Here is a 57671-nt window from a genome sequence, read left to right on the forward strand (position 1 = left end):
CTACCGTGAACTCGAATGATGCTCATTTTTTCAGCTAATTCAGCATCACTTGTCACAATCATTCCACCATCACCATATGCACCTAAATTTTTCGTTGGGAAAAAGCTAAAACATGTAGTATCGCCAAGCTCACCGACTTTTCTTCCTTTATATTCAGCACCAATAGCTTGAGCGGCATCATCTACAACATGTAGTTGGTGTTTTTTTGCAATCTCCAAGATAGGATCCATATCAGCAGCTTGTCCATATAAATGAACTGGAATGATTGCTTTTGTGTTATTAGTAATTGCTTGTTCAATTTGTTTAGGATCAATATTAAAGGTAACTGGATCAATATCAACAAATACCGGTTTTGCTCCAGCTCTCGCAATTGCTCCCGCTGTTGCAAAGAAAGAGAAAGTTGTTGTAATTACTTCATCACCAGGTCCTACTCCACATGCTTGTAATGAAATATGTAACGCGTCACTACCATTGGCAACCCCTACACCATAGGATGCGTTCGAAAAAGATGCTACGTCCTGTTCTAGCTTTTTAACATTTTTCCCTAAAATAAAGCTCGAAGAACTCATTACCTCATCTAACGCTTTAATTACTTCAGCTTTTAGCGATTGATATTGTTCAGATAGGTCTAACATTGGTACTTTCATCTTTAGACTCTCCTCATTTAAAATGTTTTGAAAGGCAATATTTATATTAACATAGAAACTTCATTTTATTTTTTACTATTTAAAGACATTTAGGAAAGTAATTCATTTTGGATATCAAGTGCACGATTAAGCCATAAATGTTTTTCCTTGAGGGCCTTAATTGAATTTTGCTTTAGTATTTTTCTATTTTCTTCATCGAGCATTTTTTGTAAGCCCTCATATATAGAATTACTATTATCTTTTACAATTAACCCTATATTATCCTGTATAACTATCTTTTGTAAGGCTGTACAGTCGGTAGCCAAAACCGGTAAGCCGTATGACAAATACTCAAATAATTTCACTGGGACTGCAAAATCATTATATGTACCTCTTTTTAAGGTTACAATTCCAAAACTAGCCTCTTTGTATATCGGAACTAATGACTCTCCATGGGCATGATGGATATCTAACCAATCTTCATTTAAATATGGCTCTATGTATTCTTTAAAAGTAATAAATTCTTTTTCTCGACAAACAAACGATAGTTCAATAAGAACACTATCTTTATTTAGTATTTTAAATGCCTCAAGGACCTCATAAACCCCATATCTCGGATCAATTCCACCAACATAAATTGCCCTTACCTTTTTTGAATCCTGATTATTAGTAACTTTTGTTCGGTCGATTCCACCTGGAGGTGAAGAATCAACCATCTCGGTAGGAATCCTGACATACTGATTCATTTCTACGCTTGGTAAAAATATTTTTTTTGCATATTTTTTATATAAAAACAACTCCACTTCAAACAAACGAATCATGACTGTTTTTATAATTGGTTTTACCTTATAAAGCTCTTTAAACTTCCAATAAATATCACGGTAAAATATGCCAAGTGGTATGTTGTTCTTTTTAAGGAATTTAAAAAAAGTATGATCAACCATTGGGTGTCTAGGTATATGATCAGGGTCGGTTAACCAAATGGGAATCGTTTGGTTCTCCATATAGCAATATAAAATATCATTAGGATTGACTTCTTTGTATATTTTTTTGAGTATTTCTTTTCTTTCACTCGCATTGCCAATTACCTCTAGACATTCAAAACCCTGCTCATTGGCCAATTCATGAAACGCATTAAGCATTTGAGTTGGCCTAACGCCAGAACCACTATCACCAGTTTTCAATTGAAAAGGGTAGTAAACAATTATTTTCTTCTTCAATTAGGAATCAGTCCCTTTACAATAAAGTCATAGAATGTATCATTGTCAACATAATACGATAACAACATGAAAGTTATTTGTCAAGAAAAGACAAATTTTGCGTGTTATTCAAAAAATTATAAAAAAACGAAATTATTTACGAACAAAAAGCGTAGCAACATACTACGCTTTCTTTTATTTAAGGATTTTCATTACAGTTTTCATTATTATCGATATATCCTCATACACTGACCGGTTACGAAGATATTCTAAATTGTATTGTAGTTTATCAACCATTATTTCTTCAATATAGGTTTTTTCAGGGTTCTCAGCCCTACCTAGAAGCTCACTTTCATCACTATATTTTATTGATGCGTAATCAGTGATTCCAGGTTTAATTTCAAATATTGCCTTTTGTTCAGAGTTGTAGAATTTTGTGTATTTTGGAACTTCTGGTCGTGGCCCTACCAAACTCATGTCACCAATTAACACATTTATAAGTTGGGGAAATTCATCAAGTTTATATTTACGTAAAATATATCCGACTTTTGTGATCCGACTATCTTTCCCGACCGTTATTTGTTTCCCTTGTTTTTCAGCATCCACAACCATTGTTCTAAACTTTAAAATTTTAAATTCCTTCTCATGTTGACCAACTCTTACTTGCTTAAAAAATACAGGTCCTTTTGAATCGACTTTAATAAGAATTGCAATAATTAGTAGTAAAGGTGATAGGATAACAAGACCAATTAGAGATACAACAATATCAAACAGCCTCTTTATAGCATCATTAACCGTATGGTTTTGATTGTTTAAGCCTTTAACTTTCCCTTCCATATAAATCACCTATTTTCTATAACTTATTGCAATATCACGAACAGCCTGAATCACTTGTTCTACTTCAGCCTCCGACATTCTTGGATAAAGTGGTAAAGAAATTGCACCTTTATATGCATTTAATGCATTTGGGCAGTCCTCAATCTTATATCCAAGCCCTTTGTAATACGGATGCATTGGAACTGGGATAAAATGAACACTAGTTCCTATACCTTTTTCCTTTAATTTCTCAATAAATTCGGAACGATCAATAGTAAACTGACTTTCATCCAAACGAATCACATATAAGTGCCATGCATGTCGATTTATGTCATCATGATGTGGTAGTGTGATACCCTCGATTTTCGCTAACTCTTTATTGTACATCTGAGCATACTCTTCCCTGAGTTGCTGTAATTTGTCTAACTTAGAAAGTTGAACTAATCCAAATGATGCTTGAATATCGGTCATATTGTATTTATAACCAGGATATTCAACCTCATAATACCAAGTCCCTTTATCTCCGTAACGATTCCAAGCATTCTTACTCATACCATGTAAACTCATTATACGAACTTTATCTGCCCACTCTTCATTATGGGTCGTAACAAGTCCACCTTCACCCGTTACAAGGTTTTTTGTAGCATAAAAACTAAAGCACGTAAAATCACCAATGCTCCCAATCATTTTCCCCTTATATTGGGTGTAGATTGCGTGAGCAGCATCCTCAATTACAATTAGGTTATGCTTACGAGCAATTTCCATAATGGGATCCATGTCACATGGATAACCAGCAAAATGAACAGGAATTATCGCCTTTGTACGAGGTGTAATCTTTTCTTCGATTAAATTAGGATCGATATTCATGGTTATTGGATCAATATCAACAAATACAGGTGTTGCCCCAGTGTGAATTATTGTGTTAGCACTCGCAACAAAGGTATAAGGTGTTGTAATAACCTCATCGCCAGGTCCAATTCCAGCAGCTAACTGTGCAAGGTGTAGTCCAGCAGTACAAGAGTTTAACCCGATACCATGGTTTGCATTTACATATTCTTTGACTTTACCTTCAAATTCAACCGTTTTGGGTCCTTTGCTAAGCCAGTTCGATTTAATAGTGTCAATGACTTCCTTGATTTCTTCATCCTCAATCATTGGAAGTGCATATGGAATTGTTCCCATTCTATTCACCCTTCTTACCTGATGTTTTATTGGTTCATTAATTTTATGAATCTTTCTGCTAAAACTCTATAATCATGGTTTTCCATAACAAATTTCTTTCCATTTGCACCTAATCTTTTTCTTTCTTCATCAGTTAATTCAAAGATTTGTTGTATAGCCTCTGATATCAATACCGGATCTTCTGGAGCGACGGAAACACCACAATTAGCTTCTTTTACTAAATCATTACCTGCTTCAATACTATGGATAATAGGCTTTGAAGCCATCATATAATCAAGAAGTTTATTAGGACTTACCCCAAAGCGATATAATGTACTCCTTCTCCAACCTATGTATAATGCATCCATCCGAGTAAGGAAATCAGGGATCGCATCCTTATTAATAACCGGAAGAAAATGTATGTTTGTTAATCCCATTTCTTTTGTCCGTTGAATTAGGGAATCTCGTTCAGTCCCTTTCCCCACAAGTACAAAGGAAATAGGCTTATCTTGCATAATTTTTGCAACATCAAGTAAATATTCTAGTGCGTTTGCAATCCCTTGTGTCCCTGCATAACCCACCAAGAATTTACCTTCATTTTTTAGTTTTGTAATTAATTCAATATGCTCTTTCGGAATTTCCTCATTTGCATTTTCCCAATCCTCAGTTACTATACCATTCGGTAAAAATTGAAACTTTGCGGGGTCCATTCCATGACTAATCATATGTTCTTTTGCTTTTGGTAATAAAGATACTACCATATCCGCTTTTTTATATGCATCATTTTCACCTTTTTGCATGGTCATAATAAAAGGGTGAAACTTAGACATATTTCCTAATTCCATTGGTGTCAAAGGCCATAAATCATGAACCTCAAATATGAGTTTCGCTCTTGCCATTTTGGCAATTTTTGATGCAGGATAGATATCTAACGGATAAGTAGAAGACGCAATCACTATATCGGGTGAAATTTCTTTAACAATTTTACTTGCGTTCATATATAAATCTTTAACAAAAGAAAATATATTTAAAACTCTTTTAGCCCCATTTCCATCATACAGGGGGGTTTCTACCCAAATATAGTCAATCCCGTCAATTGTTTCATTTGTCCACTTTTCTGTGATTTCAGGTTGTTTAGTGCGGACATGCGAATACGAACTGGCTATAATAGTCACTTTATGACCCATTTTCACCCATTCTCTACTAAGATAGTATGGTCTATACTCCATCCCATGCTTATTTGATCCCGCGTAATGATTAACTAGCAATATATTCATAAAGAAACGACTCCATTATTTACTGATTTTTTAATAATTGGTCATCAGATACTTCTTTTAACTTTCTGGCCGGAACTCCTGCCACTATGTCTCCAGTATCCACATCTTTTGTTACAACAGAACCAGCAGCTACTGCACCATCTTCGTTGATGACCTTTCCAGGAAGGATTGTGGCATTTGCACCAATTCTTCCACCAGTTTTAATTGTAATCCCTTTGAAGTGTTTATATCGTTCCTTAGATCTAGCCATATAATTATCATTTGTCGTAATAACGCCCGGAGCAACAAAAACATAATCCCCTAAGTTAGAATAAGCTGTGATATAAGAATTTGTTTCAAGTTTGCAAAAAGCTCCTATATTACAGTCATTTTCAACTGCAACACCACGTCCAACGATTGTTTTGTCACCTATTGTAACTCGTTCTCTAACAGTAGCCAAATCCGCAATAAACACATCATCTGAAATATCTGCATTTGCGTAAATAATAGCAGAAGTTCCAACCGTTACTCCATTACCAATCTTAGTCGGAGGTAACGTTGTAACTTCAGGCAGGATTGAATTTTTAGCTCGAGTTGGTTGTTTTCCAATCACTGCATTGTCTTGAATTATACAATAGCTACCTATTTCAACACCATCATAAATAACTACATTGTGTCCAATTGTTACATTTTCGCCAAACTTTACATTTTTCCCAACAACTACATTATTACCCTTCGTAATCATTACATTTCCTCAACTTTCTCAAAATAGTTGTAATCAAGATAATCTAAAAGGTAGTGTTTGATTTCCTAATCGTCTAACCTGAAAAGACGAAATGAGTCTTAAACAGTAACCATTTCGTCTAAATCTTTACCTTGTTGTTGCTCTTTTTTTTTACTACTATTGTCTAACTTCTTGTTAGTAAGTTTAAGCAAAGTCTCACGCAACTTTTCTTTGTCGTGGATTACACTTTCAACCTGTTGAACCAGTTCATTAGCATCTTCTTCAGTTGCTTTTCCAATGTATATTTTAGGAAACACTTGGACAGGATGAATTTCATCCTTATTCAAAATTTCCTCGTACATCTTTTCACCTGGACGTAGACCAGTGAATTCAATTTTTATTTCATCTTCTGAGAACCCTGATAATTTAATAAGGTTTTTAGCCAAATCAACAATTTTAACTGGCTCTCCCATATCCAAAACAAAAATTTCTCCACCTCGCGCTAATGCCCCCGCTTGTATAACAAGTCTTGCTGCTTCAGGTATTGTCATGAAATATCTAGTCATATCAGGGTGAGTAATAGTTAAAGGTCCACCTTTTTCAATTTGCTGCTTAAATAATGGAACAACACTTCCCCTACTTCCTAATACATTTCCAAATCTAACCGCCACAAAACGTGTATCGCTTGTTCGATCTAAATTTTGAATAGTAAGCTCGGCTAGACGTTTCGTAGCACCCATTACACTTGTAGGATTAACAGCTTTGTCTGTTGAAACTAGCACAAATGTATCGACACCCGCAATTGATGCTGCTTCTGCGACATTTCGAGTACCATATATATTATTTTTAACAGCCTCTTCTGGGTTTCTTTCCATTAAAGGTACATGTTTATGTGCAGCAGCATGAAAGACAAACTTTGGTTTATGATTAACCATTACATCAATCATTTTTCGCGCATCTTGTATTTCTGCTATTTCCGTTTTAAATTCGATTTGACCTTTATATTGACTCAACAACTCCATTTCAATAGTATAAATACTATTTTCACCATGACCTAATAGAACCAACTTAGCAGGGTGAAACAAACAGAGCTGTCTACATAACTCAGAGCCAATTGACCCACCTGCACCAGTAATTAAAACAGTTTGATTTCGAATCTTTTCAGCAATTGATTCAGTATCTAGTTCAACCGGGTCCCTACCAAGTAAATCTTCAATGGAAATATCCCTGATTTGGTTGACGGAAACTTTACCAACAGCTAAATCACCAATCATCGGTAAAATCTGTACATTTTCTACGAGTTTTTTTGCTTTTGAAACAATTTCATTCAAGCGTGTTTTTGGTAATGAAGGGATTGCAATTACAACATGTTCGATACGATACTTCCCAATCACCTTTATAATATCATCAACCTTACCAGCAACAGGAATTCCAGCAATATTGAAATTCTGTAATGATGAATCATCATCTAGAAAAGCAATTGGTTTTAATCCTGTTCCAGGATGTTCTTTAATCTGACGAACGAGCATTCTTCCTGTAGAGCCTGCCCCTAATATTAAAGTGCGTTTATGTTTAATTGACCGAATTTCCTTGGTCTTGATAGCAAAAAGTACAGTTGATGTAAATCTCCACCAAAAACGAATCCCACCTAATAAGAATAGATGGAGAAGGAATGTAAGAACTAGACTCCTCGTATATATGTTATCAAACATAACCTTCTGGGATATTGCTGTTAGTACAATTGAGGAAGTAACAACTAATACTAGACCAACTAACTCTTCCGCACTTGCATACCTCCACACTTTTCGATAAAGTCCAAACACATATGAGAATACATGATGGCTAACAAGTAATATAACGGAACTTATCAATACCCGATTATCTTCATAATAAGCTGCAAACGGGTTCAAGAAAAAATGTGACATATATATTGAAACAAGAACAATTATTGAGTCAATAATTATCAAATTCAATATCCTAGTTCGATATGACATGAAAAGACCCTCCCAATTCATTTTTTATTTTTACTGTCATCATGGAGGCCACTATATATTTATTAGTGTTTGAAATTCGACACTAATTATAACACAAAATTATTGGGCATCACTATAAATATTAATTGACAAACAAAAGGTTAATCATATGGTAACAATTGAAACTATTACCCACAATTAATTAGTCTGTTTTATGAGAGGTTTTGTTACAATTAATAGCAATTATATTTTTTAGTAAAAAAAAAGGAAAGATTCCAGAATGGATTCTTCTCCCCTACTTTACCACTATAATTTATTAGCTTGTTGATATAAAAAAGCTCAATTTTGTAAAACATCACTCTTTAACACTAAACGATATGCTCTTTAGTGTAGAAATCCCGTCAACTGCGGTTATCCACATTGAAAATACATAATCGCCATATTCGAGCTGACTAAATTTCACCTGATATGATAAGGTTTGATTTGGTGAAAGCTCGATTGTTTTCCTGCCTTCCCGAAAGGTTTCCTCTTCAGAATATCTTATTCTCTCCCCTGTGCTTTTGTTGTGCAATTCATATTCGTATGTTTGATCAGAAGTGAAATCCAACCTTATCGAATTGCCTCCAATATTGCCCACCTCATATTCGAAAGTGATATCCTGATTTGATTTTGATTTGATTATCAATGAGGACTTCAAGAGAGTGTTCTCCGTATAGTTGTTTTCACCAAGTATGTGATGCATTGCTCTATTGTTCACTTGTATGTCATTATCTATTTTTTCCTCAATCAACGCATTATCTTCTTGTTTCATTGTACCCAGATCACCATTTGCAAGCTGAATACTATAAATGATTCCTACTAACAAGAATACTGATATACAAGAAACAACAAACTTTTCCATTCACAACACACCACCTTACTTAAATTTCTCTGTCTTACTAAAGTTCTAAATAAATACTAAAATCCCTGTATCTCAGGGATTTTTTTACCTAAATATATTAAGACAACTTCTGACAAAATCTTTATTTATATCATCGCCAACATTAAAATAATCTATTCAATTTAACAGTATGTCTTATAGCTTCTGTAATATGTTTATAAAAAAAGTGAAGAGATTATATAATCTCTTCACTTGCCCAACTTCAAACATTATTTATTATTAAACCTACCCTCAAAATCAAGAGTACTACACTTCTCTAACGGTAACGTTACTCCCTTATTTTCAGCAGCTGATTTGTAGATTGCAAGCACTAATTCTAGAGCATCTCTTCCATCTTTTGCTGTAACATAAGGATCTCGGTCATTTACAATGGAGTCAATTACGTCAGCGTAAAGTGGATTATGCCCAAATCCATATACGCTCGGTGGGTTCTCCTGATATTTTGCTTTAACTTCTTCTGGATCGTCATTATTATCAGCGAAATGCCATTCTTCTATGATATTTACAGACTTTCCGCCAGCTTTAACTGTTCCTTTGTCACCAAATATGTAGAGTGTTTCTTCGAGATTCGTTGGAAAAATATTCGTTGTACCTTCAATTATTCCGTAGCTTCCATTTGAGAACTTGATTAGAGCCATACCAAGATCCTCGGCTTCTATAAAACCATGTTTTAAATTATCAGTCATCCCAACTACTTCGTCAATCTCTCCACCCATCATCCATCGTAAAAGATCAATATTGTGGATACATTGATTCATTAATGCACCACCATCTTGTTCCCAGGTTCCTCGCCATGGAGCCTGTGTATAATAGTCCTCTCCTCTATTCCAGCGAATGTGAGCTGTACCGTGTAAAAGGCGGCCAAAGCGTTCTTCCTCAACTGCTTCACGGATTTTTTGTATAGATTTATTAAATCTATTTTGATGACAAGCACTTACTTTCACATTTTTTTCTTTTGATTTTTCAATTATTTTATCTGCATCTTCAAGTGATAGTGCTATTGGCTTTTCAATAATAAGGTTAACTCCTGCTTCAATACAATCTAACGCTATAGTAGCATGCTTACCACTCTCTGTACAAATCGCTACTAATTCTGGTTTTTCATTTTGTAACATTTCTTTATAATCGGTGTATAGTGCTGTGGATTTAGGAAGATTAAATTTCTCTAGCTTGTCCTCCATATTTTCAGGTAGTACATCACATAAAGCAACGATTTCGAGATTATTTTCTTGTGCAGCTGCGATATGGTTCGGTGAGATACGCCCGCAACCAATAAGTGCATATTTTAAAGTCATGTTGCTCCTCCTTATTTATAAAAAAAGAACTGAAATTTTGGAACTCGATTGAAACGCATCAATCAAATCCCTACTTCATTTTATTACAAAAAGCCTTTACTGCCAAATCCAATTAATACTCGGTATTATACAGATTCTTAAGGTTAATTTTCACCAACCATATCAATAAAATACTCTGACAAATAATCCGCCCAAAGTTTTTGGCCTTGTTCATTAGGCGTACCATCATCCAAATAGCCATTAATTTCTTCCGATTGATAATCTGGCCAAGCTTCCCAGTGGTTGAGGTAAATAATTTCGTTCCTCTCTGCGTATTCTTTTAAAGCATTGACTTCTTTTGGATAATGAACTGCTTTGAATAACGGATTGGCAGGTTGTAATAACACAACAGTTTCTGGAAGTTCCTTTTTAATTGCTTCAATTATAGTAGAGAGATTAACAAGCCTATCGTCAATTGTAACTTTACCGTTATCTTCCAAAATGAAAGGTTCTAATAGTAATACATCCGGAGATAGACTTATAATTTCCTTGTATAGTCCTTCTTGTATCACCTGAGTTGATAATTTATCAGCAATTTCCTTTATTTCAATATTTATCACCGATTCTCCATATGTATCATGAAGTTGCCCCTTCAAGAGAGTTGGCCATCCACCTGGCTCTTCTGGTGTTGCACTTGATCCAGCAATTACTAGATTCACAGACTTGCCGCCTTGTATTGCTGACATAAGTTTAGCTTGAATCTCTTCGGGCAAGTTTTTTGAATATGCTTCCACCTCTATTTTCTTATTTTCTAGGTTTTCTTCAGCGGTCGTTTTCACCTTATCATTATTATACGGCTTCTCGACCTGAGCTGTCTTAGCTGTTGCTTGTATTTTATTATTCCAATGCATTTTTCCGGTCACAACAATCGCAACTGATAGAAGTATGACAATTACAACAAGTATCTTTTTCATATAAAATCCCCCAAACAGAACAATACAGATTGAATACATTATACAACAAAATATGATCTTTTTTAGCTATTTGGGAGAAATTGTGTAATATTTCCTCGGAAATTGCAACAGAAATAGAAAAGGCTGACTAAACATGTCAGCTTTTTGTAGTATTACTTTAGAGTCGTTTCAAGGATTGCTTTCACTTTAACTGTTACATCATGACTACCATTTTTCACATTTTCAATTAGCATCGCTACTAATAAACGTGGATTCTCTGTATTAAAAGCAACAAACAAACCATTCTCAATTCCTTCTTCATCCTTGCTTTTTTTCAACTCAGCTGTTCCTGTCTTTCCAGCTATTCTAATCCCATCTATTTTTGCTTCACGTGCCGTGCCTTCTGGACTCTCTACGACTTGAATCAGATCGTCTACTAGTAATTGGGCATTTTCTGGAGAAATGACATTTTCTTTCCACACTTCAGTCTCTGTTTCATCTAAGATTAATTGTGGCTTTATTAGGTTCCCTGAATTCAATAACGGTGTATAGGAAATAGCCAGATGAACAGGACTCATTTCAAGCTGTCCTTGCCCATAGCCTGTATCTGCAACTAAAACATCTGAGTTCAGGCCCTCATTCGATATCTTTGAATCATATAAAGGATATTCTAATGGAAAGGACTCTCCAAATCCATATTTCGTTAATTCCGACTCAAATCGTTCTCCGCCAATTCCAAGTGCTGCCTGTGCAAAATATATATTATCCGAGTACACTAACGCATCTCTTAAATTGACTGGTTTTCCGGGATCAGTTACCCTTGTTATCGAATAGCCGCCCCAAGAGCTGTCTTTTTTCCACTGTTTCCCTGTAATATTAATTGTCGTGTCAGGTGTTATCACTTCATTTTCTAGTGCAATACCAGCAGTAATTGGTTTAAAGGTAGAACCAGGTGCATAGGATGAGCCAAAACGGTTTAATAATGGCTTTTGTGGGTCTTCATTTAATTGATTCCATTCTTCAGTTGAAATTCCTAGAACCAACTCATTTGGATCGAAAGATGGACTACTCACTAGCGCAAGTGTTTCTCCTGTTAACGGATGTATTGCAGCAGCTGCCCCTGCATTACCTTGGAGCTGGTCATAGCTTGTTAGTTGTACATCAATGTCGATTGCTAATGTTACCGCGTCTCCGTCCTTCACACTCTTTTCTGCAAGAGAGACCTCTGAACCATCCGTCTTTTTGATAAAAACTTTAACACCTCTCTCTCCTCTTAAGCGATCTTCAAGAACCATTTCTAAACCTTTTTTACCTACAACGTCATTTGCTTTATAACCCTTATCTTTAAGTTTTTCTAAATCTTCAGCTGTAACAGTTCCTATGTAACCAATTAGATGGGCTGTAGCTTCTTTGAAAGGATATACCCTTGATTCTACCTTTTTCGAAAGAACTCCATTTAATTGGGTTACTTCTGTAGCCAATTCTTGATCTTGTAATGAGAGCCTTTTAATGGGAACAAAATAGTCAGGTTGGACCCATGAAGCATTTAATTTCGTTTCAATGGACTCAACCGTGAGATTTAACTTTTCGGCAACCGTAGCAATGGTTTTTTCTTTATTATCTGCAATATCTTTAGGAACTAAGCCTATTTCGTATACAAGACCGTTTTCTGCTAAAGCTACTCCGTTTCTATCTAGAATTTCTCCACGGGTAGGTGATGAAAAAGATAACCCAATTTCGTCCCCTTCTTCCATATCAGGAAAAAACATAGAAGGCTGCCATCTGACAGTCCATTTTTTTTCATCATCCTTTTCTTCTAAAACAAGTGTCGCTTCCTCTGTAAATTCAAAAGGACCCGCAATCGTTTCCATTGAAAGGGTGTATGGAAATACAACTTCTCCCTTTTCGTTAGGTTCAACTTCCTCTTCAGGAGCTTTAAAACTTACTTTCAAATCGTTTACAGCAATATCTTGATAAATTTTCTTGAATCGGTCTTCGAACTCGTTTTGAGGATGCTTTTCTTTAACATCAGTTGAAAAGTGCTCGTATACTTTTTCGAAATTATGTTTCTCCCAATCTTTAATAAATGATTTAAACCGTTCTTCTGGTAGAGGATCTTTGTTACACCCCGCTAACAAAATTACACTCAACGTTATTACGGATAGTAACCATATGTACCTTCTCAATTTAACCACTCCTTCTATTTCCAAATTTATCTATTATCCCTATAATATACATATTATAGTATATTTAGAGACATTTCGATTTTTTATTGTCTATTTTTACAAATAGGACTATAATCTTAAAGTATTTACAGTTTCATACAAAAGGGAGATAAGTATGACAAAAAATATCAAGAAAAAAATGAGTAAAACAAAAAAATGGCTTGTAAGTTTATTAAGTATTGTTGGTATTTTTATCCTAGGGATAGGAGGATATGCCTTTTATCTATATAATTCTGTCGAAAATGCTGTTACTTCAATGCACAAACCAATTGATAGACCCAAATCAGAAAAACGAGCTGAGGATGTTGTATTTAAAGAGCAGGATCCCATTTCTATTTTATTAATGGGTGTTGACCAACGAAATGGTGACCGTGGCCGCTCAGATTCTTTAATTGTTCTAACTGTAAACCCAAATGAGAAGTCAACACAAATGGTAAGTATCCCCCGCGACACGAGAACAGAGATTATCGGAAGAGGCTTTGATGATAAAATCAACCATGCATATGCATTCGGCGGACCCGAAATGACGATTAATACTGTTGAAAACTTTCTGGATATCCCGATTGACTACTATGTACAAGTAAACATGGAAAGCTTTAAGGATATTGTAGATACTGTCGGCGGTGTGAACGTCAGTAATTCATTTAACTTTACCTATGGTGGACATACTTTTAAGGAAGGTAGCATTTCATTAAATGGTGAACAAGCTTTAGCCTTTTCACGTATGAGATATGAAGACCCTCGTGGGGACTTTGGACGTCAGGAGCGTCAACGACAAATCATTCAAGCAGTAATTCAAAAAGGAGCTTCACTATCGTCTATACCAAAAGCAGGAGATATTTTAGATATATTTGGAGAGAACATCCAAACAAACCTAACATTCGATGAAATGCTAGATATCCAGAAAAACTATAAAGCAGCAACAACTAAACTAGAGCAGAGCCAAATCTCCGGAAGTGGTACTAGAATTGATGGAATCTACTATTTTATTGTCCCAGAAGAAGAGCGGATTGCGCTGTCTAACAAACTCAAACAGCACCTTCAAACTACCGAAAGCATTACAAAGAAGTAAGAGGGTGGTCACACCTTTGTTACCCCACCTATTTGAAAACCAATAAGCAATGCTTATTGGTTTTTTACACATGTAATCAAACTACAAATTAACAATAAACGGTAATTTTATAGGCTTATTTACCTATTAACTTTCAAACTAGTTCAGACGATAATAGTAATGTTGTGCTATTTTCGTTCGATAATAGCAATTTCACTGAAAAGTGGAGTGCGCAAAACTAAAGGGGCTAACGTCCTATTGACCATGCCAGCCAGTTACCGAATACGAGGGGGAAAAAGATTAATGAGTACATGGGTTACACCAGAAGAGATGGAAAGAAAAAGAAAGAGAAACAAAATCATCTTATATGTTTCATTTCCAATTCTCGCAATCTTAATTAGTGCATTATTTACATTACTAGCAAATAGCATATAATAGTAGAAAGGATCCATTGAGAGATTGTCTTAATGGATCCTTTTCGGTCTGAGGTAGATTCCACTTCCTTTTCTTAAATTACAGATGTAAGAAACCCTTTTCCTAAATCTCCTAAATGAATCCCAAAAGAAACTCACCAACCGACAAATTTCGCGCAACTCCTTCGTATATATTTATAATAGGTATAATACTACCCTTTTCACTTCAAAAAAATTTGGAGGTTTAATAATGACATCCGATCATGAACTACTAACTAAAACATATTATCAAACGTTTATTTCTGAAAATGACAAGCGACATCCGGTTGAGATTCTTGGTGAAGCGTACATGGTTGAGCAGGAGAAAGAAATATATGACCTTTCTTATATTCGCTTTGCACAAGGTGAACTTTACTTTCATTATAAGGATTATGAGGCCGCAATCTATAAATGGGAAAGCATTAACAACGAACTTGAGCCGTGGGCGAAGAAGAATATTGCTGATGCCTACCACGAACTTGGATTACTCTCTAATGCAGAGGATGTGTATGGATCGATCATTTCGAAAAATACAATCCTAACGAGTGAGGTTTCGTTGAGTCTTTTCTCCCTGTACCTTGAGGACAACAAGCTTGATGCAGCATATCGGGTATTGCAGGAAGCAATTGAAACAAATCCCGATTATCCTGAGTTAACTATGATTGCAAAACGTTTTTACGAGGAGCAGCAAGATTGGAAAAATGCTATGGAGCTCGCAATCAATGAAGCTACGAGAACCGAGGATTTAGTCTGGTTTGATGCCTTAATTGATTATTGTGGAGCTGGCCATAGTGGGTCATTTACACCTGAAACATTCGTTTCTCTTCTACGTAAGCTCTATGAACTTGATGAGCCTAGATTTAAACAGCTGTTAATGGCCATTTGGAATAGCTACCAGAATACAGATCAGTATTTAAGTTGGTTGGATTCAGTCATTCAAACCATGAAAGGGTTAGAAATTAACCCGTATGAATCTTGGTATAAGATTTCTGAGTTATTTGAGGAAGCGTATCTTGAATTAACGACGGGAGATTATTTACTTCGAGATATTGGCCAATTGATGCCAAAACTTCTCATTAATTGGTTGAACACAACAACTGCAACAAACGGATTGGCTGCAGCTGCTGCTATTATTGCGTGGGATGATATTTTTCCTTCAGCCATAAAAACAGTGATTGTCAAAGAGGCCGAAATTGTCTTAGAAAATGCTCATCGTAGGGACTTATCCTTGGATGAATGCTACCACTTTATGAAAACAATCATTGACTGGGCACGAAAGAATAATATTGAAACGAGCAACCGATTAGTTTGGGGCTTTGATCAGCTTTTTGATAGAGAGACCACAAACTTACTCGTCCTTGGAAAAGGCAAAGAATCTTTCATAAATTCAATTGTAGAAGAAGACGTTCTATCTCCATCCCTATTTCATTTTGCAAGTATTCAATACGGAGCTAAGAAAGAACTGACCGAGGTATCTGATACTGGGGACCGTCCTATTGCTTCAATTAAGGACAGCTCTGACCCAGATTCCATCATCGAAGTGTCACTACCTTCTTTACGTTTACAAACATTTCGACTAAGATTCAACACGACTGGACTGAATGAGTATTTTATGGAAAAGCGAAAAACGTTTGGCTTTTTGCCAGTGGTTGACGGGGTTTTGTTTGTGAGTGAGGCCGAAAAACTATCGGAGCTGGATTTTGATTATCTTGCACAAATCAAGCAGAGCGCAAAGGATACGCCGGTCCACTTTGTCCTACGGAATTCATTTGATTCTGAACAAGTGAAGGAATACTTCCCAGACGCGGTTATCCATTCTAGTACTAACGTCAATGTCTTAAGAGATATTAAAGTAAGCTTTAGTACAAACAATCGTGTCGGCAAAATTCTGTTCTTATTAAGAAAGGTGATCTCTAGCCTGTTGAAGAAGAGAGCAGATGCAGAAAGTAAACTGATTGAATTGATTGAGCATAATGAGGAGTACAATACAAGGTTAGCTGGATTTTTAAATAGCCTTCATGATAAAGAAACAGACAAGAGCAAGGAGATTATTACTTCATTTTCAAATGTAATCGATGGGGTTAAACGTGACCTATCTGAGAGGATTCCGAAAATCCTCGCAAGTTGCTCGAAGTATGTCAAGGATGATAGCAATCTAAACCAGCTTCATATCGAATTGAATGAAAAAATGAACGAAGAGCTTCGTGAATTATTTGAGGTAGAGATTGTGCCGGATCTCTCCACTAAATTACAGGAGTGGATTGAGGATTCAAACTCAACATTAACCGCCACACAAGACTATTTAGATGATATGACGCAGTCATTGACGGAGGTATACTCTGAAAAGGAACTCAAGTTACACTGTGATTTCAAGGTAGTTGAGGACTGGCGTCGTGATATTAGTCGGATGACCTATCAGCTCCAAATCGAGAAAGAAAACATTATGCTTCGCCACAACCCAGCACAAGTGTTATTGAAGGGCGCAGGCAAAGTATTGGGCTTACTTCCGCAAAAGCAGCAAACAATCATGCTAAATCAGTATAAAAGATATGTGGAAAATACGAACTATACGGATGTGGTTGACTCGATTCAACAGAAATTCTGGCAGCAATTCGACTTCTTCAAGAGATCACTGCCACAGGATGTCGGTTTATTCTACAAAGACCCATTAGTAGAACTTGCACGAGCCATTGACGAAACAAACAATGACGTAGAACAAGACAAAGAAACATTGGCAAAAATGAAATCAAACCCAGAAGTGTATTACGATCCATTGAAGCTTTTTGAAACAAGGCTTGTACAATACGAACAAATAATGGGACGTAACAAATCACGGAAAGATTCAACCATGCCAGTTCAATAAACAAATTTTGCCCAACGAGGGATTCCGCCTTCGTTGGGCCTTTGTTTTCTTAATACCATTTAAACCTTTCAGATATTCATGTCCTTTACTCAAGTAATTTCCAGAATACACCTGAACCCAAGTCATATGGGAAAATAAACGACCCGATTACATACGCAATCATAAACCCAATAACTGCTGCAATTAGATTATTTCCAATTCTTTCCACATGTTTCTTTTTCATTGCCATTACCTACCTCCATTGATTAATGAGGTTACCTCTAGTTAGATTGGAACGATGTTTCTAAATTTATTCCGTATGAAGGCAAAAAAAGAGAGAAGCCGTAGCCTCCCCACCTTTCCAAATGCTGGTACTACATAACCACTATGCAGTTCACAACACTCCTTAATTCCCATTCTTCTTATCAATCGTTTCCCTTATCTTCTTGTTTCCTTCGTCAATATACTCGCGTCGTTCACGGTTACCATTGTCAATGGCTTCTCGTCGCAATTGGTTTCCTATATCAATGGCATAGCGTCTCTTCGCATTTCCATAATCGATAATTTCAGAAGAAAGCTTTCTCACAGGATGGTCGTAGTCATCAAAGCGTTCCTTTAGATAGGCCTGCGCAGCTTTCATACGTTCCTTTTCACGGAAGCTTTTTTCTTTCATGCTTTCTTTTGTTTCAAAGGCAATTTTCTTTTTCTCTTCCTTTATTTCAAAAGCTTGATTTTTCCCTGCCTCTTTCCACTCAAACCACTTCTTTTGAAGTTCTTGATATTGTGCTCTCATGTACTTCTTCAGGTCTTGTTCAGAGTTAACGTATGTGAATTCACCATTACCAGCACTCGCTACTTCTTTCAGCAACTTTTGACCCTCATTGTCCACATCAAAACCAATGATATTGACAACTGTTTGGATATCCGATGTCACGAGATTTTTCGCTTCTTTAACTGGGTCACCATCACATGTTTCAATTCCGTCACTGACAACATACACAACTACATCATCTGTTCCTTCAGGAATATCTCCCTGTACCATTTGTAAAGCAAGCGCGATTGGCGTCCATCCAACCGGCTTCACCTGTGATAAAGCACTTTCGAACCCACTGGCTTCAAAGCTGTTATTGTATAAAACCTCCGTACTTTCACATGACAAGCCTTTATCCGAGTTGCTATTCGACCCCTTATGTCCATACACGCGCAATGAAATCGTTGCATTCTCTGGGACTTGTTCCGCGAATTCTAACACGGCTTCTTTCGCAGCTTCCATCCTTGTTTTTCCACCGACCTTAGCCGCCATACTCCCGCTAGCGTCGACTAAAATCGCATAATGAGCAGTCTTTAACGTTGGAGCATTTACCGTTTCATCTGGACGATCAATATCCACTTCAATCGTGGAATCAAAAGTAAGAAACGTCTCTAATTCCTCGTGATAGTCCTCAGTTAATAAATACTTCACTTCTTCCATGTACTGCTCCTGGGTTAGGTCACCCGGCAATTGATCGAGTGCTTCCTGAACCTTTGCTTCATCATAGTTATCACCACTAAAAATTCCAGGATGACGTAGCATCTCTTGTTCAAGCTCAGTTAACTCAAAGTCCACTCCATCAAGTTCATAATAGGACACTTCTCTAGGAGTATAGGATTCCTTTGTCTCTTCATTCTGAGTCTCTTCCTGCTTTGTCTCCTCGGACTTTGGTTCCTCCGGTTCAGCTTGTGCAGGCTTACTATCATCATTTGAACATGCCGTTAATAGCAAAGTTAACAAACCAACGCTTATTAAAAACTTCTTCAAGGTATTTCTCCCCTCCACCTCATTCAAAAGTCACACCATATACATCTTACTTTATCTCAATACAAATTTTTCCTATTTTATAAAAAATAAGAAAATAGTTCTGTGAATAAATAACCACTAAGGAAGAAATATATAGTTCTTTTGTTTTAGGTAGAGGGGATTAAATAAATTCAAAAAAGGCTAGCCCTACTAAAAAAGGAACGAAATTTGATGCCCCTTTTTCCCAACAACCTTCTATAACACAAGTAAAAGGGGGTTCAGTTATGTTACGGATAACGATAGATACATCATCCAATATTCAGGGATATTCGCAGTTTTACGATTTTGAGGAGTTTAGGCTCAATATAGAGGTTTGGTTCATCGATCATCAAAAGGAGTTTACTCAGGGAGAACTATACGGTTTGAATCAATTAATTCAATTGTCTTCAGATATCCCTGGGATTTGTCACGTAGCCATAAAATCTGTTGTCTGTTGTCAAGACGAGGGCTTAAGTGAACATATCATATCCCGCTCCACATTTAAAAGGATGATCTGGAAGTGTATTGAGATTGGAATGCTTAGAGTCTATGAAACTGTAAATAAACAAGGTGCACAGTGTGGCAACCTCTACGTTTTTAACCGGTATCCTGATTTCTAGTATGTCGGTGGGAAAGTAGACAAGGTACCTCTTTCCACAGCAGTAAAAACGGTATGCAACTAGCGCACATCTATTAAGAGAAAAAGGAGTGGTAATTTATGAGTTGGATTCAAGATGCAGGGCATGGTGGGAGTGATCCGGGTGCTGTAGCGGAGGGTAATATTGAAAAGGTCTATACGTTAGAGGCTGCGCTCTATGTTGATAAACGCTTGTCTGAACTTGGGATTGATAGTGTGTTAACACGGACAAGTGATGCTACATTGAATCCTACCCAAAGGACCTCAAAGGTGAAGGGATATAGAAAATGTATCTCACATCATTTTAATGCTGGTGGAGGAAGTGGAGTTGAAGCAATTCATTCTATCTATTCTGACGGCTCGTTTGAAAAGCTGCTTATTGAAGAGTTTCAGAAAGCAGGATATCCAGTTCGACCTCGCCCAGTATATACCCGTAAGAATTCAGCTGGTAAGGATTATTACTATATGCATAGACTAACAGGAAATTGCCGTACAACTATAATTGAATATGAATTCGTGGACGGCCCACAGTTTGAAAAAATTAAAGATAAATCATATCGAGACGGAATGTACGAATGTGTAGTGCGAGCTATATGTTGTGAAGAAGGAATGAGTTATAAAGCGCCTAATTCTGAGCAAAAGCAAGCAACAAAAAGTACTATCCCACCAAAAGAAAACCTTGTAATTGACGGCTTTCTCGGTTCGAAAACAATCAGCGCTCTACAGAGATACTTCGGTACACCTGTAGATGGCGCAATTAGTAAACCATCGCTAGTCATAATAGCCTTACAAAAGTGGCTGGGAGTTACACAAGATGGGTTCTTGGGTCCAATCACAATTACTGCTTTGCAAAAAAGACTAGGTACACCTGTTGATGGGTATATTAGCAAACCATCGCTACTTATAAAAGAACTACAAAAAAGACTGAATAGAGGGGATTTAGGATAAAAGATTAGTTTACACATCCCATTAGCATATTTTCTATTCTAATATACTAAAATACCACTATAACAGCTTGACCTTTCAGTCCACTTTCTTTACCTATTATAATTCAAACAAACGATTGATTAAATTATCATTTCATCTACATGACCGATCTAGTCCATTAAACAAACGATTGATTGAAACTAAGGAATTCACAATTCGAGCGATCAGTACAGATTTCATGAAATCAAATTTTTGGTATTCTACTAAAATATACTACTATTCTTTTATTACCTTAATTTAATAGCTTTGTCACACTACTTAATTGTCCTGTAATAGCAGGATAATATTAAACCATTATGATTAAAGATATAAATTAATCATCTTAGGAGTTAAACACCATGAAAAAACTAAAATCGATTATTTGTTTATTTCGTAGGTACCATAAATTCGATTATTACAGTGGGACATGTATTAATTGTGGTAAGAAAAGATAACGTTCGTGTTTAGGTGGGAATGGTTGTTATTACATCCCCACCTATCTTTCATATATCTCCAACGGCAAATCATCCGGATCTTTTAAAAAGGTGAACTTCTTCCCCGTTACCTCATCTACACGTATATCTTCTAACTCTATACCCTTCTCTGTTAGCTCACTCACTGCTTCTTTTATATCATCTACCTCAAAGGCTAAATGTCGAAGCCCTGTTGCCTCAGGATAACTTAGTCTTTTCGGTGACTCTGGAAATGAGAACAACTCAATCTGATAGGTATCCCCAACGGCTAAGTCGAGTTTGTACGAATTGCGGTCTGCACGAAACGTCTCATTGACTATTGTAAACCCCAGCTTATTCACATAAAAATCTTTAGATCTCTGATAGTCACTACAAATAATAGCAACATGATGGATACGATTAATCTTCATTGCGACCTCCTACATCAACAGTTTTCTAAGAATGACAAAATGACTGGTAGCTTAGTACCAGTCATCGAACAACCCTTACTATATTATACATTATATACCTGCTGACAAAACCAAACGCTTCTCCGCTTCCTCAACCAGATAGACTGGAACATACTTATCCAATTTCCTTTAATTAGGGAAACAGAAGAACCGTCCCCCTGTTTCTGTCCCACTTATTTCCCAGCCCTATTCTTATTATAAATATCAAACCCTACTGCAAGCAGGAGCACAAGTCCTTTAATCGCTTGTTGCCAGTCGATTCCTACACCGATTAGGGACATCCCGTTGTTCATGATTCCCATTACGAGTCCACCGACGATTGCCCCTATGACTGTACCAACTCCTCCAGCCATAGATGCACCTCCGATAAATACAGATGCGATGGCATCAAGTTCTAGCATGTTACCGGCTGCAGGTGTTGCAGAATTCAAACGCGAAGCAAACATTAATCCAGCTAATGCCGCGAGCACTCCATTGTTCACGAATACCCAGAACACCACTCGCTTTGTTTTAATTCCCGATAGATCCGCCGCCTTCTGGTTTCCTCCAGTTGCGTAAATATGGCGACCCATCACTGTGTTTTTCATAACAAAGGTGTAAATCACAATTAGAATTAAGACGATAATTAACACCATTGGAATTCCTTTATTTAATGCCAATTGGTAGGCAAACCAGTTAATAACTACTAGTAGTAAAGCAAGCTTCGTAACAGAAAGCCATAACGGACTAACCTCAACGCTATAGGTAAGCTGCTTTTTCCGGTTTCTGAATTCCATGTATACTAAAACTAGGGATAGAATCACAGATAAAATCATTGTTAGAATATGAAAGTCTCCTGATCCAATTGCCGGCAAGAAACCTCCACTTAGCATGCCAAATGACTCTGGAAATGGTGCAAGTGATTTTCCATCTAAAAGATATAGTGTTAACCCTCTGAAAATTAACATACTTGCTAACGTAACAATAAAGGAAGGGATTCCTACATATGCTACCCAAAAGCCTTGCCAAATTCCGATTAACGCACCAACTATAAGTGATAGAATAATAGCTAACCATACTGGCATCCCATGATTAATCATCAGTACTCCGGCAATGGCTCCGACGATTGCCACAACGGAACCAACGGATAAATCAATATTACCGGTGATAATGACTAAAACCATTCCAATCGCCAAGACCAATATAAAACCATTCTGTAAAATTAAGTTCGTCAGGTTTAGCGAACTAAATGAGATTCCGTCCGTGAGGATCCAAAACAATCCAGCAATGAACACTAGTGCGATGATCATCCCATATTCACGGACATTATTACGAAATAAATTAATTACTGTTTCCATGGTTTATCCCCTCCTGTTCCCGTCATATAACGCATCACACTCTCTTGATTCGCCATATCACGCTCTAGCTCGCCTGTTATTCGTCCCTCATTCATCACATAAATACGGTCTGATAGCCCCAGTACTTCTGGTAGCTCAGATGAGATGACGAGTACTCCCATTCCTTCAGCCGCTAATTCATGAATAAGTGTATAAATCTCATATTTCGCTCCTACGTCAATTCCACGTGTAGGTTCATCTAAAATCAAGATGTCCGGCTCTGTAAAAATCCACTTACTAAGCACAATTTTTTGTTGATTCCCCCCACTTAAGTTCCCAGCAAGCTGGGCGAGTGTTGGTGTTTTGATATTTAATCGTTCCCGTAAATGCTGTGCTTCCTGGTGCTCTTTGTTCTCATCAATAACCGCGCTCGTGGAAATTCGCTTAAGGTTTGCAAGGGTGATATTCCGTTTGATATCGTCGATTAGATTTAATCCATATGTTTTCCGGTCCTCTGATACATAAGCAATTCCATGCGCAATCGCCTCACTCACGGTATTAACTTGGATTTCCTCGCCATCCTTATAAAGCAATCCGGTAATCTTTTTGCCGTAGGTTTTACCAAAAATACTCATCGCAAGCTCGGTTCGGCCTGCTCCCATTAAGCCTGCTAGCCCAACTATTTCCCCACGACAAATATGAAGATTCACATTATCAATGACTTTTCGGTCGCGCTGCAGTGGATGATAGACATTCCAGTTCTCCACTTCAAAAATCGTCTCCCCAATATTCGGCACACGCTCTGGAAAACGACTTGTCAACTCACGTCCAACCATCCCTTTAATAATCCGATCCTCGGACGCTTTTTCATCCTTCACTTTGAACGTTTCGATGGTTTGCCCATCTCGTAAAATCGTAATATTATCAGAAATTCTCGTAACTTCATTGAGCTTATGAGAAATAAGAATGGAGGTAATTCCTTGCTCTTTTAAATCAAGGAGGAGTTTCAATAGGTTCTCACTATCTTTTTCATTCAGCGCTGCTGTTGGTTCATCAAGAATTAGTAGCTTTACATTTTTAGAAAGTGCTTTTGCAATTTCAACGAGCTGCTGTTTACCCACGCCAATATTCATAACAGCCGTGTTGGGTGACTCTTGTAAACCGACTTGTCCTAAAAGCTTTTTCGCTTCCAAAAACGTATCCTGCCACTTAATAATTTGATTCGATTGCCGTTCATTTCCTAAAAAGATATTCTCCGCAATCGACAAAAACGGGCTTAACGCTAATTCCTGATGAATAATAACGATACCTAGTTGCTCACTTTGTTTAATGTCTTTAAAATCACATTCTGCTCCATCAAAATAAATACTGCCCTCATAGGTTCCACTCGGATAAACACCACTTAATACCTTCATTAAAGTTGATTTACCAGCACCATTTTCACCAACGAGTGCGTGAATTTCTCCCTTTTCAACCTGCAGATTAACGTTGTCTAGTGCTTTTACACCAGGGAATGTCTTTGTGATATTTCTCATTTCTAAAATATAGTCTGGCATACCCTCACCACCTCGTTATCATAACGATTTAGTGGTGACTTATTGATCACCACTAAATCAAGAATGCTTATTTTATATCGTCTTCTGTGTAGTACCCGCTATCAATCAACAATTCTTTATAATTATCAATATCAACTGAAACTGGCTCAACTAAGTATGAAGGAACAACCTTTTGACCATTGTCATATGTTTCAGTATCATTCACTTCTGCTTCTTCACCAGATTCAATCGCTTTAATCATCTTAACAACTACAGCTGCAAGATCACGTGTATCTTTGAATACCGTTTGCGTTTGTTCGCCAGCAATGATTGATTTAATTGAAGCTGACTCTGCATCCTGACCAGTCACAACTGGAAGTGGTAGATTACTAGAACCGTAGCCAACGCCTTTTAACGCTTGAATAACTCCACGGCTGATTCCGTCATAAGGAGATAGGACTGCATCTACCTTTTCACCACTTGAATATGCCTTACTTAAAATGTTTTCCATTCTTGATTTTGCCGTATTTCCATCCCAACGCATCGTAGCTCCTTGTTCAAATTTTGTTTGACCACTTTGAACAACTAGCTTTCCACTATCGATATGTGGTTGAAGAACTGACATCGCGCCATCCCAGAAGAAATAGGCATTATTGTCATCTGGTGAACCACCAAATAATTCGATATTAAACGGTCCAGCCTCTTCCTTCAGGTTTAGTGCCTCTTCAATATAAGACGCCTGCAAGACACCTACTTGGAAGTTATCGAAAGTCGCATAATAACTCACATTTGGTGTTTCCATAATCAAGCGGTCATATGCGATAACCTCAATATCTTGCTCAGCAGCTTTTGCTAGTACATTTGTTAATGCCGTACCATCAATCGATGCCACAACAAGGATTTCTGCACCTTTTACAATCATATTTTCAATCTGTTCGATTTGCTTATCCACATCATCTTCGGCATACTGCAAGTCCGTTTTGTAGCCTAGTTCCTCTAATTGCTTCACAATATTATTACCGTCATCAACCCAACGCTGTGAAGACTTCGTAGGCATTGCAATCCCAATTAATGCATCCTCCGAACCTGACCCTGATGATTTGTCATTGCCACTACAAGCGACCAATGCAAAAAATAAACCAATAACCACTACCAACAAACCTAACTTCTTCATAATTGTAACCCCTTTCATTTCTTTATTATCTGGCTGTATTTAAAGTATCATCTTCCCTATTAAGAAAGCTTTACAGAAATTTAAACGAATTTTATAAAAATTTAACATAAATAAGAAAAGCGCAAGGCGCCCGCTAATACGGAACATCCTCGAAAATGCTTAGCATTATCTTCGTACGATGATGATGCTGTCGAAGCGTTCCTTGTCCTGTGCAAGTCAAGCTTAAGACGACCCCAACCTTCCGAAGCGTTTGGCTAGACCAGAGAGCCGATGGCGCCTGGAGCTAGATATCGAAAAATACGTGAAGAAGCTTATACTTTCTTACCCATTAAAAAAGCACCTTCGCAATGAAAGTGCTTGGTTAATGCTTATATTGCATCGGCGAAACACCGACTACTTTTTTAAAGGTTGTACTAAAATAATGCTGTGTCTCAAACCCGACCTCTTCGGCAATTTCACGAATCGATAAGTGCGTGGTCTTCAATAGCTCAACCGCTTTATTAATTCGCATTTGAGTTAATAGACTCACATAAGAAATACCCAACTCTTGTTTGATCATTCTGCTTAAATAGACACTCGTAATATGTAATTCTTCCGCCACCCGCTCTAGCGAAAGAGATGAGTCCTGATAATGCTGTTCCATATAATCCAGTGCCTGCTTCACGATTGGAGACATCCGAATTTGCTTATCGATTTCCCGTTTGCATCGTTCATACACCTTATATAAGTTCACAAAATCCTCATCATGGACATCTTCAACATGACAGTAGATTTTCAGATGATAGAATTGTAGAACCGTCTCTTCTATTTCCTTGAGTTGATTCGCTTCTACTCTCTTCCATAAGCAAACATTGAGTAGCATCGATCGGTCCCAAAAGAGTGCAGCATCATCTGCCCCAATGATTTCTTTAACGAGATGCTCAATTGCAAATAAATAAAAGTCGCGATCGCTTTCTTTTTTGAACGTTTGATTGTGATGATAGTCTGGCCATTTAATGACCAGATGCTGCATTGGAGTTGTTTCTGGCAAGTGTAAAAAATGCAATTGTTCTTCTATTTCTTCATTCGATAACTGACCTTCAACCCAATCCTGAAAAAAGCGTTCCTTGAGTTGGGCATGGTTTTTAGTTAGTTGGTCGGTCGCTTGTTTTAAGTATTCTTTTTGATAGATTTCTAGTTCTAGCTTTCGTTTCAAGTCGACGATGATTTCCTCAAGCTTAGTAGGATTCACAGGCTTTAACAAATAATCTTCTACTCTTAATCGAAGAGCTTCTTGAGCATAACGGAAATCATCATACCCCGATATTACGACCATTTTACAATGAGGCAATCGCTCCTTAATTTGTTTCATGGCCTCAATGCCATTCAAGATCGGCATATTTAGATCGACTAGTAAAATATCAATCTGATGTTCGAGAGCCATTTCTACCGCTTCCTCACCATCCTCGGCTTCACCAATCACTTCCATATTAAAATTCTCCCATTCAATCGAAGAATGAATGCCATCACGAATAATGAACTCATCATCTGCAATTAATACCTTCCACTTACGCTTCATGCTTCCACTCCTCTTCCCACTCATTGTCCTCGTCTAGAATAGGTAACAGCATTTCAATTCTCGTACCCACCTTTTCTTCACTTTCGATTGTAATCCCATATTCTTCTCCAAATGCGAGTAAAATACGAGCCTGTACATTCAAGAGTCCGTAACCTTTTTTATGCTTCGTTTCACCTTGATTTTCCGTTCTTCGCACCGCATCCTTGAGAGCTAAGCGAATCTCTTGAAGCTGTAATTCTGACATTCCAGCTCCGTCATCTTGGATCACAAGTAATAACTTCTCGTCCTTTTGTTGTGCATTTACTTTAATTTGGCCGGGTCCCCGACGTTCTTTTATTCCGTGGTAAATCGCATTTTCAACAATCGGTTGTAAAATAAACTTTAAAACGTATAACGAGCGGACATGATCAACGACATGAATCTGGTATTGTAGTTTCTCTCTGTACCTCGTTTTTTGGATGAGTAGATAACTTTCGATATGCTCAATTTCCTTATCGAGTGTGATCATATCTCTCCCTTTACTTAAGCCAATCCTGAACAATTTTGCGAGCGACTCGACTACCTCTGCCACATCATTTGCCTTTTGTTTTCGTGCCATCCACTGAATCGTATCAAGTGTATTATAGAGAAAATGCGGATTGATATTCGCTTGTAGACTTCTAAATTCTGCTTCCCGCTTCTGTCTTTCATGGCGCTCTGTTAAGCGCAGTAACTCATTGATTTGCTTGAGCATTTTATTAAAGCTTCGTCCTAGCATCCCAATTTCATCGTCTCGTTTTTCAATATATCTAACTCCCAATTCTCCCCTTTCGGCTTTTCGCATGAATTTCATTAGCTGCCCAATCGGTTTGGAAATCGAATTGGATAACACATACGAAACTGGAAAACCAAATAAGAGAATGATAAACACAAAGACGACTAAATAAAACTGAATTTCTTTTATCTCAAGAATGGTTTCCTCTGTTGGAAAGACACCAATGATTGTCCACTCTGAATAGGGCGACCGTTGATAGATGAATTGCAGTTTCTGTGAATCGACTTCTTTTGAAAAAGTACCCGACCTTTTATCCTTCAACCATTCGATTGGGATGTTCTCAATTAAAGGATCGTCGGGTTGATAGATAGACCGGTTTTGATCATCAATAACAGTCAAATACCCCGTTTTCCCTAGTCGAACATCTACCAACGTTTCAGCAATCGTCCTTACTTTCAAATCAATCAGAATGACTCCGACTACCTCTTGTGTAATCGGATCAATGACAGCTCGAACAACTGACACAACTTCATCGTTTTTATAATTCACTAATGAGGAGAGACTACGGCCCTTTGGCTGGCCGATTATCTTAAAAATCCCCTTGTTTTCCACGGCTTCTTTATACCAGGACTCTTCGGTTAGATTGCTAGAAGTCGGAGCATAAAGCTCATTACTCACATATTCACCTGCCGTATTAACGACTACAATACCCGCTACTTCTGGTAATAGTGTTGTAAAATGACGAAGATAACGCTGGATTTCATATTCATCCTGGCTCGGTGCTGAATGGTCTGTATCAAGAAAATCCTGAATTCTGTCATTATACGAAATAAAGTAGGTGATGCGTTGCATGTTTGTTATGTAATGTTCAAGCGTTTCATTGACTTTACTAATGAGCTGTAACGTATTCTTATTCACATGCTCTTCCACAACTCGTCCAACGGTCCAATTGATTAACATCCCAAGGCAAATAATAGGGATGATACTGATAATTAAAAAATGAGAAATAAGTTTATATCGAATTGGTAAATTATTAATTTGAATGAGATTTTTCATAGGAACCAATCCAATCTACGAAGTTTATTGCGGATAATAGGATTGAACATTTTCTTGGGTCACAATCGTTACCCCCGTATCGACATACCGTGGTAATGGTGCATGTGTATGTTCTTGTTCATAAATACCATGTTGCAAATGGAACAGAAATTGTAGAGACCAATACCCCATCTCCCACGTACCCTGAGCGATTGATGCCGATATAACACCGTTTTTGATCATATCGAGAGTCCCTCGATCTGTATCAAAGCTGATTATTTTAAAGTCTTTTAGGTTTTTTTTGAGAATGGTTTGTCCAACACCCACTCCCCCATTCGCTTCCGTCACAAAAATTCCAGCCAAATCAGGACTTTCCTCAAACATCTCTTCAGCCATCTGTTTGGATAGTACTTGGTCGCCTCTTCCATCCTTAACCGAAACAACCTCCATATCAGGGTACTCCTTAAAAATCGTATCTTGAAAACCTTGTGTTCTCTCCTGGTGGTTTAATTGGTTTGGAAGTGTAATCACGCCAACCTTCCCTTTTTTATTCAATAACTCTGCCATCTTATGGGCAGCCTCTGCACCGGCTTTGTAATTATCCGTACCTAGAAAGGAATAGGCCTTGCTTTCTGGTGCATCCGCATCAAACATCACCACCGGAATCCCCGCTTCTACTGCTTTATCAATAGCAGGATTTAAAGCTTCTGGATCCATTGTCGAAATCGCAATTCCAGCAGGATTCTTAGCAATTACCTGTTCTAGTACCGTGATCTCCTCGTAAACATCATATTGAGTCGCACCCCGGAACTCAACGGATACATTCAAAGTTTCCGCCGCATCCTCAAATCCCTTCAACGCTCGCTTCCAGTAATCTATTCCCGACAAAAAAGTGACCATCACATACGTTTCATCCATCGACCCGGTAAGCTTACTTTCCGTCCAGGCCTGATTACTAGTAGTCTCTGTTTGATAGTTATATATATAAAGCACAAACAAACCGATCAACAACAAATACACGGCCAGTAGCTTCTTCACTTTGAAACCCCTTTCAATAATGAGCATTTTAAAGAATCAATACAAGTATATGCCCATTATAGCGTAACTCTTCCAAAAATTCTCATATATTTGTGAAGGAGGGGGAACGTCGGGGTACGTCGGGACGGTTCTTCTGTTCTCCTAATATTTGGGAGAATCGAAGGGTAGTCCTTGTTCAAAGCTGTTAACCCTCGCGAACCATGGAACCGTACGCTTTTTTCCTTCAAGCCTTAAATACAAGATTCAAAGATATTCCCATGATTCTCGCTAGTTGGCGCATTGATATACCTTTAATTGTTTTTAGCTCCCGTAGTATCTCTTTTCTTTTCTCTCTTGGTAAACTCTTTACGTGCGGTATCTCCATTGTACCTAGTGATTCCTTTATTTTTTGTCTTGCCTCTTCATCAGTTAATCTTGGAGCATTAACGATTAATTCCAAACACTGATCTTCATTGTTCATTTCATTGAATGCTTTAAACAGTTCTTGAGCAACTTTCGAATTGGGAGAAAACAACTTTAATAGAAAAGAACTATCCAGTAATCCTTGAGGATAATATGCAAGGCCATAGTAACCAAGACAACTGCTCCACTTCCAATCATCTGGCTGCATAACTACCCCTGCCTTTACAGGATTCTGATGAATATATCTAACAACCGTACGAAAATAGGCTTGATCTTCGACACATTCACTCCTGAACCGATCTTGAAATAAATGGCCTGTCGTTCTGTATTTCCAATTATAATACCCTGCGTAACTCACTCCAATCCGCTTCATTGTAATAGAAATACTTTCATCCCCTTCCTTCATTAATAAATGGACATGATTATTCATTAAGCACCATGCATAAATTGTTAATGTGAGTTTCAACTTATACTTTTTTAGAATTTCTAAAAACATTCTCCAGTCCTCTTCATCATGGAAGATTTCCTGACGGTTCGCTCCTCTCAACATCAAATGATAGACACCTGTTTTACTTTTTATTCTAGCTGCACGAGGCATTTCACCACCGCCATTCATATAGTTTTTGTTTCTTTTTTACTTGTGCTTTCAGGATTTAGTTCCTGTCTTAACGTAATTTCAAAGGTTGCTTGTCCTGCTCATGTCCTTATCAAGAGAATCTATATCGAGAGGGAGGAATAGTGAAATTTAGGGAATTAGGAGTGTTGGAAAGAACAGTATTATAAACTGAGAGGCTGATTAAAAAGAAGGAAAAAGGCGGATTTGATATTAGTGAAGTTAGTAGCTCTGTATTCATATTCAATTCATACCACAAGATTCCTTCTATGACTTTATTAATTTGTTTTAACATTGTATTCAAGAGGATAAAGGTGAAATTAGAGAGGTGAAACTTTTTTATTCTTTTGGCAAAAAATAGGAAAACAGAAGAACCGTCCCTGATTTTTTATTTTTATTTACCTATACTAGAATACAGAATTAGCACTATAACAGTACTACTCCTAAACTATATTTCCTACCGCAACTAATTCAAACAAACGATTGATTGAATCATAGATTCAGCCTCATTATTGTACTTAAGGACTAAACAAGCGTTTGTTTGAAAATGTCGTTTTTAAATTTATGATAATTAGTACAGATTACCGAACTATTCGTACATTCTATTTTACGATAAATACGAATTCCACTTTTCTTTGGTTAATTACATGTTCATTTAACCGGTAAAAACTGGACAGCTCCATTGTTTTTTATATCTAAATTGTGAACTTTTTGTCGAATACCAACTGTCAGTTGACAACAGCAATTAAATACCAACTATAGTCTGTTTACGATTTTGATCTTTTAGGTTTTACTATGCCTAGAGGTGATTTTATGCGCGAAATTGTTGGACTTAGGATACGGAAGTTACGTAAGAAAAGGAAATGGAGTCAGAAGGAACTTGCTGAAAGGGTTACGATTTCTAAAACTTACATGGGGATGATTGAACGAGCGGAAGCTGGCAATATTTCATACGATATCCTTACCAAGATAGCAACTGCACTAGATGTCACCATAGAAGAATTTGGAAGAAATACCGACCTCATCGAAGAGAATAATGCACATAGATTACTACTCGCAGAATATATGGACATGCTTCAGCAGCTAGATCCTGTCCTTCTTAAGGAACTTATCAAAGTTACACCACATTTATTAGAATCATTTAAATATATTCGGTCAATGAAATAATAAGAAGTTAAAAGTTCCAACAACACCATTTCATTGACCTTGCATCACTTGATTATTACATAATCCCACGCTACACCACTACATTCTCAAAGGTACAAACAATGAGATATAGCTAACAGCCCACTCCACTGTTTAATCCAAGGACTTATAGTAATCTATCCTCAATTTTGTAAACCTTGACCTCTGTCCCAACCTGGAATCTGAATCGTAATCTCGGTACCAATACCCTCTTCACTAGTCACCTTTATTTTCCCATTGAGTGAATGGATAATCTGCATGCTAACCATCATACCGAGTCCTGTTCCTTTTTCTTTTAAGGAGTAGTAAGGTGATCCGAGTCGCTTAAGTTGTTTTGGTGTCATGCCTATCCCTTCGTCTTTTATCGTGACTTCGATAAAGCCATCCTCACTCTGGAAACATGTAATCCAAACTGAACCGCCATTTGGCATGGATTCAACTGCGTTTTTCAAGATGTTAATAAGGGATTGATTTAGTTTTTGTGGATTTGCATGAATCCAACAGTTTTCCTGTACATCTAGTTTGATATCAACATTTTGATTAAGCGTGTACCCTTTAATGATGTTAGCGACACGCTGTAGTTGATACCCTACATCAACTTTTTCAATATTTGTAGAAGGGCTACCAAATGATAAAAAGTCATAGATGATTTGATTGGCACGATCCAATTCATCGATTGAAATTTGGATGTACTGCTTCTTACTCTTAGGCAAATCAGGTTCGTCGAGAAGTTGTAAAAAACCACGGGTAACCTGCATCGGATTTCTAATTTCATGGGCAAACACGGTTGAAAGCTGGCTAATCAGTCGTAAGCGCTCTGTATCTTGCATCTCTGAACGCAGTCGATGAATATCTCTGATCGTTTCATATAACGTAACGAGGAAAAAAGTAACCAACGCTACAAACAGTAGGTGAGTCAGTTGTACGCTAAACGTGTCTAGGTCAAATCCACGTAATACAATCGAAAACGTTATTCCAATCGCGCAATAGATAACGGAAAGTACCACTGCGATTGCAATTCTTTTCTCTTTCTTTGAAATAACAAATGATCTTTGTATGAACAAGAGAACCGGAAGGAATACAATTAAAACAAGAACAGTATTATAAAGTCCCACATTCGTGCCTAAATACAAACGGAAAAGCAATATCACAGATGTCAAAATAATCGTTGGTAATATCCCCCCATAAAGACTACCAAGGAGTAAAGGTATAATTCGCAAATCCAATTGAACGGCTTTGCCAATATCCACAGGGAAGAGCATACATAGCAGGACAGAAAGTCCCCATAGGATGCACATAACTACATTTCGATTTTTCTCGCTTTTGACCTTCTCCGTTATAAACGTAAAGTAAACAAATATAGGGATGACCAAGAGCGTCACCTGTAATAAAAAGTCTTTTACTATATTCATCCTAGATACCCTTCCGCTTTCTTATAGACTTTTTGTAATACGAAATCATATATCCTTTTAGATTATACTTTATCTTCCAACAGTAATAATAGTTCCTCACTGTAAAAATTCTATAAAATTAGAGAATTTATCTAAGCGTAACCACTATTTTCTATTACGACTTAGAAAGTTGGACAAGGGAACTGTCCCAATAGATTCAACCTATGATAAACTAGAACCACTAAAACCTTAGCGATATAGAGTGTTTTGTACGTAGCAATCGGAGGCATAGCACATATGAAGATGAGTCGAAAATTTAAATATAATCTTATGCGATTACTCAGAGTGAAGGATAGCCCACATCAAGTGGCATTAGGTTTCACATTAGGATTTATACCAAATTGGTATCCGACGTTTGGACTTGGTGTGATTCTCTCGGTCGGTCTAGCGAAGATTGTTAGAGTAAATCCAGTGGCAGCCTTTTTAGGTGGTGTTATTGGGTCACCCTTGTGGCCTGCATTATTCTTCTTAAATTATAAAGTCGGAGGCCTGCTTCTAGATAGGAGAACGAGAGTCGATGAAATAGAGGATGTTGACTATGTAGAAGCTCTCGAACAAACGATAGATGGGGTAAACAGCTTCTTTTCTAAAAGCTATACATTTCTAGCAGGCGCCTTGGTAAATACATTGCTTTTCTCAATCTTCATGTACATTATCGTTTATTTCCTGTTCAAAGCGTATCGGACGGGTTTATTACGTAGGTTGAGAGGGAAGTTGTAGATTTTTCTCTTTAACACTATAAATAACAGATGCCTAACCAAAGAACAAGGAGGCGAATATTTGCAGCGATGAAAAAATGGTTATTTCTAGCAATATTAAGTCTGAGTATTGGTGTTGTGTTCATATACTCTACCCCTCTACTACATAAAAATCGAGGAACACAGTCTGAAACAAAAGTTGTTTCAAATATGATTCTAAGAGAGCCTCCAGTAAAGAAAATACAAACCATTGATATAAATGAGGATCAGATTTACCTAGGAGACTTGCTGTTAGTTAACAATACCTTCCCCATAAAACACGGTAGCATTAAAGAAGATATCGTCCCATTATCTTCTATCGAAGGATTGGAGAAACAGTTCGGGACAAGCATTCATTCTATTTCTCTATCAAACGAGGCAGGACTCGAGTTCTTAAAAATGATGGAGGCAGCGAAAATGGATGGCCTGCTTCACTTCTCTGTAAATAGTGGATTTCGTGGTTTTGAAGAACAAGCAAATCTCTATAAAGAAATGGGAGCTGCTTACGCCCTACCACCAGGATATAGTGAACATAATCAAGGGTTAGCCATCGATGTCGGTTCAACCTTGATGAAAATGGAACATGCACCTGAAGGGAAATGGATGGCAGAACATGCGTGGGACTACGGATTTATTCTGCGGTATCCAAAAGGCAAATCGGATATTACGGGAATTGAATATGAACCTTGGCACTTCCGCTATGTCGGTCTACCCCATAGTGTGATTATGAAGGAAAATAACTTCGTCTTAGAGGAGTACATACAATACCTGAAAGACCATAAGACCGTCTCGACAACCGTTGACGGTACTGAATACTTCGTCACTTACCACCCTGTCACAGAAAAACTGGAACTGGTAGAGCCTATCTTATCTCAGTATGAGATTTCTGGGAATAATGTAGATGGGGTTATTGTGACGAGATTTAAATAATGGGACAGAGGGACAGGTCCCTTGTCCCACCGTGGCTCGTCCCACTATTTTTGTTCCAACACATTAATAAATTCCCTCATATAATCTGGTAGGTCTGGTGGACGGCGGCTTGAAACTAGGTGGCCGTCGGTCACAACAGGTTCGTCATACCAAATTGCACCTGCATTTTCCATGTCATCCTTTATTCCCGGAGTACTTGTCACTTTTTTCCCTTCCAGTATCTTTGCTGAGATCAATACCCAACCTGCATGACAGATTTGTCCGATTGGCTTTTTTGCATCGTCCATTTCTTGAAGCATCGATAATACTTCCGGAAACCTACGAATTTTATCTGGCGCCCATCCTCCTGGCACTAAAATGGCATCATAATCTTCTGCTTTTATATCACCATACGCATATTCAGATGTGGCAGGTACCCCGTATTTCCCAATATACTTCTGATTCGCTTCTTCACCAACAAAATCAACAACTGCCCCTTCTTCTCTAAGCCTCAAAACGGGGTACCATAATTCTAAATCTTCAAAGTCATGATGAATAAGACTGATAATCTTTTTTCCCTTTAATCGCATTACAAAACCATCCTTTCTATTATCGTTTCATTAATACTAACATTTCCTAGCGCGTTCTCAAACAGCTGACTATTTGAATGCACATTCATGGCTCTTTTGTAGAATTTTTGAGGCATTGGACCCATTCATCTATTTTCAACTCACCTAGTACCGAAGTATTACATAACCCTCATTCTGCATATGGTGTAGTAAGGGGGCGAGTGCGTGAAAAAGTTTACAGGGGTACTACTTCTATTTATGTGTTTTTTTATCGGAGCTTCTGTTACGGAGGGAGAGTCCAACCAGTTAATTATCATTAACAAACGGACGAATCAGCTTGCTTTCTTTGAGAATGGACAGCTGGTGAGGACGTTTAAGGTGGCCACGGGTAAATATGATAGCCAAACACCTGTGGGTACCTTTCCGATTGTGAATAAAATCAAGAATCGTCCCTATTATACGGCTAATATCCCTGGGGGCGACCCACGAAATCCGTTAGGTGATCGTTGGCTAGGCCTTGACGCGAGAGGGACTTATGGAACCACTTATGCCATTCATGGAAACAATAATCCAGCTTCAATCGGCACCTATGCAAGCAAAGGCTGTGTACGGATGTATGATGAGGAAATCCACTGGTTATTTGATCGCATCCAGCTTTATACAAACGTCGTGATTACGAACTCATCTAGCTCATTTGAAGAAATTGCTGCCTCACATGGCTACAGCCCATACAGCAAACTTCAGTCAGTCAATGTCAGCCATTCTAGTCCACAACCGGAAGACACCGCAGTAACCGTTACGGCTAAAACACCTTCCAACATCCCCTCCTCCTATCGGTTTGAGGTCTTTGATGGAGAGAAATGGGCCACTGTACAGGATTATTCTAAATCTAACAAGTTAGTATGGAAACCAAAGACTGCTGGCACCTATAACATAAGAGTCAGGGTAAAAAGTGATAAATCAGATAAGGCCTTTGATGATGAAAAAATAATTCCTTATACTATATATAAGCCGGCAAAGCTAGAAACAGTTAATGTTGAAAAAGAAAGCCCGCAACCCGTTCACACTTCAATTAACTTCAAAGCAACAACAAACATTCCAAATGACAATCTTGTAAAATTCTTAGTCCAAACTGGAGACATATGGGAAACAATTCAAGACTATTCGGAGTCATCTGAGCTTTCATGGAAGCCGACTAATCCAGGTACCTATAATATAAAGTTCCAAACAAAACACAAACTCTCGAACAACGAGTATGACGATGAATCAGAACTGAACTATGTCATCTTTCAACCAGCTACTATTTCTTCCCTTACAACCGATAAAAATGAACCTCAACCCATTCATACGCCAATCACAATAAATGCCACAACTAATAATGACTCATCTAACCTAGTAAAATTTAGCGTTTTTGATGGTGAAAGCTGGAGCACACTTCAAGACTTTTCACCTACGAAAACAGCAGTCTGGAATCCTACCGATTCAGGGGTCTATAAAATTAAGGTACAAGTAAAGCACGAGCTCTCACGTGAAGTATTTGATTCAGAAAAGGAGCTTACCTATACTGTATTTAAACCCGCTTCGATTGAAAGTATTATCTCATACGGAAGCAACCTTCTATCCGTGGACAATAAAATAGAAATAACAGCTGCAGTAAATGACCCAGAAGATCTAGAATATCAGTTTTTCATATACAAAGGAACACAACTTATCGAAAGCAAGGGCTACTCACCTGTAAACAATCTATCCTGGACTCCAACCAAACCCGGTTCATACAAAATAAGGGTAGAAAGCAAACACAAGCTCTCAAACAATGCGTACGATGATTCACAAGAAATCCCATTTTTCGTATTCCGGTCAGTCCCGCTTGATGCTGTGGTACCATCAGAAACTAAGGTGAAAGGAGATCGAACTATCTTGCTAAAGAAAAGGCTTTAGAATCAGCATCTGTTCTATTAAAAAAAGTGGGTCATTAAGCATATCCTTATGACCCACCTTTTTAGGAATATACCAAGGTCTACATTAAATATGTTATGATGTTACAAAAAGAAAACTGATAAGAATAAAAGTCTCACAAGCTATTCTATCTACTAGAAGATGAAAAAAGTGCATTTTGAATAAAAACTAAACTAGCAATTTAATCGGTAATGTTTTACCAAAACAACTCGCAAATATTAAGTCTAGTTACATATGATAAAGCTGAAAAAACAGGGAGAAAATCATGCTATTATTCTTAAATTTTTTAAAGAAAAAAAAGAATGAGGAAAAAGCTAAAGAGGCTGATGCGACCACGATAGAATCCAAAAGAGATAATAAACAGGTTGCCACTAGAAAAGGTGAAATAGGAGAATACAAAATTGATATTCAACTTGATCAACTACCGAAGGATTATCGGTATTTAAGTGATCTCCTCGTAAAGAACCCGAAAGCCAAGTCAGGCTATTCACAAATCGACCATGTGGTATTAACTCCATACGGCATTTTTGTCATTGAAACTAAAAATTACCAAGGAACCATCTACGGCGGGAACGATCAAAAAACATGGTTAGTTAATGGGAAGTTTAAAATGATGAACCCTTTTGTGCAAAACTACGGACATATTAAAGCATTAACAGCATTACTTGATAAAAAGTACCATGACTTATTTATCTCAATGGTATCTTTTACAAAACGCTGCACATTCAAAGTAGATTTGGATTACCGTAAAATAGCATCCAATGAAATTATAGTATATGATATCGAGTTGTCAGAGTTTATCTTTCGGAAGGTCTCGGTATTGAGGATTCAACACAAAGAACCTCTCCTAACTAATGTTGATATCACAACTATTTACAATTCTTTTTCAAACGCAAATATTACAGATTCATCAGTGAGAGAGTATCATAGACGTGCATTAAACACGAATTCATCAAAAGAAAACGCTAATCTCAGCTCAATATGTTCAATTTGCAATAAACCTGTTTCAGATAAAGTTAAGGCGTATTGTTTAACCAATAAGAAATTCAAAGGAAAAATCTATTGTTATGATCATCAAAATATTAAGAGATAATATTGAAAGAAGTAGATAGAACATGTCATTTTGCAAAACGGATGTCACGTCTATTTGATGCAAATTTGATTTTTTCCATGTTCCAAATATCTAATTGTGAAGGAGTACTCGTAATAATAGAAAGGTAACCATTTCCGTTTTATTAAAATACCTTCTTTGCATAAAGTCTAATCGATGAATCCTTGTAATCTTGAATTTAGACAAGTGCGGATCTTCACGTTACGAAATGGAAAGTTCCATACTTATATTTACATGTATATTTATATCTCAGTGACGTTACCAGTTATAAATTTCAAGGTCAAAGTAATAGATGTTGTAGTACAGTTACTTTGGAATAATTGTATGCTCCCAGATGACAATATATAGGCGAAATGCATGGATATAATGCGAGTGTCTCTAAATTTATAGAAAAGGTATAAAATCGCGTTCCGAATTTATACCTTCCCCAAACATATTATCTGTCTCTTCCGAGTGCCTCGTTAGCTTGTTGTCTAAATTTCTTTGCACCTTCTTCTGGTGTTATTGCTTTAAATAAGATTTCTTCTGAAATACTTTTTAATGCCTTTATTACCTCTGCAGAACCAGCAGGTTTTGGTGGTTCTGACGGCCCCGCAAATCCCTTCGCTTTTTCGACAAAATCAAACACTCTACGTTCAGTTTCTGATAGAACATCTTTCATACCTTCTACTACTTCAGAAGATAAAGGAACCCCTCGTTCACCTTTAATGATCTTATTTGCCTCTTTATTGTTTGTATAAAAATCAATGAACTTAGCTGCTAGTTCTTTATGTTCTGAGTTTTTACTTATTGACCAAAATGCACCCGTATTTAAGAAAATGGATTCAGAACCATGAGGGGGGAGGTTAAGTGATAATGGATTCTCTGTTAGTTGTGAGAAACCGATATACTGGTTAGACCAGTTCCATGTTACGGATGCATCACCTTTAACAATAAATTCATCTTCCATTCCCTTTAGTTGACTTTGAACATCAGGAGTAGGAAATGCTCCAGCTTCAACTAATCGTAATTGCATGCTAAAGTAATCTACAAAAAGTTGATCATCTTCATACCCTAGAGCTTTCCCATCCTCCCTATAAAAAAGTTCACCTTTAGTTCGTAAATAGTATGGAAAAAATACGTCTGGTGGGTACATTCCATTCGTTGCGTATTTACCAGTCTTTTCATGAACTTGTATAGCAAATTCTTCAAAGTCATCCCATGTCCAGTTAACATCATCAATTTTAACCCCAGCCTCATCTATCAGATTATCATTAGAAACTACAGACATTACTGTAGCCCCAAATGAAAAGCCATAGAGTTTATCATCAATTTTGCCACTCACTAGGAAATCCTTATTAATAGAGCTTGTATCGATTGTTCCATCATCTATAAACGGGGTTAGGTCAGCTAGTTGACCATTTTCTCCATATTGAGAAATATATGCACCATCCATTTGAATGATATCTGGCAAGGAATTACCAGCTGCCATAGGGGCTAGTTTTTTCCAGTAATCATCCCAACTAGCATATTCAGGTTCTATTTTCACACCGGGATTTTCCTTTTCAAACATCTTAATCAGTTCCAGGGTATAATCATGGCGCGGTTGTCCTCCCCACCAGGTCATTCTGAGAGTGATTTCCTCAGTGTCATCTTTCCCTGTTTTGGAAGACTCTTCCACAGTTCCGCTACTACATGCAGCCATTGAAATAAATACTAATAATGAGACAATTGCTAACAGCCATTTCTTCAAAAGTATCCCCTCCTAAAGGTATTTCGTTATATTTACACTCCTATTCTATTCTTCAGTTTTCTGATAACCGTTCAAATATTCAGACAAATATGTTTAAATTTCAGTGTAAAAATTATCTAGAATCACAACGATACTGCCCTTGTTCTTGCAAACCTTTGATTGTCTTTCCTCAAAAATCCTTCCCCATTTTTTCTAGCAAACATAGTCTTAACAAACCGAAGAGATGCTTGTAAATTACAAACATCTCCAGAACCAGCCTACTCTATATCTCCGTAGCATCATACATACCCATACTATTCTTTAACTCTTCCTAAAAGCAGTATGTTAAATTATAGAATGTCAGTCTCATAATATAGGAGTAGAGACCTATATATCCCCACATTTCATTGGTGTTCTAATACATTGAACAAAAGAGGATTCACTATAATACCCAGTGGTCCTATCAACTCGTCTGGAATATACTAGGAAAACACACGAACCGTCCCCAAGTTTTCCCTCGCTTTCCCAAATTTGTCTAATCCACGCAAGGAAGTGGAAAATATTTTATAGTTCCGACTTTCGAACTAGGCTATAGGATAAAAAAACTGGTTCAAAAAAGTGCAATAGACATGCTATTCTTGCTGATGCTAGTCTAACAATAGAATAGTTGATTTCCTTAACTTTCCGGAAATGAAAACTATCAGAAATCACTACGTCTTAAATGGAGGTGAAATTACAATAGCAAGGGTTTGTTTGCACTTGGCCATTCAGTATTTTGTTAGCGCATACATTTTAGACTATCAGGCTAAGATTATCAGACTTAGGAAAAGTTATAGCTTTTTCCAGGGAGATCTTCAGCATGTTATACATCATTCCTTGGCATAAAAAAAAGGAGTGAACATGAAAAGTGAGAAGAAGTAAAAAAACTAGGAAAACTCTTTCGGTATTTTTCGTATTAATTCTTTTATTATCAACGGTAACACCTGCATTTGGAGAAGAAGTAGATGGCTTTGAAAGGATTCATTACAGCGATTTTAACGACCTGTGGGGCTTCACTACATTTGCTGCTACCCTTTCGACTAATACAGATGATATTGGAGGGAACACAACTCCAAAGTTACAATTTGGAATCGTTGACCAAAGTGGTGGACGTGTAGCAACAAAGGAATTTAATTCTCCTGTAAAGGGTTCCCACGCTCTTTTTGAATTTGACTGGTACCCAGGAAAGGTAAATGATAAAGGCGCTCACATTAATGAAAACGGTGGCGAAATAAGATTCGAAGATAATACAGGAAATACAGTCTTTACATTGAATAATACGAACAATGCTGCACTAACTTATTTTGCAGGTAAACAAGCTCCTGCTAACACAGATATTACTGTTCCGGAAGCATGGTATCATGTAAAGGTTAACTTTAATCTTCTTAACAACGTAGTAGAGTTAAGTCTTGAAAGCCAAGATGGTAAGACTGAAGAATATACCTCTAGTTTAGAAGGTGTAGATTTTGATGGTTCGATTAAAGCAGTTAAATTAGCCGGTGTTCGAACAGCAGGTAATAACCTCACCTGGACAACCTATCTTGATAATTTCGAAGTCTATCATGTACCTGTTTCAGACAATACACTGATTCGAGTGGATAAACTCCCTTATCATCGTGTATACGTGGGTGAAACAACTGAAGAAATCGAATCAATTGGTTTGCCTAAAGAAGTGACAGTAACCCTTGCTGATAACAGCAAAATAGATATGCCTGTAAGAAAGTGGGAGACTGTAGGACAAGACTGGAATTCTAACGAGCCTGGTGTATATGAGTTTAAGGGGATTTTAGCTGAGAATGAGAAAGTCAATAATTCATTTAACAGAGAAGTTACGCAATATGTCTATAATCGTCTTAAGCCTGTTGATCGCCCACAGCAAGTGGAATGGCTTGATCGAGGAGTAATTGCTCTTCAATCAGAGGACGGCATATTTATCAGCTGGCGTTTACTTGCAGATGAATATGATAAAGATGTGACATTCAATGTATACCGTAATGGTGAAAAACTAAATACTAAACCATTATTTGTTACGAACTTTGTTGATTCACAAGGTACTCCTGAAGACAACTATACGGTAGAAACGCTTGTGAATGGTAAGTCCATTGAAACAAACGATAAAAGTGTAGCTGAAAAAGAGTATCTCTCGATTCCGTTGCAAAAGCCTGCTGATGGTACAACTGCGACCGGAGACTACACCTACTCTGCTAATGATGCAAGCGTAGGAGATTTAGACGGTGATGGTGAATATGAAATAATAATCCTATGGCAGCCTTCTAACTCTATGTTTGCCTTAGAAGATGTTATCACAGGCCCAACGATTTTTGATGCATACAAATTAGATGGAACGCTCTTATGGCGAATGGATATGGGTCCTAACCTAACATCTGGTCCTCAATATCACCAATTTGTTGTTGGGGATATGGATGGGAATGGAAAATCGGAGTTTCTGATTAAAACAGCCGATGGAACAACTGTTTATGGTGCAACAAATGGGGTTTACGATCCTAATAAAGTCATTAGCTTAATTGGTGACCCTGAAGCTGATTGGGTAAATGATGGTGGTCACGTTATAGGAGGACCTGAATTAATATCTGTATTCAATGGTGAAACAGGAGAAGTGATTGATACGATTGATTTTGCATTCCCTGTGGAAAAAGTACCTGGTGACGGAGGGGTATCATGGGGCGATGATTTCTATAACCGTTCGGACCGTTTCCTTTCTGGATTAGCATATATAAACGGAATTACTCCAAGTGCGATCTATGGTAGAGGTTACTATGAAAGAACAGGCTTTGCTGCTTATAGTTTAGTAGATGGTAAGCTTATTGAAGAATGGACGTTTGATTCAGATGAGGCAGGCAGAGGTGCTTCATTAGGTAACCATAACCTTGCAACTGGTGATTTGGATAACGATGGCTTCGATGAAATCGTAGCTGGTTCCTTGACTCTTGATCATGATGGTACAATTCTTTATGCCATGGATGGAGAAATGGGACGTGTTCAAGGGTCTCACGGTGATGCCTTACATGTCGGAGCATTTGACCCTGATCGTGAAGGTTTACATGTCTTTGGTGTACATGAAGATTCAGATGTTGCTTCACTAGAGTATCATGATGGAGCAACCGGAGAAACACTTCAAGCATTTTATGCCTATAAGGATGCAGGACGTGGGGTAGCTGCGAACATCACATCAAAACCAGGTTATGAATTCTGGGGAACTGGTGGAGGAACTGTCGAAACAGGTGGCGGTGTCTATAATGTACAAGGGCATGTTGAAGCAAATAGCTTTAGAGATATTGGATTGCCAGTTAATTTCGTAACGTACTGGGATGGAGATTTATTACATGAATTACTAGATGGTACAACAATCACTAAATATGATGAAACAACTGGTACAGCAAATGTGATTAAGGCATTTGAAGGCGTTGTAAGTAATAATGGAACAAAAGCGAACCCGACCTTACAAGCAGATATTCTAGGTGATTGGCGTGAAGAAATCATTTACCGAACACCTGACAGCTCAGAGTTACGAATTTTTAGCACAACAATTCCAACTGATTATAGACTATATACATTAATGCATGATTCAGTGTATAGAATGGCGATTGCATGGCAAAACACAACCTACAATCAGCCTCCACATATTGGCTTCTATCTTGGCGAGGATATTAGGGAAACTGTTCTTGCTGGGGAGCTAGATGGTGATAAAGTTCAATACCCAACACTGAATGTGGAATTTATGAGAGATACTGTAAACAATGAAATAAGTGGTTCACTAAAAGCAGTATTATCAAATAAATTAAAGCAGGCTCAGAAGCATTTAGACAAAGGAAAAGTTAAACAAGCAACCAAGCAAATGGAAGACTTTATCGACCATTTGAATAAAAAGCAATCTCAAACGCAGGTTGATTTGAAGTTAAAAACGAAGCTGAATTCTTATGCACATAAATTAATTGAGCAATGGAATGAAAGTGCGTCAAATTAGGTAAAGATTTCTAACTGAAATACTGGAGAAAAGGCTGACCTTATGTCAGTCTTTTCTTATTATAGATATCTCAAATATCCCAACTTGATTACTACGTCTAACCTAAGTAAGGAAAGCAATAATTATCGAAAGACAAACGCCTCTAAAACCAGCCTACTCTACATCATCTGTTTCATCAAATATCTCAATCTTTATCTGAAAACCTTCATACGACATAAGCATCTTGCCAAGTTGGTCCCACGTGAATGGCTTCCCGTCAATAATAACAAGCGGAATCCTATCAGAAGCTTTATCACATTCTAAAAGCCCTATAATTTGATTAGTAGCAAGTGTATTGTACCTCTGGCCACTAGGGAAAACTCCTTCTTTCACGTATTGTTTTCTCGTGCCCCTACGAGCCTTTGCGATCAATTTGTTAAGTAGTTCTTGCTGGTCGCAATTTAACTCACCATGGACAGCAAATCTATAACCATACTCTTTGTTTTCATTCGCTTCTAAAAAGATTCCCATTGGGCCTAACCGCTTCTCCACATAAAAAGTACGGCTAGTTCCCTCATAATCTTTCAAAGAAAAACTATCAATCATCAGCTCTACATCTACACCTAACTCCTGTGCCATGAGTTCATTATAACAATCAGAACACAAGTGCAAACTATTGTCTTTAGAAATGCTTAGCACATGCCTCGTTTTATTAGACTCACAATGCTCACACCTACTCATACAATCACCCACATCATTTTTCTTCAATTCTATCATAAATGGTTAATACATAAGGACGGATTTCATGTTCTACTAAAAAGGAGGAGAACAGCGGAACCGTCCCCCTGTTTTCCCCTGTTTCAAAATTATTTTCCAGAATTCAAACTATCAGTTTGAATTACAAAAGACTCAAACAACCAGCGTGTTTCAATATTATTATTTCTAGGATTTACTAATTCTAGAGGTGATTTTTATGATAGATAACTCGGTTGTTGGTCAATACATTCGAAGGTTTCGTAAAAGGAAAGGGCTCAGTCAAGTAGAGCTAGCAAAATCACTAGACATAACCTCAAAATATTTAAGCGAAATTGAGCGAGGCATAAAACAACCTTCACTACGTCTGTTGGAGAGAATTTCGGTGGAACTTAACTTAAATCCTGGAGAACTCTATGGGGATTATCAGAAAATTAGCTTATTCAAACAACCTGATTTAATGATTAAGCTTGATGAAATCTATCAAGACGTCCCAAAGGAATTCCATGAAGACATTTTAATCATGAATAGAAAAATGGTAAAACTTATTAATTCCGAATCCAAAAAGAATTAATATATACAACTTCTATCAGGTCTTCCTCCATTATTGATTCACTTCTAAACTAACCAATTGTTTATCGATTGATGAAAATCCCCGCATTACCACCACATAAAAAGGAGCGAACCACATGAAAGACATTCATCTTATCTATGAAGTAAACCCCAGAACCCAAGCCATTCTCGCCACAAGGGAAATTGAGTATTCTTCGATTGTCATCGAGGAGCATCGAACTCTTTACGTCAGGCAAACACCACTCCAAATTATAAAAGCTGCCTGTCTCGTAGGCGGGGCTACCTATGATGGCAGACGCAAGGCCGTCACCCATTTAACTGGTGCAATCCAAAAGGTACCTATCCCTATTAACCCTCGGAGACATATCTTCGCATTTCCCACTCATTCACCAACTGCGTTTGAGTGCAACTGGATATTCTACCACCATATCAAAACTATCATACCTTCCCAACAAAGAAACCATACAACCAAATCCATTATTACATTCAAAAATAACCTAGAACTACCCATGAACGAATCTCATTATCTGTTAGAAAAACAATATACGCGCACCACTATGTGCATCTTACAATATGCACAACAAGAAAACTGCAAGCGCATACACTACTAGGAATGTAAATACAGTGGGACGTTGATCTCCCTCCTTCCCAATCCCCACAAATTAAATTAAAAAGGATGAAGACATAATGAATGCAAATATTCTACTGAATGATAGGCCGTTACTTATTCCCCCTACTCTTGCCGTTTTGCTTGGTACAAATGAAAGTATTATCCTTCAACAAATCCACTATTGGCTCAAACGCAGCAAACAATTCAAACTTGGTCGAAAATGGGTATATCTCACCTATGATCAGTTGGCGGAACAAATCCCGTTCATCTCAAAAAGCACAATTCGAAGAACCATTTTAAAACTAGAAAAACAAGGCTACCTATTACCACAAAACTTCAACAAACTGAAAATAGACAAAACGAAGTGGTATTCCATTCATTATGAAAATCTAGAAGAACTAATAAAAGAGCGAATTGATGAAAATCAAACAATTGGTACGAAAGACCTTTTCCCGTCTGATATAGTTGAAGAAATGGTGTGCTCAGAACAGGCAGACGATATAGCCAATGTGGACAGTCCAGCTGTTCAAATTGAACAGTCGAGCGATTCAACTTGGCATGTGGAGGAACTCAATTTGAACACACCAATACCAGAGACTACTACAGAGATTACTCCAAAGACTACATCAGAGACTTCTTCTTCAAAAGAAACTAGAAAGGACGAAGTAAAAGAAGACCCATTTCGTTTCTTCGAGCAAAATGGCTTTGGCACAATCGGTAGCTTTCTAGAAGATAAAATTAAGACGTGGTGCAATGATGTATCAGACGAACTCGTCATCGAGGCTATGAAACTAGCTGTAGAAAACTCGTCAAAACGCTGGAATTACGTAGAAGCAGTCCTACGTGATTGGGTGGATAAAGGGTATCAAACTTCGGATGAAGTATATACTGCACGCCTTGCATATAAGCAAAAAGCGAACCACCATCCAAGAAAAAAGCCAATCCGACAGGAACTCCTACCTGACTGGATTTACACACAAGACAAAGACGATGAGCCTAATCAAACTCCTAGCTCAAAGGAGAAAAAACGGTTAATTGATGAGAGATTGAAAAAGTACAGGGAAGGAAGCTCCACCGAGGTAGAACCCGTACACAATTTTAGTTTTGAAGAGAAAAAACGACTCTTTGAGGAGCGGTTGAAGAAAAGTAAGGTATAAAGTTAATAAACAAAATTGGAGATCTACCTTTAATTGTAAAACTTTATCATAGAGGGGACAGGCCAACAAGAAGTATTACCTAAAATAAAATTTTAGAGTCTCCCCCCTCACTCCTTATTTCCACTGTTCAATTAGGTTGTTTTCTATGGAATCGACATGAGGACATTGCTAACTAAATGAATCTTAGTAAGGGGGCTAGGGTGTGAGAAAGCTCACAGGGGCATAGTTTGTGTGTTCCACCCAGAAGTCAGCTCAATACGATTACCGCTCCTTAACTCCTCGTTTTCTCCATTCAACACGGTTATTATCGTGAGAGCGACTCAGAGACATGGCTTCTCATACAGCTTCTTGAGATAGGTCGGCTTCTCCCCTTAAGTGCTGGGAGTGGTTCTTGAAAATAGGAAAGAGTTTTCTGTGGAGATACATGATGATTTTCAACTAGATTAAGATAGGCTGGGTAACTACTCCATTCATAAGACGATAGATTTTTCACCATCTTCGCCTCGAGGGGATTACGATGTATGTACCGACCTACTTCAAGAAAGTACTGATCTGTCTCGTTTAACTTAGCTCCATAACGACCTTGGAAAACATGACCATCATAATGATATTTTTTATTAAAATAAATCGCATACCTAAAGTGCATTTCTTTCACAATTAAATGAATATGAATTCGTCGTTTGTACTTGAAGATGAACATGCTTAGTCATTAAGCAGTAGGAATGAAGTGTAAAAGGATACATGGAGCGCAAAAACTCGAGGATTTCTAGATAAGTAAGATAATCATCACGTTGATTAAAAAGTGAAGACCTTCGGTTTCCCCTTGCAGTGATATGATACATAGCAACTGGAAACCAAATTCTGTGCTTTCGTTTCATTCAATTCCTCCTATGTATCTATTTCCGACTTCAGTTTCTTGAATAGTAGGAAAATGTCAATTAACATCCAAAATTGTCGGAATTATGATTTAATAGATAGTATAACAGTTTGACCTATAACCCCTTTTACTAAACAATACAAATCCAAACAAACGATTGATTGAATCGCTAGTCCCATGATGCCATTAGGCTAGAATACTAAACAAACATTTGTTTGAAATCGATATTTTCACAAGACACCCGACTAATACAGTTTGTTATATTCCGATTGATTCCAGCAACTAAATCCGACACGCCACAGTACTATACTTTAACTAAAAATTTAAGAACTAGTATACAGCCCTAGCACTTTAGTACGATAAAACTTGGATCACAACGGGGGTCAGGCCCCCCCGTTCAGGATTAATAGTAACATTGACTATAGTTCTCAAACAGCTTTTCAGGGTAACCACACCAGCTATAATAGATAAGTTTGGCTAAAACAAAGAAAAACGGGGAAGCAAAGTGCATTCCTTCTGAGATTATTCGCCGCTTTGATATTACAAGTCTGTCTGTTTAGATAAAATAATCATTCTTAGAGGAATTTTACTAATGTCATAGAAACCTTACTATAAATAAACTATTTGGAGGTATTTGTATGAAAAAAACAATAATAGTTCTCTCAATGCTAGTGCTTGTTATTGGATTTTCCTTGTTAAATTCCAATGTATTTGCTGACAGTAAAAAAGGATTATCTCATCTTGTCATGGAGCATGAATCAAAAATTAATCTTTTGGAGGAGATTATAAAAAATATTGATTTAGATTCTGATGTCCAAGAAGTACTAACTCCTGAATTAAAACAATCTTTAATTAAAGAGGTTGAGAATTTGTTGCCTGACCATAGAAATTTTTTCAACCTTGAAACTAATGAAAATCAGCATATTAATATAACCGGCTATGAACTTCAAGAAAATAAAGGTAAAATAATACTGAAAATATATACAGAAGGTGAGTATAATTGGACAGAGTTAGATGACAATTCAACTTGGGAGATGGGTCCCGGGAGAAAACTTGCTAGCGGCATTGTTAGTAGATTTAATACGATTTCAAAGATGTATGGAGTAGAAATGGGTTTTGAATTTTACCAGAATGGAGAAAGAATAACAAACTTTGTAAATTTAGATTAAAAAATTCAAGGCCCTATATCTATTACTTGGATAAAGGGCCTTTTTCGTCTATATTTTGAAAATGGAATGAGTGTTCGAAGTAACTATTTTTCTATGCGAATAAATATGACTGCACCACCTAATTGAGTTTCACCGGTAAGATTCTCTTTCTTTATATAATCGATACGTATAAAATTTATAAACGAATGTATATAGTGACAGAACGCTGATAAGATAATACAAGAGCGTAGATGTCCTATTATTAGAGTCTAAATAACCTCTCATATATAATCCATCTAATAAAATCAAACAAATAAATGGAACATACAACATCGAAACTAAAAGTAGTACCCCTATCAACAGATAAATACTTAGAGGGGCTTTATCTCCCAAACGTGTGTATTCAACTTCTTTTATAGGTACGTAGTACATTCCACTAACCATTATTACAAAGCCCACAAATAGCAATATCATTTCAATACGCCCCTCCTTTTTGTATTTCAATATTTAAGTAACATTTTGTTTAAAGAAAATAAACCCTACCTCGGCTGAGACAGGGCTACTGCTAAGGAAACCTTGGTTCGGCGTTACTTTATCCATTTAACATAAACTTAATCCAGCCAAGTAACGATAACCACAATGGAATACTGAGTAATGTTCCCCAGAAAAGGCCCCTAGGAAAATTATCTTCCTGTTGCATTTCATCACTTCCTCAGTACTTATATACCCAAAAACTTTGCAAATTATTACTTATTTGTTTGATTAGAGTCTATCTTTATAATACACATGTAGCACTTTGGCAAATGCACTAAATGTTTCAAAATCAACTACACCCGGAGTAGGCTTTCGAAGTTTTTGGTCTTCTTGAAACCTTCTTACAGCATCAACAGTAAAGTCTTGATACTCATCAATCTCGACATGCTTTGTTTGAGTATATCCTAATGAAGCTAAGAAAAAATGTATTAACTTCACCATTTCTCCTTTATCACCTTTTTGAATTCGCACAGTCAAGTCTCCTTTCGATACACCTAAAACTTTAGGTTTGGACTCCCATTGAAAATGATATACGACATCATTAATGAACTTTTCCCACGTAATTCCATGTCTTTTCAGTGCATTAATTGGATCTGACCTACGTTCTGGGTCTAATGTTTGGTGGGCAACAATATGCTTTCTTGGGTCTAAATTAAACGTCTTGCAAAGATATGCGTGGTACCAAACATATCGCTTGTACGCTTCTTGAAAATTAATCTTTCCTCCCCAACAAAGTTCAACACCAATTGCAGCATCATTTGCATCGTCACCGAACATGCGGTTATCAATTGGTTTATTATATTGGACATGCCATGCTTTTTCATTTAACGGAATCATCTCTAAGATGTATTTATCATCAATAAAAGTATGGGCTGACGCAGAGGGTTGATTATTATTGAAGTGTGACCAATTGTTATATGCTGTTGAACCAGGATTACCAGTATCATGAGAGACAATAAAACGTACTCTTTGTATTTTCTGACCACTGCGAGAATTACCGAGCCTAATGTAATCTCTAGTTATATTGTACAAACTTAAGCACTCCTTTATTTTTATAATATGAACCGATATTCATATTTGTGAACCCAATGGAATTACCAACGAAGTATCGATTATCCACACTTCACTATATGACAAGCCCTTTTATTAGTGATTTTAGAGAAAAAATTACCTTTTGAATGACTAATACCCGTGCAGAAGTTTATGAGAAGAGAGAAAATCAGAAGATAGAATATTATAGCAAAAGTGTAATCCAAGCATTACCCTAAAGATTTTGGTGTAACAGTTGTACTTAAACAGCGCGAGTCAGAATCAAGCGGTTACATTAATATTATATTTACATAATTAATACTCGTATGATATAGTCCAATGTATATTTTGAATTTAGGACTATTTTTGGCTATTAACTATTTGTCTTTTGGAAGGGCTCCCTGCCTATTTGAAAGGAGTTACATATTGAAAAAGCAAAGAAAGCTTTGGTTGGATATAGCCAAAGGAATTGGAATTATCTCAGTAGTGATAGGACATGTGGGTATCGAGTCGATATCTCATTACTTTTATTGGTTTCACATGCCATTATTTTTCTTGATCAGTGGGTATTTATATAAAAAAACACCTAATTTCGTTTTTCGAAAAACAAAGTGCTCTCATGATTCCCTATCTGTCATTTTATATTTTTTTAACATTCTTACAATATCACTCTTTTGGGATTCCAGATTTTAACGTACATATTGAATATTACTTTAAAGGTGGAGAGTATTTGAAGGGCACCTTTGGAGTATTTTGGTTTGTTACAAGCTTATATGTATTGTCAATCCTCTTTCATATTATATTTTTGTTAAAGAATAATATTGTATTGTTCGCTGTAGCATTAATCTTTTATTTATTTTCCTATTACGATTCTATTAATTACAATAATATTTTCTTTGTATGGAACATTAACACCGTTTTATTTACTTTTATTTTTTATTATTTAGGCTATCTCTATAAAAAACATGAAAATAAAATAAGTCATCTAATCGAAAATGCCATTTTACCTACAGGCATTCTAATTTTAGTATTTATAGTCCTAAATATATACGGTTTATTTGACTATAAGCTTGATATCAAATATCAAATCTATAACCATCTATTTATTGATATAGCAATCCCACTCTTATTTATTGTATTTATTTTGGGGATTTCAAGGAAACTTGAGGACATACTGGTAATTAATAAGACTCTATCAATAATTGGTCAATCTTCATTAACCATTATGTACCTACATATCTTTTTATTATCTATATTTCAAGAATACACACCATTAGCACTTTGGCAGATCATACTATTTTCGATAGTCTTACCAAGTTTCACACATCAAGTATTCAAGACTACCAGAATTACATCAACAATTTTCTTAGGAACTCAGCCTACTCGAAATGAATGAACACCCAACGAATATTAACTCAAACAAAGCACACCTTCTATAAGATGCACTGACTAATCAGTTACTTTTAATTATGGGGGTGCTTTTTGATAAAATCAGTCATTAGATATTCCATTACAGAATTTTTTTATAAATTAGTTAACCAATACACAATGTTAACGTCATATAATTAAAGAGAGATTATTTTGTATTTTGCAAGAAAAAAGTGCATAGTTGCGCAAGAGTTTTTGCAGAGTCTTGCGACCCAATCGTTTCAACTTATCTTGCCCCTGATAAAGCGTTCGATAATCTATAACTTCCACCGTTAAATGTTAATACATGGGCATCAATTAAACGATCCACTAATGCAGCTGTTAGTCTAGAATCAATGGAAATCCTATTCCATTGGCTGAACTCAAGATTAGAAGTGATTATTAGTGTATTTTGCAAGAAAAAAGTGCATAGTTGCGCAAGAATTTTTGCAGAGTTTTGCCACCCAATCGTTTCAACTTATTTTGCCCGTGATAAAGCGTTCGTTAATCTATAACTTCCACCGTTAAAGGTTAATACGTAGGCATGATGAATTAAACGATCAACCAATGCAGCGGTAAGTCTAGAATCAATAAAAATTCTGTTCCATTGGCTAAATTCAAGGTTAGAAGTGATTATTAGGCTTTTCTGTTCATACCAGTCAGCGATAAGCTGGAATAGTAGTTCAGAGCCTTCCTTGCTAAAAGGCAGATAACCCATCTCATCAAGAATGATTAATTCTACCTTTTCAAATTTCTTTCTAAAGGAAGGCAATTTATCCTGCTTCAGAGCTTGTTCTAATTGCTCAATTAGTGAGGATACACGGTAAAATCTAACCTCATATCCCAATTCACATGCTTTTCTTCCTAATCCAGTTGCTAAATGTGACTTTCCAGTCCCAGGAGCGCCAATTAAAACAACGTTTTGTTTCTGCTTAATAAAATCAAGGCTCATTAAACTATCTTTATCAATCTGTGTTGGAAATCTAATTCTTTCGGTCCATTCATAGTTACTTAAACTCTTCGAGTCTAAGAATTTAGCACTTTTAATTAAGCGCTGTACCTTTGCTTTATCACGTAGTTTAAACTCTTCCTTAAATAGTGCCTCTAAAAATTGGGCAGGAGATTCGAAAGGAATCGACTCGTAAATTTCAGAAACATAAGCGAGTCTTAAAGACTTACACATTGAACGAATCTGCTCACTCATGGTTGCTCACCCCCAGTGGGTGCTAAAGAGTCATACTCATCCCAATCTAGCCCGAAGGGATTTTCGTTATTTCCAGAAATTAAATCATAAAATTCCTCGTTAATTCTTTTTATATCATGTGTAACTAATAAGTTTACTATTTCCACTAATCTTTCTTTCCTAACGACTAAATCTTCAACCATTAAATAGTCATTAATCCGGCCAGGTAAGTATTTTTGGTATCTTGAATAAGGTACTGCTCTGGGTTTTCGAATCCAATCCTTGAAAATGGATAACCAGGGAATAGCTCTCTTTTTGTTCATATAAGGTCTAAAATCTTCATATAAGATTTCACCGTCAGGTGATACTGCTTTATATTTATCCCATGACACTACAAAGTATATAAAAGGGTAATTTGATGCCTTCGGGATATGTATTAATGTGTTATCTAACTTAGCTTCATTATATTTATTAACGTTTGCCTCAATCTCTTTAAAGACTGGGTAATCTTCCTCTGGTAACTCAAGCAAATAGTTCTTCTCATCATTCCAAAGATCTTCGATCAAAACTTCTTTCTCATAGTGAAGTCTCTGGCGATCCTTTTCCAGTTGAACACGAAGTGTTTCAGTAAAATCCTCGTAACTATTCATAACTGGTGAAGTTGTAAAGAAGTTGTATCGTATATAACCTACTTTATTTTCAACGCTTCCTTTTTCATTACCTTTACGTGGATTACATACCTGTACTTCAAACCCATAGTGATTTTGAAATTGTATAAAGGCATCTGTTAGCTGTGCCTCTTCAGTTTTTGATCTCACCTTCTTAACAGCTGGAGTTAAATTATCAATCCGTATTTTTCTCGGAACTCCTCCACATTGTTTAAATAAAAGCTTCAATCCTTCAAGAAAACATTCCTGATTTTCAGACGGTAATGGTATCGCAAACCCTGCATTACTGTAAGGATACGACATTAGTAACGCATGAGTATCAACAAACTCACCATCTTTAACAACTTCCATAACACCAAAGTCTACTTGTGCTTCACTTGGAGGATGTTCTAGCCGTTCATGTCCTTTATCGTGCTCCTCATTATGGGCTATTCTCCCAATCTGTTATAAAGTAACATACTGTTCTGTAGGAACCTTCAAATCCAAGGTCCTGAAGATCTTTATAGATCTGTTTTTTTGTTCTACGTAATTTCCTCTTTAACCTACTATCCTCAAAGAGCCAATCTGAAACTATATCTCCCCATTTTTCAGTATGCATCATACCTTTAGACTTTTTAATTTTAGACTTAGGTAATTGATTTTCATCTGCATATTTCTTAGCAGTTCTCCAATTAATCCCTAAAGTTTCCTTAATTTTTGTTATTGATAATCCTTTTTTGTCTCGTAAGTGTTTGATACAATTAATATCAGACATTGCTAGCATCCTTTCTATCTCCACTCAAAAATTGCTCGACACAATTAATGTAGTGGGACTTGGGGTGACTGGCAAGTCTTTTTTTATGCACTTATAAACTTAGTGCCGGACTCTGCATTTTTTCGTTGCAAAGCTCTGCACTTTTATTTTGCAATAAACAATTAGGCTTTTCTGTTCATACCATTCTGCAATAAGCTGAAATAGTAGTTCAGAACCCTCCTTGCTAAAAGGTAGATAACCCATCTCATCGAGAATGATTAATTCTACCTTTTCAAACTTCTTTCTAAAGGAAGGTAATTTATCCTGTTGCAGCGCCTGTTCCAACTGCTCGATAAGTGTGGATACACGTTAAAATCTAACTTCATAACCCATTTCACATGCTTTTCTTCCAAGTCCGGTTGCCAAATGAGATTTTCCAGTCCCAGGAGCGCCAATCAAAACTACGTTTTGCTTTTGCTTGATGAAATCTAGGCTCATTAAACCATCTTTATCAATCTGTGTAGGAAATCGAATCCTTTCGGTCCATTCATAGTTACTCAAACTCTTCGAGTCTAAGAATTTAGCATTTTTAATTAAGTTCTGTACCTTTGCTTGATCACGTAATCGAAACTCTTCCTTAAATAATTCCTCTAAGAACTGGCTCGGAGATTCAAAGGGAATTGACTCATATATTTCAGAAACATAAGCCAGCCTTAAAGAATTGCACATTGAACGAATTTGCTCGCTCATTCATTGTCACCTCCTGTAGGTGCCAATGAATCATACTCTTCCCAATCTAGCCCGAAGGGGTTTTCATTGTTTCCAGATATTAAGTCATAAAATTCCTCATTAATTCTTTTTATATCATGTGTAACTAGTAAGCTTACTATTTCTACTAATCTTTCCTTCCTAACAACTAGATCTTCAACCTTCAAGTAGCTCTGCACTTTTATTTTGCAATAAACAATTATTTAGGGGGGATGGGGTCAGGAAACAGAAATTCTTGAAGATCACTATCTGTCATATCCTCCTTGATTACAGCCAAGAGATTTTACCACCCTTGCCATCTTTTTTACCAGTGTTCGCCAAGGAATTTACCAGGCTACGCCAACACATATACCAATGGATAGAAAAGCCCTACAGATTAATCATTTAGGAATCTTGTAGGGCCTTTATGTTGTTTATTTACTTAGAGTAGTTACTGAAGTAATCAAAGATTATCTTTCTAGATCCTTCATAAATATCTTGATCAGTCCAGTTATAAGGAAGAGGTTCCTCACCGTATACCTCTAAAAGCTTTTCTTTTAGTTCCTTTGGGAAAGGGACTCAGCTTTTGAAACCCACCCAATAATAGTATTCTTCAACTTTATGAATCTCTTTTTGTATTCAATGTGGTCATATTATGATTACCTACCTAACCCATGACGCTCACACATAGAAACTTCTCCATCTAGTAGAATTTGATAGGAGTCATGAATAATACGATCTAAAATTGCTTCCGCAATCGTTTCATTTCCTAGCTTTAAATGCCATCCACTAGGGTCAATCTGTGAACAGAATATAGTGGAACCAACCTTATGACGAGCTTCTGTAATTTCTAAAAGGATAGCTGCTTCATCCGTTGTTAAATCTGTTAAAAGCCATTCATCTAGGATGAGTAGGTCTACTTTCGTATATTTTTTTATGGTTTTCCTATAACTTCCGTCTGCTGCTAATTTAGCGAGTGACAGTTCATCTAGTAATTCTGGTAAACGAATGTATTTGACATTAAAAAATTGTCGACAAGCAGATACTCCGAAGGCAGTAGCTAAGAATGACTTTCCTGAACCAGTAGGCCCTTTTAATATGATATTGTGACCATCCAGGATATAGCTACAACTAGCCAACTTCAAAATCAGGTCTTTATTTAACCTACGATCTTCATGATATTCCAGGTCTTCAATACATGCATTGGAGTTAAGAAAAGACGCAGTTTTGATTAACCGTTGAAGTTTATTACTCCTTCGGCGGGCATGTTCTAAATCGACAAGTAAACTAAACCTATCTTCAAAAGTCATTTTTTGAAATTCTTTATTCGCTGATTGTTCCTTATAGGCTTCTGCCATCCCA

General features: G+C 37.0%; 49 protein-coding genes, 3 pseudogenes and 1 riboswitch (2 of these 53 only partly in view). Of the genes and pseudogenes, 16 read left to right on the forward strand and 36 right to left on the reverse strand.

Translation table 11 applies throughout. The features are described 5' to 3' along the window. The 11 genes from CZ490_RS15485 to CZ490_RS15535 all read right to left on the reverse strand — a co-directional run. Positions 1-647, reverse strand: the 5' portion of a protein-coding gene (locus CZ490_RS15485; protein WP_077619740.1) for a DegT/DnrJ/EryC1/StrS family aminotransferase. It extends 463 nt beyond the left edge of the window; 647 of the gene's 1110 nt are visible here — the first part of the coding sequence; the start codon lies at positions 645-647; its stop codon lies off the left edge, out of view. An 89-nt stretch (positions 648-736) separates the two neighbouring features. Further along, positions 737-1846: a glycosyltransferase gene (locus CZ490_RS15490; protein WP_077619741.1), complete on the reverse strand. Its 1110-nt coding sequence runs from the start codon at positions 1844-1846 to the stop codon at positions 737-739. Positions 1847-2020: 174 nt separating this feature from the next. Further along, entirely contained in the window at positions 2021-2662 is a 642-nt protein-coding gene (locus tag CZ490_RS15495; RefSeq protein WP_077619742.1) for a sugar transferase, read from the reverse strand. A 9-nt stretch (positions 2663-2671) separates the two neighbouring features. Then, entirely contained in the window at positions 2672-3823 is a 1152-nt protein-coding gene (locus tag CZ490_RS15500; protein WP_077619743.1) for a DegT/DnrJ/EryC1/StrS family aminotransferase, read from the reverse strand. Positions 3824-3849: 26 nt separating this feature from the next. Then, entirely contained in the window at positions 3850-5079 is a 1230-nt protein-coding gene (locus CZ490_RS15505; RefSeq protein ID WP_077619744.1) for a glycosyltransferase family 4 protein, read from the reverse strand. 19 nt (positions 5080-5098) lie between these two features. Continuing rightward, positions 5099-5803 carry an acyltransferase gene (locus CZ490_RS15510; protein WP_077619745.1) on the reverse strand — a complete coding sequence of 235 codons (705 nt, stop codon included), beginning with the start codon at positions 5801-5803 and terminating at the stop codon, positions 5099-5101. Between the two features lie 98 nt (positions 5804-5901). After that, positions 5902-7776, reverse strand: coding sequence for a polysaccharide biosynthesis protein (locus CZ490_RS15515; protein ID WP_077619746.1), 1875 nt, complete (start codon positions 7774-7776; stop codon positions 5902-5904). A gap of 334 nt (positions 7777-8110) precedes the next feature. Beyond that, a complete protein-coding gene (locus CZ490_RS15520) occupies positions 8111-8656 on the reverse strand; it encodes a BsuPI-related putative proteinase inhibitor (protein WP_077619747.1) in 546 nt (181 codons plus the stop codon). Positions 8657-8904: 248 nt separating this feature from the next. After that, positions 8905-9990, reverse strand: coding sequence for a Gfo/Idh/MocA family protein (locus CZ490_RS15525; RefSeq protein ID WP_077619748.1), 1086 nt, complete (start codon positions 9988-9990; stop codon positions 8905-8907). A gap of 143 nt (positions 9991-10133) precedes the next feature. Beyond that, entirely contained in the window at positions 10134-10943 is an 810-nt protein-coding gene (locus CZ490_RS15530; protein ID WP_077619749.1) for an SGNH/GDSL hydrolase family protein, read from the reverse strand. Between the two features lie 152 nt (positions 10944-11095). Next, complete coding sequence (locus tag CZ490_RS15535) at positions 11096-13108, reverse strand: penicillin-binding transpeptidase domain-containing protein (RefSeq protein WP_077619750.1); 2013 nt, start codon at positions 13106-13108, stop codon at positions 11096-11098. A gap of 178 nt (positions 13109-13286) precedes the next feature. On the opposite strand from CZ490_RS15535, the gene tagU reads away from it, so the two are divergent. The 3 genes from tagU to CZ490_RS15545 all read left to right on the forward strand — a co-directional run bounded on the left by tagU (position 13287) and on the right by CZ490_RS15545 (position 17513). Beyond that, the gene (tagU, locus tag CZ490_RS15540; protein ID WP_234987247.1) at positions 13287-14219 is read left to right on the forward strand and encodes a polyisoprenyl-teichoic acid--peptidoglycan teichoic acid transferase TagU; all 933 of its coding nucleotides are present in this window, start codon (positions 13287-13289) and stop codon (positions 14217-14219) included. Between the two features lie 175 nt (positions 14220-14394). After that, positions 14395-14481, forward strand: a riboswitch (cyclic di-GMP riboswitch). Between the two features lie 20 nt (positions 14482-14501). Further along, positions 14502-14633 carry a hypothetical protein gene (locus tag CZ490_RS22925; protein ID WP_268762132.1) on the forward strand — a complete coding sequence of 44 codons (132 nt, stop codon included), beginning with the start codon at positions 14502-14504 and terminating at the stop codon, positions 14631-14633. Between the two features lie 228 nt (positions 14634-14861). Beyond that, positions 14862-17513, forward strand: a complete 2652-nt coding sequence (locus CZ490_RS15545; protein ID WP_077619752.1) for a tetratricopeptide repeat protein — start codon at positions 14862-14864, stop codon at positions 17511-17513. 85 nt (positions 17514-17598) lie between these two features. Here the strand turns inward: CZ490_RS15545 and CZ490_RS22375 are convergent, their stop codons facing one another. Both CZ490_RS22375 and CZ490_RS15550 read right to left on the reverse strand, forming a co-directional pair. Beyond that, positions 17599-17742, reverse strand: coding sequence for a hypothetical protein (locus CZ490_RS22375; protein WP_159439967.1), 144 nt, complete (start codon positions 17740-17742; stop codon positions 17599-17601). A 156-nt stretch (positions 17743-17898) separates the two neighbouring features. Then, positions 17899-19290: a VWA domain-containing protein gene (locus CZ490_RS15550; protein ID WP_077619753.1), complete on the reverse strand. Its 1392-nt coding sequence runs from the start codon at positions 19288-19290 to the stop codon at positions 17899-17901. Between the two features lie 263 nt (positions 19291-19553). Between CZ490_RS15550 and CZ490_RS15555 the strand changes: the two genes are divergently transcribed. Both CZ490_RS15555 and CZ490_RS15560 read left to right on the forward strand, forming a co-directional pair. Further along, positions 19554-19928, forward strand: coding sequence for a hypothetical protein (locus CZ490_RS15555; RefSeq protein WP_077619754.1), 375 nt, complete (start codon positions 19554-19556; stop codon positions 19926-19928). A 98-nt stretch (positions 19929-20026) separates the two neighbouring features. Further along, on the forward strand, positions 20027-20893 hold the full coding sequence (locus CZ490_RS15560) for an N-acetylmuramoyl-L-alanine amidase (RefSeq protein ID WP_077619755.1): 867 nt from the start codon (positions 20027-20029) through the stop codon (positions 20891-20893). Positions 20894-21407: 514 nt separating this feature from the next. On the opposite strand, the gene gloA2 is transcribed toward CZ490_RS15560, so the two are convergent. The 8 genes from gloA2 to CZ490_RS15600 all read right to left on the reverse strand — a co-directional run bounded on the left by gloA2 (position 21408) and on the right by CZ490_RS15600 (position 31261). Continuing rightward, positions 21408-21794, reverse strand: a complete 387-nt coding sequence (gloA2, locus tag CZ490_RS15565; protein ID WP_077619756.1) for an SMU1112c/YaeR family gloxylase I-like metalloprotein — start codon at positions 21792-21794, stop codon at positions 21408-21410. Positions 21795-22006: 212 nt separating this feature from the next. After that, positions 22007-23170: a multiple monosaccharide ABC transporter permease gene (mmsB, locus tag CZ490_RS15570; RefSeq protein ID WP_077619757.1), complete on the reverse strand. Its 1164-nt coding sequence runs from the start codon at positions 23168-23170 to the stop codon at positions 22007-22009. Then, the gene (gene mmsA, locus CZ490_RS15575; RefSeq protein WP_077619758.1) at positions 23158-24705 is read right to left on the reverse strand and encodes a multiple monosaccharide ABC transporter ATP-binding protein; all 1548 of its coding nucleotides are present in this window, start codon (positions 24703-24705) and stop codon (positions 23158-23160) included. Before mmsA ends, mmsB begins: the two co-directional genes overlap by 13 nt. Before the next feature lie 67 nt (positions 24706-24772). Then, positions 24773-25858, reverse strand: a complete 1086-nt coding sequence (gene chvE / locus CZ490_RS15580; protein ID WP_077619759.1) for a multiple monosaccharide ABC transporter substrate-binding protein — start codon at positions 25856-25858, stop codon at positions 24773-24775. 361 nt (positions 25859-26219) lie between these two features. Continuing rightward, positions 26220-27416, reverse strand: a complete 1197-nt coding sequence (locus CZ490_RS15585) for a response regulator (RefSeq protein WP_077619760.1) — start codon at positions 27414-27416, stop codon at positions 26220-26222. Further along, entirely contained in the window at positions 27406-29226 is a 1821-nt protein-coding gene (locus CZ490_RS15590) for a cache domain-containing sensor histidine kinase (protein ID WP_077619761.1), read from the reverse strand. Before CZ490_RS15590 ends, CZ490_RS15585 begins: the two co-directional genes overlap by 11 nt. 24 nt (positions 29227-29250) lie before the next feature. Further along, entirely contained in the window at positions 29251-30243 is a 993-nt protein-coding gene (locus CZ490_RS15595; protein WP_077619762.1) for a substrate-binding domain-containing protein, read from the reverse strand. 223 nt (positions 30244-30466) lie between these two features. Then, positions 30467-31261: an REP-associated tyrosine transposase gene (locus CZ490_RS15600; RefSeq protein ID WP_234987248.1), complete on the reverse strand. Its 795-nt coding sequence runs from the start codon at positions 31259-31261 to the stop codon at positions 30467-30469. An 810-nt stretch (positions 31262-32071) separates the two neighbouring features. On the opposite strand from CZ490_RS15600, the gene CZ490_RS15605 reads away from it, so the two are divergent. Further along, a complete protein-coding gene (locus CZ490_RS15605) occupies positions 32072-32425 on the forward strand; it encodes a helix-turn-helix domain-containing protein (RefSeq protein ID WP_077619763.1) in 354 nt (117 codons plus the stop codon). A gap of 161 nt (positions 32426-32586) precedes the next feature. On the opposite strand, the gene CZ490_RS15610 is transcribed toward CZ490_RS15605, so the two are convergent. Beyond that, positions 32587-33855, reverse strand: a complete 1269-nt coding sequence (locus CZ490_RS15610) for an ATP-binding protein (RefSeq protein WP_077619764.1) — start codon at positions 33853-33855, stop codon at positions 32587-32589. A gap of 276 nt (positions 33856-34131) precedes the next feature. On the opposite strand from CZ490_RS15610, the gene CZ490_RS15615 reads away from it, so the two are divergent. Continuing rightward, positions 34132-34614 carry a DUF2062 domain-containing protein gene (locus tag CZ490_RS15615; RefSeq protein ID WP_077619765.1) on the forward strand — a complete coding sequence of 161 codons (483 nt, stop codon included), beginning with the start codon at positions 34132-34134 and terminating at the stop codon, positions 34612-34614. A gap of 68 nt (positions 34615-34682) precedes the next feature. Then, positions 34683-35561 (forward strand): M15 family metallopeptidase, encoded by an 879-nt coding sequence (locus CZ490_RS15620; protein WP_077619766.1) that lies wholly within the window; start codon positions 34683-34685, stop codon positions 35559-35561. 44 nt (positions 35562-35605) lie between these two features. Here the strand turns inward: CZ490_RS15620 and CZ490_RS15625 are convergent, their stop codons facing one another. Further along, positions 35606-36130 carry a type 1 glutamine amidotransferase domain-containing protein gene (locus tag CZ490_RS15625; RefSeq protein ID WP_077619767.1) on the reverse strand — a complete coding sequence of 175 codons (525 nt, stop codon included), beginning with the start codon at positions 36128-36130 and terminating at the stop codon, positions 35606-35608. A gap of 204 nt (positions 36131-36334) precedes the next feature. Between CZ490_RS15625 and CZ490_RS15630 the strand changes: the two genes are divergently transcribed. Together CZ490_RS15630 and CZ490_RS15635 are read left to right on the forward strand one after the other, a co-directional pair. Then, positions 36335-38047 (forward strand): triple tyrosine motif-containing protein, encoded by a 1713-nt coding sequence (locus CZ490_RS15630; RefSeq protein ID WP_077619768.1) that lies wholly within the window; start codon positions 36335-36337, stop codon positions 38045-38047. Positions 38048-38330: 283 nt separating this feature from the next. Further along, positions 38331-39158, forward strand: a complete 828-nt coding sequence (locus tag CZ490_RS15635; RefSeq protein ID WP_077619769.1) for a nuclease-related domain-containing protein — start codon at positions 38331-38333, stop codon at positions 39156-39158. Between the two features lie 454 nt (positions 39159-39612). Here CZ490_RS15635 and CZ490_RS15640 read toward each other — a convergent pair whose 3' ends face one another. Beyond that, a complete protein-coding gene (locus CZ490_RS15640; protein ID WP_077619770.1) occupies positions 39613-40908 on the reverse strand; it encodes an ABC transporter substrate-binding protein in 1296 nt (431 codons plus the stop codon). Between the two features lie 886 nt (positions 40909-41794). Between CZ490_RS15640 and CZ490_RS15645 the strand changes: the two genes are divergently transcribed. Next, complete coding sequence (locus tag CZ490_RS15645) at positions 41795-44911, forward strand: rhamnogalacturonan lyase family protein (protein ID WP_077619771.1); 3117 nt, start codon at positions 41795-41797, stop codon at positions 44909-44911. A gap of 153 nt (positions 44912-45064) precedes the next feature. On the opposite strand, the gene CZ490_RS15650 is transcribed toward CZ490_RS15645, so the two are convergent. After that, positions 45065-45667, reverse strand: a complete 603-nt coding sequence (locus CZ490_RS15650; RefSeq protein ID WP_142255391.1) for a DUF7686 domain-containing protein — start codon at positions 45665-45667, stop codon at positions 45065-45067. A 196-nt stretch (positions 45668-45863) separates the two neighbouring features. On the opposite strand from CZ490_RS15650, the gene CZ490_RS15655 reads away from it, so the two are divergent. The 3 genes from CZ490_RS15655 (at position 45864) to CZ490_RS15665 (ending at position 47983) form a co-directional block, all read left to right on the forward strand. Further along, a complete protein-coding gene (locus CZ490_RS15655; protein WP_077619773.1) occupies positions 45864-46217 on the forward strand; it encodes a helix-turn-helix domain-containing protein in 354 nt (117 codons plus the stop codon). A gap of 115 nt (positions 46218-46332) precedes the next feature. Next, the gene (locus CZ490_RS15660; RefSeq protein WP_077619774.1) at positions 46333-46827 is read left to right on the forward strand and encodes a competence protein ComK; all 495 of its coding nucleotides are present in this window, start codon (positions 46333-46335) and stop codon (positions 46825-46827) included. 76 nt (positions 46828-46903) lie between these two features. After that, entirely contained in the window at positions 46904-47983 is a 1080-nt protein-coding gene (locus CZ490_RS15665; protein ID WP_077619775.1) for a DnaD domain-containing protein, read from the forward strand. A gap of 304 nt (positions 47984-48287) precedes the next feature. Here the strand turns inward: CZ490_RS15665 and CZ490_RS22705 are convergent, their stop codons facing one another. Beyond that, on the reverse strand, positions 48288-48629 hold the full coding sequence (locus CZ490_RS22705) for a hypothetical protein (protein WP_234987249.1): 342 nt from the start codon (positions 48627-48629) through the stop codon (positions 48288-48290). Then, positions 48619-48861, reverse strand: coding sequence for a transposase (locus CZ490_RS22710; RefSeq protein WP_234987250.1), 243 nt, complete (start codon positions 48859-48861; stop codon positions 48619-48621). Before CZ490_RS22710 ends, CZ490_RS22705 begins: the two co-directional genes overlap by 11 nt. Positions 48862-49498: 637 nt before the next feature. Here CZ490_RS22710 and CZ490_RS15675 point away from each other — a divergent pair. Next, a complete protein-coding gene (locus CZ490_RS15675) occupies positions 49499-50029 on the forward strand; it encodes a hypothetical protein (RefSeq protein ID WP_077619776.1) in 531 nt (176 codons plus the stop codon). A 741-nt stretch (positions 50030-50770) separates the two neighbouring features. Here CZ490_RS15675 and CZ490_RS22715 read toward each other — a convergent pair. Both CZ490_RS22715 and CZ490_RS22720 read right to left on the reverse strand, forming a co-directional pair. Then, positions 50771-50983 (reverse strand): peptidoglycan-binding domain-containing protein, encoded by a 213-nt coding sequence (locus CZ490_RS22715; RefSeq protein WP_234987315.1) that lies wholly within the window; start codon positions 50981-50983, stop codon positions 50771-50773. Positions 50984-51076: 93 nt separating this feature from the next. After that, positions 51077-51592, reverse strand: a pseudogene (locus CZ490_RS22720) (peptidoglycan recognition protein family protein); the annotation flags it as partial. Positions 51593-51910: 318 nt separating this feature from the next. Between CZ490_RS22720 and CZ490_RS15695 the strand changes: the two are divergent. Beyond that, positions 51911-52967: pseudogene (locus tag CZ490_RS15695) on the forward strand (acyltransferase family protein). A 258-nt stretch (positions 52968-53225) separates the two neighbouring features. Here the strand turns inward: CZ490_RS15695 and CZ490_RS15700 are convergent. From CZ490_RS15700 to istB (CZ490_RS15730), 7 genes and pseudogenes are all read right to left on the reverse strand, one after another. Next, positions 53226-53447 carry an ATP-binding protein gene (locus tag CZ490_RS15700; RefSeq protein WP_077619781.1) on the reverse strand — a complete coding sequence of 74 codons (222 nt, stop codon included), beginning with the start codon at positions 53445-53447 and terminating at the stop codon, positions 53226-53228. A 9-nt stretch (positions 53448-53456) separates the two neighbouring features. After that, a complete protein-coding gene (gene istB, locus CZ490_RS15705) occupies positions 53457-54182 on the reverse strand; it encodes an IS21-like element helper ATPase IstB (RefSeq protein ID WP_077619782.1) in 726 nt (241 codons plus the stop codon). Further along, a complete protein-coding gene (istA, locus tag CZ490_RS15710) occupies positions 54179-55270 on the reverse strand; it encodes an IS21 family transposase (RefSeq protein WP_327078420.1) in 1092 nt (363 codons plus the stop codon). The genes istB (CZ490_RS15705) and istA overlap by 4 nt, the downstream gene beginning before the upstream one ends. Next, positions 55251-55583, reverse strand: a complete 333-nt coding sequence (locus tag CZ490_RS23055; RefSeq protein ID WP_327078413.1) for a hypothetical protein — start codon at positions 55581-55583, stop codon at positions 55251-55253. Before CZ490_RS23055 ends, istA begins: the two co-directional genes overlap by 20 nt. A 99-nt stretch (positions 55584-55682) precedes the next feature. Continuing rightward, positions 55683-56312, reverse strand: a pseudogene (locus CZ490_RS22725) (ATP-binding protein). Continuing rightward, positions 56309-56497 (reverse strand): hypothetical protein, encoded by a 189-nt coding sequence (locus CZ490_RS15720; protein ID WP_077619783.1) that lies wholly within the window; start codon positions 56495-56497, stop codon positions 56309-56311. Before CZ490_RS15720 ends, CZ490_RS22725 begins: the two are co-directional and overlap by 4 nt. Before the next feature lie 471 nt (positions 56498-56968). Then, positions 56969-57671 carry the 3' portion of an IS21-like element helper ATPase IstB gene (istB, locus tag CZ490_RS15730; RefSeq protein ID WP_200801595.1) on the reverse strand. 47 nt of this gene lie beyond the right edge of the window, so the window shows 703 of its 750 coding nt (coding positions 48-750); its start codon lies off the right edge, out of view; it ends in the stop codon at positions 56969-56971.

Source organism: Litchfieldia sinesaloumensis (assembly GCF_900156865.1).
Taxonomy (GTDB): domain Bacteria; phylum Bacillota; class Bacilli; order Bacillales; family Bacillaceae_L; genus Ferdinandcohnia; species Ferdinandcohnia sinesaloumensis.

What these genes read in the sequence shown, in the direction of transcription:
- CZ490_RS15495 (WP_077619742.1), bottom strand. Translation starts at nt 2,662, where the DNA reads ATGGAAGGGAAAGTTAAAGGCTTAAACAATCAAAACCATACGGTTAAT.
- CZ490_RS15500 (WP_077619743.1), bottom strand. Translation starts at nt 3,823, where the DNA reads ATGGGAACAATTCCATATGCACTTCCAATGATTGAGGATGAAGAAATC.
- CZ490_RS15505 (WP_077619744.1), bottom strand. Translation starts at nt 5,079, where the DNA reads ATGAATATATTGCTAGTTAATCATTACGCGGGATCAAATAAGCATGGG.
- CZ490_RS15510 (WP_077619745.1), bottom strand. Translation starts at nt 5,803, where the DNA reads ATGATTACGAAGGGTAATAATGTAGTTGTTGGGAAAAATGTAAAGTTT.
- CZ490_RS15515 (WP_077619746.1), bottom strand. Translation starts at nt 7,776, where the DNA reads ATGTCATATCGAACTAGGATATTGAATTTGATAATTATTGACTCAATA.
- CZ490_RS15520 (WP_077619747.1), bottom strand. Translation starts at nt 8,656, where the DNA reads ATGGAAAAGTTTGTTGTTTCTTGTATATCAGTATTCTTGTTAGTAGGA.
- CZ490_RS15525 (WP_077619748.1), bottom strand. Translation starts at nt 9,990, where the DNA reads ATGACTTTAAAATATGCACTTATTGGTTGCGGGCGTATCTCACCGAAC.
- CZ490_RS15530 (WP_077619749.1), bottom strand. Translation starts at nt 10,943, where the DNA reads ATGAAAAAGATACTTGTTGTAATTGTCATACTTCTATCAGTTGCGATT.
- tagU (WP_234987247.1), top strand. Translation starts at nt 13,287, where the DNA reads ATGAGTAAAACAAAAAAATGGCTTGTAAGTTTATTAAGTATTGTTGGT.
- CZ490_RS22925 (WP_268762132.1), top strand. Translation starts at nt 14,502, where the DNA reads ATGAGTACATGGGTTACACCAGAAGAGATGGAAAGAAAAAGAAAGAGA.
- CZ490_RS15545 (WP_077619752.1), top strand. Translation starts at nt 14,862, where the DNA reads ATGACATCCGATCATGAACTACTAACTAAAACATATTATCAAACGTTT.
- CZ490_RS22375 (WP_159439967.1), bottom strand. Translation starts at nt 17,742, where the DNA reads ATGGCAATGAAAAAGAAACATGTGGAAAGAATTGGAAATAATCTAATT.
- CZ490_RS15555 (WP_077619754.1), top strand. Translation starts at nt 19,554, where the DNA reads ATGTTACGGATAACGATAGATACATCATCCAATATTCAGGGATATTCG.
- CZ490_RS15560 (WP_077619755.1), top strand. Translation starts at nt 20,027, where the DNA reads ATGAGTTGGATTCAAGATGCAGGGCATGGTGGGAGTGATCCGGGTGCT.
- gloA2 (WP_077619756.1), bottom strand. Translation starts at nt 21,794, where the DNA reads ATGAAGATTAATCGTATCCATCATGTTGCTATTATTTGTAGTGACTAT.
- mmsB (WP_077619757.1), bottom strand. Translation starts at nt 23,170, where the DNA reads ATGGAAACAGTAATTAATTTATTTCGTAATAATGTCCGTGAATATGGG.
- mmsA (WP_077619758.1), bottom strand. Translation starts at nt 24,705, where the DNA reads ATGCCAGACTATATTTTAGAAATGAGAAATATCACAAAGACATTCCCT.
- chvE (WP_077619759.1), bottom strand. Translation starts at nt 25,858, where the DNA reads ATGAAGAAGTTAGGTTTGTTGGTAGTGGTTATTGGTTTATTTTTTGCA.
- CZ490_RS15585 (WP_077619760.1), bottom strand. Translation starts at nt 27,416, where the DNA reads ATGAAGCGTAAGTGGAAGGTATTAATTGCAGATGATGAGTTCATTATT.
- CZ490_RS15590 (WP_077619761.1), bottom strand. Translation starts at nt 29,226, where the DNA reads ATGAAAAATCTCATTCAAATTAATAATTTACCAATTCGATATAAACTT.
- CZ490_RS15600 (WP_234987248.1), bottom strand. Translation starts at nt 31,261, where the DNA reads ATGAATGGCGGTGGTGAAATGCCTCGTGCAGCTAGAATAAAAAGTAAA.
- CZ490_RS15605 (WP_077619763.1), top strand. Translation starts at nt 32,072, where the DNA reads ATGCGCGAAATTGTTGGACTTAGGATACGGAAGTTACGTAAGAAAAGG.
- CZ490_RS15610 (WP_077619764.1), bottom strand. Translation starts at nt 33,855, where the DNA reads ATGAATATAGTAAAAGACTTTTTATTACAGGTGACGCTCTTGGTCATC.
- CZ490_RS15615 (WP_077619765.1), top strand. Translation starts at nt 34,132, where the DNA reads ATGAAGATGAGTCGAAAATTTAAATATAATCTTATGCGATTACTCAGA.
- CZ490_RS15620 (WP_077619766.1), top strand. Translation starts at nt 34,683, where the DNA reads ATGAAAAAATGGTTATTTCTAGCAATATTAAGTCTGAGTATTGGTGTT.
- CZ490_RS15625 (WP_077619767.1), bottom strand. Translation starts at nt 36,130, where the DNA reads ATGCGATTAAAGGGAAAAAAGATTATCAGTCTTATTCATCATGACTTT.
- CZ490_RS15635 (WP_077619769.1), top strand. Translation starts at nt 38,331, where the DNA reads ATGCTATTATTCTTAAATTTTTTAAAGAAAAAAAAGAATGAGGAAAAA.
- CZ490_RS15650 (WP_142255391.1), bottom strand. Translation starts at nt 45,667, where the DNA reads ATGATAGAATTGAAGAAAAATGATGTGGGTGATTGTATGAGTAGGTGT.
- CZ490_RS15655 (WP_077619773.1), top strand. Translation starts at nt 45,864, where the DNA reads ATGATAGATAACTCGGTTGTTGGTCAATACATTCGAAGGTTTCGTAAA.
- CZ490_RS15660 (WP_077619774.1), top strand. Translation starts at nt 46,333, where the DNA reads ATGAAAGACATTCATCTTATCTATGAAGTAAACCCCAGAACCCAAGCC.
- CZ490_RS15665 (WP_077619775.1), top strand. Translation starts at nt 46,904, where the DNA reads ATGAATGCAAATATTCTACTGAATGATAGGCCGTTACTTATTCCCCCT.
- CZ490_RS22705 (WP_234987249.1), bottom strand. Translation starts at nt 48,629, where the DNA reads ATGCACTTTAGGTATGCGATTTATTTTAATAAAAAATATCATTATGAT.
- CZ490_RS22710 (WP_234987250.1), bottom strand. Translation starts at nt 48,861, where the DNA reads ATGAAACGAAAGCACAGAATTTGGTTTCCAGTTGCTATGTATCATATC.
- CZ490_RS15675 (WP_077619776.1), top strand. Translation starts at nt 49,499, where the DNA reads ATGAAAAAAACAATAATAGTTCTCTCAATGCTAGTGCTTGTTATTGGA.
- CZ490_RS22715 (WP_234987315.1), bottom strand. Translation starts at nt 50,983, where the DNA reads ATGGTGAAGTTAATACATTTTTTCTTAGCTTCATTAGGATATACTCAA.
- istB (WP_077619782.1), bottom strand. Translation starts at nt 54,182, where the DNA reads ATGAGTGAGCAGATTCGTTCAATGTGTAAGTCTTTAAGACTCGCTTAT.
- CZ490_RS23055 (WP_327078413.1), bottom strand. Translation starts at nt 55,583, where the DNA reads ATGTCTGATATTAATTGTATCAAACACTTACGAGACAAAAAAGGATTA.